The 57,671-nt window shown below is 32.7% G+C and carries 41 protein-coding genes and 6 tRNA genes (1 of these 47 running past the window's edge); 23 read left to right on the top strand and 24 right to left on the bottom strand.

The features are described 5' to 3' along the window. Positions 1-613, top strand: a 613-nt coding sequence (locus UIB65_RS10480; RefSeq protein WP_330041555.1) for a bile acid:sodium symporter, incomplete at its 5' end; no start/stop codon positions are given. 20 nt (positions 614-633) lie between these two features. Here UIB65_RS10480 and UIB65_RS10485 read toward each other — a convergent pair. Next, positions 634-1,356 (bottom strand): metal-dependent hydrolase, encoded by a 723-nt coding sequence (locus UIB65_RS10485; RefSeq protein ID WP_330041557.1) that lies wholly within the window; start codon positions 1,354-1,356, stop codon positions 634-636. Positions 1,357-2,293: 937 nt separating this feature from the next. On the opposite strand from UIB65_RS10485, the gene UIB65_RS10490 reads away from it, so the two are divergent. Beyond that, positions 2,294-2,776 carry a hypothetical protein gene (locus UIB65_RS10490; protein ID WP_330041559.1) on the top strand — a complete coding sequence of 161 codons (483 nt, stop codon included), beginning with the start codon at positions 2,294-2,296 and terminating at the stop codon, positions 2,774-2,776. Positions 2,777-2,841: 65 nt separating this feature from the next. On the opposite strand, the gene UIB65_RS10495 is transcribed toward UIB65_RS10490, so the two are convergent. Further along, positions 2,842-3,582, bottom strand: coding sequence for a succinylglutamate desuccinylase/aspartoacylase family protein (locus tag UIB65_RS10495; RefSeq protein ID WP_330041561.1), 741 nt, complete (start codon positions 3,580-3,582; stop codon positions 2,842-2,844). A 46-nt stretch (positions 3,583-3,628) separates the two neighbouring features. Between UIB65_RS10495 and UIB65_RS10500 the strand changes: the two genes are divergently transcribed. Then, positions 3,629-5,551 (top strand): IGHMBP2 family helicase, encoded by a 1,923-nt coding sequence (locus UIB65_RS10500; protein ID WP_330041563.1) that lies wholly within the window; start codon positions 3,629-3,631, stop codon positions 5,549-5,551. 236 nt (positions 5,552-5,787) lie between these two features. Then, complete coding sequence (locus UIB65_RS10505) at positions 5,788-6,966, top strand: argininosuccinate synthase (RefSeq protein WP_330041565.1); 1,179 nt, start codon at positions 5,788-5,790, stop codon at positions 6,964-6,966. Positions 6,967-7,030: 64 nt separating this feature from the next. Here the strand turns inward: UIB65_RS10505 and UIB65_RS10510 are convergent, their stop codons facing one another. Beyond that, positions 7,031-9,352 carry a transglutaminase-like domain-containing protein gene (locus UIB65_RS10510; RefSeq protein ID WP_330041567.1) on the bottom strand — a complete coding sequence of 774 codons (2,322 nt, stop codon included), beginning with the start codon at positions 9,350-9,352 and terminating at the stop codon, positions 7,031-7,033. Positions 9,353-9,469: 117 nt separating this feature from the next. Between UIB65_RS10510 and UIB65_RS10515 the strand changes: the two genes are divergently transcribed. Continuing rightward, on the top strand, positions 9,470-10,195 hold the full coding sequence (locus UIB65_RS10515; RefSeq protein ID WP_296805550.1) for an NAD-dependent protein deacylase: 726 nt from the start codon (positions 9,470-9,472) through the stop codon (positions 10,193-10,195). Here the strand turns inward: UIB65_RS10515 and sfsA are convergent. The 4 genes from sfsA to fhcD form a co-directional block, all read right to left on the bottom strand. Then, the gene (gene sfsA, locus UIB65_RS10520; protein WP_330041570.1) at positions 10,145-10,861 is read right to left on the bottom strand and encodes a DNA/RNA nuclease SfsA; all 717 of its coding nucleotides are present in this window, start codon (positions 10,859-10,861) and stop codon (positions 10,145-10,147) included. The two genes, UIB65_RS10515 and sfsA, sit on opposite strands and share 51 nt — an antisense overlap. Further along, on the bottom strand, positions 10,848-12,389 hold the full coding sequence (locus UIB65_RS10525) for an NAD(P)H-hydrate dehydratase (protein WP_330041572.1): 1,542 nt from the start codon (positions 12,387-12,389) through the stop codon (positions 10,848-10,850). The genes sfsA and UIB65_RS10525 overlap by 14 nt, the downstream gene beginning before the upstream one ends. 98 nt (positions 12,390-12,487) lie before the next feature. Next, positions 12,488-14,323 (bottom strand): hypothetical protein, encoded by a 1,836-nt coding sequence (locus UIB65_RS10530; protein WP_330041573.1) that lies wholly within the window; start codon positions 14,321-14,323, stop codon positions 12,488-12,490. 171 nt (positions 14,324-14,494) lie between these two features. After that, a complete protein-coding gene (fhcD, locus tag UIB65_RS10535) occupies positions 14,495-15,379 on the bottom strand; it encodes a formylmethanofuran--tetrahydromethanopterin N-formyltransferase (RefSeq protein WP_296893420.1) in 885 nt (294 codons plus the stop codon). Positions 15,380-15,897: 518 nt separating this feature from the next. Between fhcD and UIB65_RS10540 the strand changes: the two genes are divergently transcribed. Beyond that, complete coding sequence (locus UIB65_RS10540) at positions 15,898-16,038, top strand: hypothetical protein (RefSeq protein ID WP_330041576.1); 141 nt, start codon at positions 15,898-15,900, stop codon at positions 16,036-16,038. A gap of 94 nt (positions 16,039-16,132) precedes the next feature. Beyond that, positions 16,133-16,732 (top strand): DUF3800 domain-containing protein, encoded by a 600-nt coding sequence (locus tag UIB65_RS10545; protein WP_330041578.1) that lies wholly within the window; start codon positions 16,133-16,135, stop codon positions 16,730-16,732. Positions 16,733-17,288: 556 nt separating this feature from the next. Here the strand turns inward: UIB65_RS10545 and UIB65_RS10550 are convergent. Further along, complete coding sequence (locus tag UIB65_RS10550; RefSeq protein WP_330041580.1) at positions 17,289-18,353, bottom strand: UPF0104 family protein; 1,065 nt, start codon at positions 18,351-18,353, stop codon at positions 17,289-17,291. 66 nt (positions 18,354-18,419) lie between these two features. On the opposite strand from UIB65_RS10550, the gene UIB65_RS10555 reads away from it, so the two are divergent. Together UIB65_RS10555 and UIB65_RS10560 are read left to right on the top strand one after the other, a co-directional pair. After that, positions 18,420-19,853: a TrkH family potassium uptake protein gene (locus UIB65_RS10555; RefSeq protein ID WP_330041582.1), complete on the top strand. Its 1,434-nt coding sequence runs from the start codon at positions 18,420-18,422 to the stop codon at positions 19,851-19,853. A 56-nt stretch (positions 19,854-19,909) separates the two neighbouring features. After that, positions 19,910-20,560, top strand: a complete 651-nt coding sequence (locus tag UIB65_RS10560; RefSeq protein WP_296805561.1) for a TrkA family potassium uptake protein — start codon at positions 19,910-19,912, stop codon at positions 20,558-20,560. Here the strand turns inward: UIB65_RS10560 and UIB65_RS10565 are convergent. The 8 genes from UIB65_RS10565 to UIB65_RS10600 all read right to left on the bottom strand — a co-directional run bounded on the left by UIB65_RS10565 (position 20,549) and on the right by UIB65_RS10600 (position 22,454). Continuing rightward, on the bottom strand, positions 20,549-21,163 hold the full coding sequence (locus UIB65_RS10565; protein WP_296805563.1) for an MBL fold metallo-hydrolase: 615 nt from the start codon (positions 21,161-21,163) through the stop codon (positions 20,549-20,551). The genes UIB65_RS10560 and UIB65_RS10565 overlap by 12 nt on opposite strands. Positions 21,164-21,222: 59 nt before the next feature. After that, a tRNA-Trp gene (locus UIB65_RS10570) sits at positions 21,223-21,370 on the bottom strand. Between the two features lie 56 nt (positions 21,371-21,426). Then, on the bottom strand, positions 21,427-21,834 hold the full coding sequence (hjc, locus tag UIB65_RS10575; RefSeq protein WP_296805565.1) for a Holliday junction resolvase Hjc: 408 nt from the start codon (positions 21,832-21,834) through the stop codon (positions 21,427-21,429). 114 nt (positions 21,835-21,948) lie between these two features. Next, positions 21,949-22,024: transfer RNA gene (locus tag UIB65_RS10580), tRNA-His, on the bottom strand. Between the two features lie 35 nt (positions 22,025-22,059). Continuing rightward, positions 22,060-22,142: transfer RNA gene (locus UIB65_RS10585), tRNA-Leu, on the bottom strand. A 57-nt stretch (positions 22,143-22,199) separates the two neighbouring features. After that, positions 22,200-22,274 (bottom strand) — tRNA-Glu (locus UIB65_RS10590). Between the two features lie 27 nt (positions 22,275-22,301). Then, positions 22,302-22,375: transfer RNA gene (locus UIB65_RS10595), tRNA-Ile, on the bottom strand. Positions 22,376-22,381: 6 nt separating this feature from the next. Continuing rightward, a tRNA-Asn gene (locus UIB65_RS10600) sits at positions 22,382-22,454 on the bottom strand. 186 nt (positions 22,455-22,640) lie between these two features. On the opposite strand from UIB65_RS10600, the gene UIB65_RS10605 reads away from it, so the two are divergent. The 8 genes from UIB65_RS10605 (at position 22,641) to UIB65_RS10640 (ending at position 30,895) form a co-directional block, all read left to right on the top strand. Further along, entirely contained in the window at positions 22,641-23,630 is a 990-nt protein-coding gene (locus UIB65_RS10605) for a radical SAM protein (RefSeq protein ID WP_296804844.1), read from the top strand. Between the two features lie 149 nt (positions 23,631-23,779). Next, positions 23,780-25,132: an Asp-tRNA(Asn)/Glu-tRNA(Gln) amidotransferase subunit GatB gene (gene gatB / locus UIB65_RS10610; RefSeq protein WP_296804820.1), complete on the top strand. Its 1,353-nt coding sequence runs from the start codon at positions 23,780-23,782 to the stop codon at positions 25,130-25,132. 11 nt (positions 25,133-25,143) lie between these two features. Next, positions 25,144-25,950, top strand: a complete 807-nt coding sequence (locus UIB65_RS10615; RefSeq protein ID WP_296804822.1) for a CBS domain-containing protein — start codon at positions 25,144-25,146, stop codon at positions 25,948-25,950. Continuing rightward, complete coding sequence (gene hisE / locus UIB65_RS10620) at positions 25,951-26,241, top strand: phosphoribosyl-ATP diphosphatase (RefSeq protein WP_330041587.1); 291 nt, start codon at positions 25,951-25,953, stop codon at positions 26,239-26,241. It begins immediately after the preceding gene. 34 nt (positions 26,242-26,275) lie between these two features. Then, the gene (locus tag UIB65_RS10625) at positions 26,276-27,043 is read left to right on the top strand and encodes an ABC transporter permease (protein ID WP_296804826.1); all 768 of its coding nucleotides are present in this window, start codon (positions 26,276-26,278) and stop codon (positions 27,041-27,043) included. Positions 27,044-27,054: 11 nt separating this feature from the next. After that, positions 27,055-27,870: an ABC transporter ATP-binding protein gene (locus tag UIB65_RS10630; protein ID WP_296804828.1), complete on the top strand. Its 816-nt coding sequence runs from the start codon at positions 27,055-27,057 to the stop codon at positions 27,868-27,870. Positions 27,871-27,882: 12 nt separating this feature from the next. After that, positions 27,883-28,392, top strand: coding sequence for a hypothetical protein (locus UIB65_RS10635; protein ID WP_296804830.1), 510 nt, complete (start codon positions 27,883-27,885; stop codon positions 28,390-28,392). A 13-nt stretch (positions 28,393-28,405) separates the two neighbouring features. Next, complete coding sequence (locus UIB65_RS10640) at positions 28,406-30,895, top strand: CDP-glycerol glycerophosphotransferase family protein (protein ID WP_330041590.1); 2,490 nt, start codon at positions 28,406-28,408, stop codon at positions 30,893-30,895. Positions 30,896-30,912: 17 nt separating this feature from the next. Here the strand turns inward: UIB65_RS10640 and larB are convergent, their stop codons facing one another. Beyond that, the gene (gene larB / locus UIB65_RS10645) at positions 30,913-31,677 is read right to left on the bottom strand and encodes a nickel pincer cofactor biosynthesis protein LarB (RefSeq protein WP_296804833.1); all 765 of its coding nucleotides are present in this window, start codon (positions 31,675-31,677) and stop codon (positions 30,913-30,915) included. Positions 31,678-31,729: 52 nt separating this feature from the next. On the opposite strand from larB, the gene hypF reads away from it, so the two are divergent. Beyond that, complete coding sequence (gene hypF, locus UIB65_RS10650) at positions 31,730-33,970, top strand: carbamoyltransferase HypF (RefSeq protein ID WP_296804835.1); 2,241 nt, start codon at positions 31,730-31,732, stop codon at positions 33,968-33,970. A 55-nt stretch (positions 33,971-34,025) separates the two neighbouring features. Here the strand turns inward: hypF and UIB65_RS10655 are convergent, their stop codons facing one another. Beyond that, a complete protein-coding gene (locus UIB65_RS10655; protein ID WP_296804837.1) occupies positions 34,026-34,601 on the bottom strand; it encodes an ArsR family transcriptional regulator in 576 nt (191 codons plus the stop codon). A gap of 306 nt (positions 34,602-34,907) precedes the next feature. Here UIB65_RS10655 and grpE point away from each other — a divergent pair, with 306 nt between their 5' ends. The 3 genes from grpE to dnaJ all read left to right on the top strand — a co-directional run bounded on the left by grpE (position 34,908) and on the right by dnaJ (position 38,672). After that, the gene (grpE, locus tag UIB65_RS10660) at positions 34,908-35,459 is read left to right on the top strand and encodes a nucleotide exchange factor GrpE (protein ID WP_296804839.1); all 552 of its coding nucleotides are present in this window, start codon (positions 34,908-34,910) and stop codon (positions 35,457-35,459) included. A 46-nt stretch (positions 35,460-35,505) separates the two neighbouring features. Next, positions 35,506-37,395, top strand: coding sequence for a molecular chaperone DnaK (gene dnaK / locus UIB65_RS10665; RefSeq protein ID WP_330041594.1), 1,890 nt, complete (start codon positions 35,506-35,508; stop codon positions 37,393-37,395). Positions 37,396-37,529: 134 nt separating this feature from the next. Further along, the gene (dnaJ, locus tag UIB65_RS10670) at positions 37,530-38,672 is read left to right on the top strand and encodes a molecular chaperone DnaJ (RefSeq protein ID WP_330041596.1); all 1,143 of its coding nucleotides are present in this window, start codon (positions 37,530-37,532) and stop codon (positions 38,670-38,672) included. A 391-nt stretch (positions 38,673-39,063) separates the two neighbouring features. Here the strand turns inward: dnaJ and UIB65_RS10675 are convergent, their stop codons facing one another. The 3 genes from UIB65_RS10675 to UIB65_RS10685 all read right to left on the bottom strand — a co-directional run bounded on the left by UIB65_RS10675 (position 39,064) and on the right by UIB65_RS10685 (position 53,165). Beyond that, complete coding sequence (locus tag UIB65_RS10675; RefSeq protein ID WP_330041598.1) at positions 39,064-43,347, bottom strand: Ig-like domain repeat protein; 4,284 nt, start codon at positions 43,345-43,347, stop codon at positions 39,064-39,066. A gap of 193 nt (positions 43,348-43,540) precedes the next feature. Next, positions 43,541-48,145, bottom strand: a complete 4,605-nt coding sequence (locus tag UIB65_RS10680) for a right-handed parallel beta-helix repeat-containing protein (RefSeq protein ID WP_330041600.1) — start codon at positions 48,143-48,145, stop codon at positions 43,541-43,543. A gap of 142 nt (positions 48,146-48,287) precedes the next feature. Then, positions 48,288-53,165: a cobaltochelatase subunit CobN gene (locus UIB65_RS10685; protein ID WP_330041602.1), complete on the bottom strand. Its 4,878-nt coding sequence runs from the start codon at positions 53,163-53,165 to the stop codon at positions 48,288-48,290. Between the two features lie 249 nt (positions 53,166-53,414). Here UIB65_RS10685 and UIB65_RS10690 point away from each other — a divergent pair, with 249 nt between their 5' ends. Together UIB65_RS10690 and dusB are read left to right on the top strand one after the other, a co-directional pair. Beyond that, positions 53,415-54,263, top strand: a complete 849-nt coding sequence (locus UIB65_RS10690; protein WP_296804896.1) for a DUF1002 domain-containing protein — start codon at positions 53,415-53,417, stop codon at positions 54,261-54,263. A 176-nt stretch (positions 54,264-54,439) separates the two neighbouring features. After that, complete coding sequence (dusB, locus tag UIB65_RS10695) at positions 54,440-55,429, top strand: tRNA dihydrouridine synthase DusB (RefSeq protein ID WP_296804894.1); 990 nt, start codon at positions 54,440-54,442, stop codon at positions 55,427-55,429. Between the two features lie 50 nt (positions 55,430-55,479). Here dusB and UIB65_RS10700 read toward each other — a convergent pair whose 3' ends face one another. From UIB65_RS10700 to UIB65_RS10710, 3 genes are all read right to left on the bottom strand, one after another. Then, positions 55,480-55,680: a hypothetical protein gene (locus UIB65_RS10700; protein ID WP_296804892.1), complete on the bottom strand. Its 201-nt coding sequence runs from the start codon at positions 55,678-55,680 to the stop codon at positions 55,480-55,482. A 5-nt stretch (positions 55,681-55,685) separates the two neighbouring features. Then, positions 55,686-56,141: a hypothetical protein gene (locus UIB65_RS10705; RefSeq protein ID WP_296893395.1), complete on the bottom strand. Its 456-nt coding sequence runs from the start codon at positions 56,139-56,141 to the stop codon at positions 55,686-55,688. Between the two features lie 297 nt (positions 56,142-56,438). After that, the coding region annotated (locus tag UIB65_RS10710) for an Ig-like domain-containing protein (RefSeq protein ID WP_330041607.1) crosses the window boundary (this coding region is incomplete at its 5' end): on the bottom strand, positions 56,439-57,671 show 1,233 of its 1,585 nt. The annotated region continues 352 nt past the right edge of the window.

Consider the following 57,671-nt stretch of genomic DNA (forward strand, 5'->3'; position numbering starts at 1 on the left):
GGCAAAAGGAGATCTGCCGTTAAGCCTGTCAATATTGCCTATCAATCTGGTGCTGCAGATTATTTTGCTTCCAGTATATCTCATATTGTTCTTTTCAAGTGGAAATACAATGGATTATACACAACTTATGTATTCCCTCATCATAGTTATTGTAATTCCATTCACAGCTGCACAGATTGTTAAGTTCTTATTACACAAGGAATTAAACGAAAAGGCAGCGAATTTATTCAGCTCACTTCAAATATGGTTTTTATCGCTTGCAGTGTTTTGCATATTTGCATCACAGGGAGAACTGCTATTTGCGAATCTGGATTCCGTCTTGACAATATTTGTTCCGTTGATACTGTTTTTCATTGCAAATGCAATAATCGACTTGCTTCTATCTGAAAAAATTAACTTTAGCTATTCGGAATATGCAAGCTTAACAATGACAACATTGGCCCGAAATTCCCCATTGGCACTGGCAATTGCAATTAACTCATTTCCAGGACATGAACTGATATCAATTGCATTGGTCATCGGTCCTTTAATCGAACTGCCAGTACTTTATATCATGTCAAAATTCTGCCTATGGATTAAAGATTCAGGACTCTTTTTTGTTTGCGGGTTTTAATAAGACATCACAAATACATACTAAAATACGGATGCCACAATAAAATAAGCATATTGTTCAAACAATTTGTATAAAACCGGAATATTATAAACAATGGCCAAAGTAATCAGAACAAATATTGAAATCAAACCAAATCGTTTGTAAACCTTTTTTGAAGACAATGGAGCAAAAATCTTAATTCCAGCAGGAGTGAATGAATCTAGAACAACATGAGAAAACAATCCCAAAAACAATGCTAAAACTATTTCAATATAAGTCATATTAAGATCATTAATGAAAAACAAGCTAACAAAAAATAAAGGCAAAAATACCATCAATAACTTCTTATTCAAAAATAAGAAACTTAAAATAGCAATCAAAACTGCCATTACAAAATAGGAATCATTTAAAATAGTAACGCCCATTACCAATTCGTATCCCCAAATCATGATTAAAGAAACTGCTGACGTTAATGTCAAAACCCCAAAAATGGAATGAGTAAAGCTTCTGTGCTCAGAAAAATAGAATGTAACCCCTAAAAATACGATAATCAAACCAATAAGATAAGGTAATTGAAGGATATAAAGTGAAATGAACACTATCAACCCTAAAATAATCAACTTATAGACATGATCTTTTTTAAACTTATGATCAAAATCTGGAATATTTGCACCGATAAATGTTAAAGCAATTAACAGAGGATTGTGAAAAAACATCAACGCGAGCAAAAGTGCAAATACGGAATGTCCCTTATAAGAAGACATGATGAAACTCCTATGTCCTTATCAAAAAAACTGCTTATATGAGCATTAAAATTATGAGTTTGACAACAAATTTTACCACAATATCATTACCTTATTCTATAAAATCCAAAATTGGATTTCAATATTATATAATAAAATTAATATTATAACAAGATTTACCAAGAGCATTTGAAAAGTAATCGCACTACCCACCACATAAAAAATAGACACTAACCCACTAAAAGGTGCAATTCATCTCCAGCTTAAAGAAACCGGAGAATTCTTGCACAATAAAGTTAAAATTTTTGTAACTTTTTGATTACTTTAATAGTTTGATACATATGGAGTACTCAAATCAGTCAATATAACACCATATCAGAACCTCTAAAAAAATTGCAATCCCCACACTAAAACTAATCCACAATATTAACGAAACCACACCAAAAACAACACTCCAATAATCAAAAGGACAGATGAATATTTTTATAGTTGCTTCCATAAACAGTTGAATAAGCAATCAATTATGAAAGTAAATGAATATGATTATAATAAATAGTGCAATCAAGCAAGTAAATGTAGAAAAAAATAAAAAAAAGTTGTAGATGGAGTTCCATCTACTTAACAATAATTTTAACTTTTACAGCTTTGGCATTGTAGTATTTATTGCCTGCAAACTTCACAACAGCTGTGAACTTGCCTTTTTGGTCAACTTGGTTATTTTAAAGGTTACAATACCTTTTTTGTTGGTTTTTGCAGCATATGTTTTACATTGACTTTTATAAGAAGATATTGAAATCGCCTTAATTAATGTTTAATTGATAATATTAAAAATAAATAATCCTAGAGTATTTGAAAAGTAATCCGAAGTAATAGAATCATATAAAAACAATGAATATTAAAAATCATATTACATAACCAAATTGGTTATACAAACTTATTTAAAAAAAAAGGTGAAAAAATGAGAAAAGGTTTAATTGCATTAATTGCATTAATTACAATTTGCATTGCAATTGGTGCTGCAAGCGCAGCAGACTGGAGCTTCAACGTCGGAAGTGACACCAACTCAAATGGTGGATCAATACAAATTAACAACAACGAATTGAAAATACAGGACGAAAAATTTACCATCCCTGACGGATACAAAGAAAACGAATCTGCAAGAGATGTAGGTGCTGATGGTAAAGGTAACTTTGAAGGTGCAAAAGTATCTATCTGCGAACTTAAAAAAGGAAATGAAACAATATTAATTAAAGTTTTCTTTGCAGATGGTGGAATACATAATATTACCGCACCAGCAAATTCAGAAAATAAAACCATTGGAGGACATGATGGATTTTTAATAACTGAAAATGGCTTAGTTACTTTTGATTATGGTGTAAACGAAAAAGTAGTTGAAATCGTCGCTGCGGATGAGTCTGCTATCGAATCTGTTCTAAAATAAATTCCTTTGATTTGAACTCCCATTTTAAGGGAGTTAAATCAACCTTTTTTTAAAAATATCCAACTTTAAATCCCAAAGTAAGATAAAAAACTTTTCATCTGAAGATAGGATCTCTCAACACTACCCTCACCGACACTTGCAAAAGGAGACAACACCTCACCAGTAATTGCCGGAATGCCTCTTAAGTTACATACATCCTCAACAGCACCCATATAAGATTCACCCGCTGAATCAAGTGCAATGATTCTGCAATCAATATCCCGTGCAATGTAGTTTGCAATTAAAAAGCTTTCAGCAGATGGAGATTTGGTTGAAAAGACTGATTCAAAACCGGGATTGGAATTGAATGCAGTGGAGTGAAAATCTCCCACAAAATTAATTCCCAGCTCTTCAATCTTTTGAATTATGAGATTGCTTAATGAATTTTTAACGTGAGATGCTCTATTTAAATCCAAATTATTGAATAATCTTTTATTTTCCATTGTTGCCTTTGGAGCTGCAAAGGGAATGAAAAAAACAGTACTGCTGACTTTTTTATCAACCAATTCGTTTAAAAGTCGAATGTTTGCGATTTGTGAAGGCAATTCGTTTCCATGAATTCCTGATAAAATCAAAAGCTTATTATCACCCTGCCCTAACTTGAAGATAGGAGTTCCGAAAACTGATTTTTCCAAAATAAATTTATTCAAATCATTCAGTTCAATCTGATGGAACACATGAGTATTTCTTGAAATATAGCCTCCAGAATGATTTGAAACATATGCCATTTCCAGATTATCTGAACATTCAACTTTTTCAAAATCCATAATAATATTATACATAAACGCTCTTATTTATAAATTAGGGATTAAAGTGAAAAAGTATATTAAAAAATTAATAATGCTCATAAATTATGAAAGGGAAGCGGAAATTGACTTGATGACCTATGAAATAAGCACAATGTCAGGTCAAAAAAGGGAAGAACTTGGAAGAGCCATCAACAAGGTTAAAGGAAAACGTATGGGCAAAGAACTTGGCCTAGAAATTGTTCAGTTCGGAAGGTCCGATATAATCGATACTGAAATCAGCGTTGGAGACATGGTGCTCATCAGTACCGATGACCCCCTAAGAAGTGATTTGACAGGAACAGTTACAGAAAAGGGAGCTCGATTCATCAAGGTTGCCTTTGATAAAAGAATTCCAAAATGGGCACTTAAAAAGAAAGTGAGAATAGACTTATATGCAAATGACATCACATTCAGAAGAATGGAAGACAACCTGAAGCATTTGAGTTTGAAAGGAAAGAATGCATTGGAGTATATGCTAACTGACAGAAATCCGAAAAAGGATAGGAAAACCCCATATATCAGCTATATTGACAACAACTTAAATGACTCCCAAAAAACAGCCATAGAACGCAGCCTATCCTGTGAAAATTTCTTTTTGATTCACGGTCCATTCGGAACAGGAAAAACAAGAACACTGGTTGAGCTGATATCTCAGGAAACAAGGCAAAATCACAAGGTCCTTGCAACAGCTGAAAGCAATGCTGCAATAGACAATATCCTTGAGCGTCTGATGGCAAATAAAAAACTGAATCTGACCAGACTTGGTCATCCCCAAAGGGTTTCAAAAAACAATATCACTTATTCTCTAGCGTATAAAGTTGAAAAGCATAAGTTGAATAAGAAAATCAAGAAAATCTACAAAAAAATTGACAGATTAATCGAAAAAAGAAAGTCTTATACCAAACCGACACCGCAATTCAGACGTGGATTTGGAGATTACGACATATTATATAATGCATCAAAAGGAAAAGGCGGAAGAGGAATAAGCGCTGAAAAAATGCAGTCCATGGCACAGTGGATTGAATATAATCAGGAAATTGATGAACTGCATGCAGACATTAAAAGAATTGAAAATAAAATGATTCGAAACATCATTGAGGAAAGTGACGTGATTCTTGCAACAAATTCATCAGCGGCACTCGAATCAATAGCCCGAACAAAATTTGATGTTGCAATTGTTGATGAAGCTTCACAGGCAACAATACCAAGCATTCTGATACCGATTGCAAAGGCACACAGATTCATACTTGCAGGTGACCACAAGCAGCTTCCTCCAACAATCATCAGTGAAAAGGCAGGAGAGCTTGAAAATACATTATTTGAAGCATTAATCAGAAAATATCCTCCCAAATCACAGTTATTAAACATTCAATATAGGATGAATAAGCTTCTGATGAAGTTTCCAAACTCCGAATTTTACAACAACAGCCTGAAAAGTGATGAAAGCGTTGATTCAATCAATATAAAAGACATCATTGGCTCCAATTATAATGAAGAGGCACTTCTTTTTATGGACACTTCCCAAATTGAAAAAAATCATGAAAATCACCTGAAGGACTCCAAATCCATAATAAACACTGTTGAAGCCGAAATTGCAGTTAATGTAGCTCAGGATTATCTGACTGCAGGAGTCAAGGAAGACGATATCGGAATCATTAGCCCCTATGCAGATCAGGTAAAGATTATCCAGGAAAACACACCCGTTGAAGTAAAAACCGTTGACGGATTTCAAGGACGGGAAAAAGAAATTATCATCATTTCAACTGTCAGAAGCAATGAACACGGAAATATAGGATTTTTAAATGACCTGAGACGTTTGAATGTTGCAATTACAAGAGCAAAAAGAAAGTTGATAATCATTGGAAATAAGGATACCTTAAAAAACAATCCGACATATTCCCGACTGATTGAATTTGTCGAGAGTGAAAATTTATTGATTAAAGTTTAGGCATGCCTAAACTTTATATACTATGAATTACAATTATATTATTAGCGAGTGAAAAATGAACTCGAAACTCTTAATTGAGGTTTTGATTTTTCAAAATACCTATAAACTTTCAACCTCAATTATACCCTCAATTAAGAGTTTTCTTCTGTCAACTTTTTTTATTTAATTTTAAATACTATTAAAAATATAATTATAACTTGATAATTCATTTTTATTAAAATAATTACGGTGATTTTATGACTGATAAAGTACTTTTGGCATTCAGTGGAGGATTAGACACCTCTGTTTGTGTTAAATTATTAGAAGAAAAATACAATGTGGAAGTTATTACTGCATGTGTAGATGTAGGACAAGGCGAAGAAGAAATGGAAAAAGCGAAAACAAGTGCGGCCAACATTGGAGGATTAAAACACTTCAATATAGATGCTAAAGAAGAATTCGCCAACGATTACATCGCACGTGGAATTAAAGCAAATGCAGAATACGAAGGATATCCATTAAGTACCGCTTTTGCAAGACCATTAATTGCCCAAAAACTTGTTGAATTGGCTGAAAAAGAAGGGGCAACAGCAATTGCACACGGTTGTACTGGAAAAGGAAACGACCAATTCAGATTTGAAGCAATTATTCGTGCAATGTCCGATTTGGATATCATTGCACCAATCAGAGAAATGAATTTAACAAGAACTGAAGAAAAGGCATATGCTGAATCTAAAGGAATCGAGTTAAGTTATGATAAAATTTACAGTATTGATGAAAACCTTTGGGGAAGAGCAATCGAAGGAGACGTTTTAGAAGACCCTGCAAATGAACCACCGGAAGATATCTACGAATGGACCGCTTCATGGGAAGATGCTAAAGACGAACCTGAAAAAGTATCCATTGAATTTGAAGAAGGTGTTCCTGTAGCTATCAATGGTGAAATGATGCCTCTACTCGACATTATCGAAAAATCAAATGAAATTGCGGGATCCCATGGAATCGGTAGAGTAGACATCATTGAAAACAGAATGATTGGTATTAAAAGTAGGGAAATATACGAAACTCCGGGTGCAAAATTATTAATTGCTGCTCATCAAGCATTAGAAGAATTGGTTTTAACAACCGCAGAGTTAAGATTTGCTGAATATATGTCTGGACTCTATGCAGAACTTGTCTACAGAGCACTCTGGCAGGAACCTCTAAGAGATGACCTTGACCAGGCAATCGACAATATGCAGGAAAGAGTAAGTGGAGAAGTTGTAATGAAAATATTCAAAGGTTCAATCCAACCGATTTCCAGAAAATCTCCATTCAGCATACACAGCATAGAACAAATTACCTTTGAAGACAAGGAAACCGATCAAAGAGACGTTGAAGGTATGATTAGATACCACGGCCTTCAAGCAGCAAATTATCAAAAATTAAACAGATAGCTTAACAGCTATCCGTTTTACTTCTTTTTTTATTAATCCTTTCTGAAAATATTGAAAAAAAGAATTAGAAAGGAAGACTTGAATATCTACTATGAAAACTATACGAATTTGTATTCCAATTCTTTATTTTTCCAAAAGAGTTAATATCATTAGATGCATCCGCACAAATCCATGTATTGCCAACTAAAACCTGAGCCCAAACGTGACCTATGTATCCACTTTCAAAATGGCAGGTCCCATGAACATATCTTGATTTTAAATTTGCAGTCCTATACATGGCAACCAACAAATGTGCAAGGTCAACACAGTTTCCTTTTTTAACTGCTAATGTGCCTACAGCACCATATTTGGTATTATAATAACCACTATATTTCACCTTATCTCTTACATAATTAAATATGGCTTTTGCTTTATCCAAATCATTAGTCAAACCATGTGTTAATGATTTTACTATAGATTTTATCCTTGAATTACCAACTTGACAATGATAAGATGATTTAAGGTATGGACTTAAATAACGAATTGAATTTTTCTCATTAACTCCCCCAATAAGCTTTGTGAGTTTGACATTAATCGATTTTGAAGTGGAACTTTTAAGATAATAGTTACTTCCACCAAAGTTAACCGAAACTTTATATTTTCCAATTGCAACATCAGTTTTAAATTTAGCATAGCCTTTTGAAGACGTAGTTGCCGCATATGTTTCAGAATCTATAGTTAACTTAATTTTTTGGCCAGAAATAGCTTTACCTTTCAAATCAGTTAATAAAACTTTAAAAGATTGTGAATAATCTTTATATGAACTTCCACTTTTCCAAGCAAGTTTAGATTCGCTTCTTTTAATAACGTTTATTATAGAAGAACCAGAACTTCCATTTAATTTGGAATCACCCTTTGTTCCATAATCAATAACATATTTGCCAATTTTTAGGTTAATCGGTATTGATACGATTCCCTTAATATCAGTACTTTTTTTGTAAGTTTTAGAACCGATTTGAATTGTAACTGATTTTTTAGCTATTGGAACATTGCCCGCAGTACATGATAACTTAAATAAAGTACCTGCACCATAACCAAAAGTTTTTGTACTTTTAACTTTCAATGCAGTATTGGCAGTACTTAGTATAGCAACAAAATTTTTAGCTTTTGATGCTTTGAAATATTTTGCTCCATCATATCTGTACTTGACAGTGTAAAGGCCATTTTTAAGAGATGGCAATTTAATGGATACAACACCCTGATTATTCGTTTTCTTAGAAAAAGTCTTCCCATTAATTTTAATTTTAATTACCTTTCCGGAAATCAGATAATCATCCAAACTAGTCACTAATTTGACTTTAATAACTTTACTGTCTTTTGGAAGGAGTTTGTAATAATTAGTAATTAATTTGGTGGATGCAATATTATAGACTTTAATCTTATAATCTTTTGAATATCCATCCTTATTGTAACAGATAATTTTATAAGTTCCCTTATTGAGTTTTTTCAATGCCAAACTTGCCTGACCTTTAGAATTAGTTTTAACCTTATATGTTTTGCCACCAAGTTTGAATTTTATAACTTGATTGGATAATGCCTTTCCATTGCTCTTTAAAAATTTTGCTTTAAATTTTCTATTGTCACCGGCAATTTTTTTAATGCTTTTAGAACTAATAGTTGATAAAACCTTAAAAGTGGTAGTCAAATTATATCCCGTAATCAAATCAGTTGAAACAACTTTATAAATTCCAGGTTTTAAGTTAATAGGCATGCTTGCAACTCCATTGGCATTAGTTTTTCTGGAGTATGATTTTCCATTGACCGTTATTGTAACCTCAGCATTTGATAAGGCATTGCCTTGAGTATCAAAAAATGTTGCACTATATGGTGTATCGCCCTTATAATATTTTGATATGTTTTTTGCTTTAATTGTAGGCAACACATTAAATTCAGAGGTTAAATTGCAAGATTCATAAGAGCCATCACCTGAAAAATATGCATCAGCAGTATATTTTCCAGATTTTAATTTTAAATTGACACTAGCTATGCCATCATCATCTGTTGTAACAGTATAATTAACTCCATTTATGACAAAATCAATGCTTTTATTTGATAAAGACTCATTTGTATTAGAATCTTTTAGTGTTATACAATAAGGTGCGGAGTAATATATGCTGGTTGACGCTTCTGTAAATTCCGTTTGATTTTTAAAGGATTCTTCAAAAATTACACCATCAGAATTGGCTGAAAGTGTATTTAAATCATTTTCATGAATTTTATTTTCAATATTAGCTTCACTATAACTTGAGGCAATATCAGACATGTTTAAATCGTTTGCATAAATTGCATTAATTGATAAGATAACGAATAATGTTAAAAATATGAAAATTGAGATTTTCTTATTCAATTCGTTTACCTCCAATGGATGATTATTTAAGTATCTATTTTAGTTGTTAATATATCTTTTTTTAAGACATTCATTTATACAAAAAAAATAATATGCATCAACAATATACACAACATCATGTCTAAAATCAAACAATTGCAAGAAATTATTGACACATCAGAAAATATAGTGTTTTTCGGAGGGGCTGGCGTTTCTACAGAAAGTGGAATACCTGATTTCAGGTCAGAAAGCGGCATTTTTAAAAGCCTTGAAAAATATGGAGACACTCCAGAAAATTTAGTTTCACATACATATTATATGGATCATACAGAGGAATTCTTTAATTATTATAAGGACAATCTCATCTTCAAAGACGCAAAGCCAAATCCTGCACATTTAAAACTATCAGAATTGGAAAAAATAGGCAAATTAAAGGCAGTCATTACCCAAAACATTGATGGGCTTCATCAAAAAGCAGGAAGCAAAAATGTTTTAGAACTTCACGGAAGCATTCACAGAAACTATTGTCAAATCTGCAATAAAGAATATGGATTAAACCACATTTTGGAAAGTGAAGGAATTCCAAGATGCGAGTGTGGTGGAATTGTTAAACCGGATGTCGTATTATATGAAGAACCCTTAAACAATGCTGTTTTAAGTTTTGCAATCGATTACATACAAAATGCAGAAACATTAATCATTGGCGGAACATCACTTGTTGTATACCCCGCAGCAGGATTGATTAATTATTTCAACGGTGAAAACTTAGTTTTGATTAATAAAAGTGAAACACCATACGATAATCTTGCAACATTAGTTATCAACGATGCGATTGGTGAAACTTTTTCCCAAATCAAAATCTAAAGACTCAGGAATTAATTCAATTCCATCTAATCGATTATCACACCTATAAACAAGAATTTCAACACCTTCAGCATATGCTTCGTTTAATGTCTGGCTAAATATAGGGTCATTTTCCCAGTTTGGTCTGAAAAACTCACCTGCAGGATGTTGAATCAGGAAAAATACACAGCAACGATTTCCTTCTTTTTTAAGTTTAATTAATTCCCTAAGGTGTTTTGCGCCCCTTTCAGTTGGAGCATCCGGAAATCTCGCTTCACCATCAATTATTAGAGTAACCCCTTTCACTTCTACAAAGCAGGAATCGCCATTTGAATTTTCCAAGTATATATCTATCCTTGAATTGTCCACGGTTTTTTCTCTTTGATGATAATCATAACCTGAAAGTTCCTTTATTTTACCAGTAACAACAGCATCATATACAATACTGTTAGCCTGCTGAGAGTAAAGTGATACCAAGACTCCCTTATTTTCAACAAAGTGAAGCGAAAATTTTGTTTTTCTATTTGGATTATCTGATGGTTTTAACCAGACTGTGGCATTTTCAATCAAAAGTTCTTTACACCTACCAGTATTTGGCACGTGAGCAATTTCCAAATTGCCGTTCACTTCAACCTCAGCAATGAATCTGTTTGGCCTTGCTTTAAAAATTCCCTTAACATAATCCATTTTTAATCACACTGCCGATGTATGAAACCAAATCAGTAGCTGAAAACCCATTGCCTTTAACATCAAATGCTTCATCTCCTGCAAGCCCATTGATAAATGTTGCCAAACTGGCCGAATCGAAAGATGATAACCCCTGAGACAACAAACTGGCAGAAATACCTGCTAAGGCATCGCCTGTCCCACCAACAGTCATACCCGCATTTCCACTTTTGTTTATCTTAAACTTGCTTCCAGACAGTATTAGGTCATATTTACCCTTAACAACAACAGTTCCTTTAATTTGTCGAGAAATCTTTTGGAACAAAGTAATATTCTCGTCAACTTCAGAAAAGTCATATGAATCAATGTCCAATCTTAAATCATCATCCGTTTTAAAAAATGATTTGAACTCAAAAATATGAGGTGTTAAAATCATATCTTCTCGATTTTTAATTAAAGACAATTCAACCTGTTTTAAACTATCAGCATCCAGAACAATCGGTTTTTTAATTTTTGTAACCAGCACATTGAATAATTTGGAAGTTTCGTCATCGATTCCAGAACCTGGACCTATCAAGACAGCATCAACATTTTCACTTAAATCCAATATTTCATCCAAATGGTTTAATGACAATTTATCGCCTTCAAGAGATTTTACAATCAAGTCAGGAGATGTTGATTTAATGGCATCGGCTGCATTTTCAGGAGAAGCAACATAAACCAGATCTGCACCTGCCCCAATTGCAGCCATTCCCGCAATAGCTGGAGCACCGGAATAGTCTTTGCTTCCACCTACAACAAGTAAACGGCCGTTATTGCCCTTATGAGAATTCGGATTTCTGTTTTTAAGCCTTAAAAAATCGCCATAGTTCACAAAATATTCCGCTTCGAATGGAATACCAATATCTGCAGTTACAAGACCTCCAACTAGCTCTTCATCGGCATCCCTTACACCAGTTTTGATTTTATGAAAGCTTATGGTATAATCCGGAACTACCGCCAAATCACTTACCTCACCAGTTAAAGGATCCATTCCGGAGGGCACATCAACACTTATTGTAACTCCTTTGGATTCATTGATAATTTCAATTGCTCTTTTGATATTGGTTTGCAGTTTTCCCTTAATTCCTGTTCCCAAAAGTCCGTCCACAATGACAAATTCAGAATCCCTCTTTTGAGCCACCTCGCATGAATTAATATCTTCAAGAGTTCTTAAATTATAAATGTTTAAACGAGACAAGCGAGGTTTCATATTTTCTAAAATTTCTAGATTGGTCTTTGCATCATCAGAGCGAATATTTTCTTTTAGCATATAGATATCTACATCATATCCTCTGTTCAACAAATAACGTGCCGCAACAAATCCATCACCACCATTTCCACCGGACCCTGTGAAAATAACAACTTTTACAGGTTTGGCAAAAGTATAAACTGCAATTTTACCCACTTCTTCAGCCAGAGATTTGCCTGCAGATTCCATTAAACATAATCTTGACAATCCCAAATATTCACAATTATAGTCTGTAACCATCATATCAATCGGATGCAAATAATCACCTAAATAAAATATAAGTACCCGACATAAATATAATTATCTTAATTTAAATAAATAGATAATTTGACAAAAAAAATAGTAAGTAAGTGCAATTATCTGATAACAATCGCACTTTTAGCTGAAATTAAATATTTATTATTTGCAGGACTTATTGCAACCCTATAGGTTCCATTCAATAAGTTCTTTGTATTCAACTTTGCAATACCTTTAGAATCTGTTTTAATAGTGAAATACTTAGCAAAGTTAGTTCTAACGAGTTTAACTTTAATTTTTATTCCACGGACTGCCTTTTTAGTGGATTTATCCTTAACAGATACCTTAAAGTATTTGGTCTGATTGAACGTGTTGGTCACTTTAGGAGCTTTAACTATAGTGGCTTTTTTAATTAACTTATCGATATTTCCAAATTTTTGGGTTCCGATATGAATACACTTAGGGCTGCGCGGAAGTTTATTTTTGCTGAAAAACTTGTTTTTGAAATAAACATTATCTTTCAGATGAGCGGATGACACTCCCACCATTCTTCCATTGTCATTTGCAGAGTAAGCCTTGACTACAGAAGTAGTTTTATAATTTTTATCTGTTTTAGCTTTCCAATGAAATATTGTTATATCTCTCCTGTTTACACCATATTTATCAGAAGCCCCTACCATAATCGCTGCTTTAACAGGATTAGTACTGTATTTTGTATAAGTGCTGTGACGATAATATGATCTGAAATTAGGAGAGCAGGAGAATTCCCCAGGTTTTAATTTTCCAGTAATATAACCAGATTGCCAAACGACTGCATATTTTCCGTTAGGCGCTTTTATTGAAAAGTGGCCAAATCCTATACTCCTTTTATAACTTAATATCTTTTTCAAATATTTGGCCTGGATTTTATTTGATTTAACCATTTTTTCAGCCATTTTTAATATAGAATTTATAACAGGCACATCATCAAGTCCGCCGTTACCTACAATCCAACCACTGGCGCTTGTAATTAAATGAACAAAATAGCTACCGGATGTTTTATAGTGTTTTATTGCAGCTTTACCTGCCCATTTAAAAGGTTTAACAATAATATCGGCAGCTCCTGTGTTGTCCCTTCTAAAACCGCCTACGCTTTCAGATTCGCTAACCTGTAAGAAAAATGAACAGCAGTCTTCACCCTTTGGAGGATTTACCTTCATTGTGACTTTTTTGTTGGAATTTTTATAGGAAACGTATTTCTTATTTTTTGAATCATCAATTTTAGCAGAAATTTTATATGTACCTACACCAATATTTTTACTTAATTTTGCATATCCATTTTTATCAGTTGTCGCCCAATAATAAGAATATTTCTTTGTTTTTGGATTATAGACGTTAAACTTAACTTTAATACCACTTACTGCATTTCTTGTGATTTCATTGTATATTTTTACTTTGAAAAATGAATCAGATGCAAAATATGTATTGAAATTATCCATGTTAATAGCCAACGGAGCTTTCTTGATTATTATTTTTGAAGTTGCAACAGTTGAATTATAATTATCATCACCATCAAAAGTTAATTTCACATTGTAGGTATTTGGTTTAAGATTTAATGTCAAACTTGATTTTCCATTTTTATCCGTTGTGCTTTTATAAATTTTATCATTAATTTGTATTTTTATTGTTTTATTTTGAATTGATTGATTATTCGAATCTTTTAGATAGTTAACAAATGTTGTCTTTTCCTTATAATATGAAACAATATCTTTTACTTCAAAATGTGTTGCTTTTTGATTGTCAATGCTATCATTGACTTGTAAAAAATCATTTTCTATATTATCCTCCATTAATGGAGTCTCTTTGAAAGCTGTACCTTGAATATTGTCAGTCATATTTTCAGATGCACTGACAACACCCAAACCTAATGAAAGTAAAAACAACATCAGAACAATCAATGCACTTTTTTTAAACATGTTCTCACCCATTAATTGATGTGTTATATAATATGTATTTACAACTATATTAGTTTTGACAAAATTTTAAGAAATAGTTTACATCAATCAAAAGATTCAATGACAATGGTCAAATGCGATATTTTCAATGCATTATTAAAAAAAGAAAAAAGGAAAAGAGAGTTAATCTCTCTAGAATAAGTCTTGTAAGTGGATTTGGTAAGGACCTAAGTTTCCACCGTAGTTACCAGCACCGATTTCGATAACACCAGGAACTTGACAAGCAGCTTCAATACCTGCTTTCATAGCAGCTTTAACTGCTTCTTCATCTACACCGTCAATAACGATTTCCATGTTTCCGAATACGTTTTCTGGTAATTCAGTTTCTACTTGATCTTTTAAGGTTACACATTCTTTTTCGTTGGTAGAGGCACTCATGAAAGAGTATTTGGAACCTGTTTTGGAACCAGAAGCAACCATACCACCAGAGAAAGGAGTGATTACACCAGCAACTGCGTGAATAGCGTCAACAGCAGCTTCAGCAGCAACGATGGAAGCCATTTGACTGTCAGCCATAATGAAGAAGTTTCCACCAGCTACTCCATCTTTCCATCCCATTTCATCTTCTACTAAGAATTCACCAGACATGATAGGAATAACATGCATTTTTTTACCGTTTACGTCTTTTTCGGTTTCATATCCGTCACCGAAGAATTTGAGTTGTTTTCCGGTTGGGAAAGATTCTTCACTTTCAAGAGCGTTGAATGCTGCTGCAGTAGGAGCAGTTAAAACACATTGTCCGATTCTGTCCATAATTTGTCCGCCTAAAGATTTTTTAGACATGTGACAAATCATAATTGCATAACCTGGTCTTCCATCTGGAGATTCAGTTGGAGGAACATATTGGTCAATACCTGCTTCTGCAGGACATCCAATAACTGAAGTAGCAAATCCGGTAGCTTCAGTAGCTGCAATTTCAGCTAAATGTTTCGTAGCTGCAGTAATAATTAATCTAGATACTTTAATTCCGAAACCTTCAGCAAAGGTATCTTGTATATTTACGCCATTAATTTCCATTTTTTCACCATTAAGTTCGTTGAAAATTAGATTAAAAAAATAATTTAAAAAAATTATTAATTAAACTAATTTCCTACAACATTTAAAGATATATTTTATTATTAAAATAAAGTTTTCTATTTAAAAATACTCCATAAAGTTTAGATTTTTTTGTTGAATTTTGACATTATTTTTTTCTTTTATGATTTTCTGTTGTTGGATTGATATTTGGTTTCTGTGTCTCCTGCGTGTCGTTTAGGATTCTTATTTCACGAATCTTTTTTGAGTACGAGTCTTTGATTTGTCAATACAATCATATGGTTGGTTATTTATTGTCTTTCTTCGATAGTTTCACAATTTATAGGAGTGATTTTACATAACAATAATTAAGAACTACAAACACATTACCTACAGATGTTATTGTGTAGCTATTGTTACTAACTCAATCATAATCATGAAGAGCATATGAAAGTTTCCGAGATACAGAATCCCTTGATCCATATTCAGTGATAACATTAAATCATTCAGGAAGTATACAAATGTATTGGCAAAATCAGCAGGGCCAGTATACATGGGTGTTGAACATGGTGTATTTGGTAAATTCCACTATGATTCAGGTAGCATATGATGCCTTAGGTAGCTATGATGAAGATACAATTTATTTCGTTAGAAGCTCTTAATAGTTTATTATCTAAATTTAGCGATATGGAAGCAATATTGAAGTAAATATGGCATCTGAAAAAATTTTTAAATCATCAAAACAAAATAAATAGTATGGATTATATTTATATTGATGAATCAGGAGAATTAGCAAAACAAAGTGATTATTTTGTTTTTGGAGCCATTATAACTAATAATCCTAAAGAGCTAGATAATATTATTAAAAAAACAAGAAAAAAATATAAAAAACAATTAGGTAATTCTACTGAAATAAAAGGATACACAACAGATGATTATATCATAAAAAAGATATTAAAAAAACTTAACAATACAGATTATAAAGTTGTAGGTATTATTTTAGATAAGAAAAATATCTATAAAATACATCATAGTTATGATTACAATATTTTATATGATAAGATAGCTTCTGAATTAGCACAAAGAATCAATATAAATAATTCTACATCCATTATTGTTGATAAATGTAAAAACAAAGAAGAAGAAATCAATAATTTTAATAAACAGTTTACAGCTAATTTAAATAACTCCAAGAACTATTCTGTTGATATTAAACATACTAATTCAATTCATTATAATGGTCTGCAAATGGCTGATATAATAGCATGGTCTATTTTTCAAAGTGTGGAACGAAACAATAGTGAATTCATTGATTTAATTCAAAATAAAAGTATAAAAAGAGTATTTGAAGAATGAAGAACCTACAGCCACCTAATTGACCATAATAAACTATGGAAAGTCGTCACCTGCGGCGACAAGGACTTGTAGGCTGAACCTCTAAGAGGCTTTTACCTTCCAATCTTTCACTAATGCTTATGTATCTGCCAGTATTTAAACATTTCCAAATCTATCCTCTCCCATAAAGTTTAGATTTTTTGTTGAATTTTGACATTATTTTTTTTCTTTTATGATTTTCTGTTGTTGGATTGATATTTGGTTTCTGTGTCTCCTGCGTGTCGTTTAGGATTCTTATTTCACGAATCTTTTTTGAGTACGAGACTTTGATTTGTCAATACAATCATATGGTTGGTTATTTATTGTCTTTCTTCGATAGTTTCACTTAATTTGTAGAGGAATGTTTGATGAACTCCTAAAGGTAGTTCATATTTCCATGGTATTCGTGTTTTAGGTTTTTATTTTTTCGTTTTTCTTCTATTTCGTTGTCTGCCTTTTTTAAATATTATAGGAGTGATTTAAAAATAGAACCTCATTTAAACAAAATGGATTTAAAAAAAAAGTGAAAAGATATGGATTATTTATCTTCAGCTTCTTCATCAATTGATTCTTCAATTTCCTCATTTGAAGAGCCCAAGGAAATTTTATCCAAAACAGAAGAACCGTAATAAGGTAAAATAACCATTCCTAAAATTGTAGTCATCCAAAATGAAATCAACCTTTCAATGACAGTTGCGGCAGCACTTATGGAAGCTGTTATTCCTGCTGCTGAATAGAAAAGAATCATGATACCGTCTACTGCACCAAGCCCACCAGGAAGCAAAGGAATCATACCTGCAAGACATGCCAAAATAAATACCTCACCAATGACAACAGGACTTACAGAAGCACCAAATGCCAAAAATACAAAATAAACCCTAACGATTTCAAAAATCCATATAACAAAAGACAATGGCAACGCATAATATAAAACCTTTTTATTTGAAATCACCATTTTCATAGTGTCCTGAAAACCATTAATAACATTATGGATTTTCTCTTCCAATTCTTCAGAATTTTTCTTGTAAAACCTTCTGACAAGACCTATAATCCAGCCATCCACCCGTTTTCCAAAACCTGGATTGATTGACATATAAATCAATAAAGCTAAAACTACAACAATAGCTATCACCGCAACAATCATCAGCACAAGCAACCCCAAGCCAACCTCAAAGTAAAATGTCATTCCAATAATGGTTAAAACTGCAAGTATGATGAATGGAAACGTATCCAAAGCACGGTCAGCTACAACAGTTGCAAAGGTTTCTTCCATAGGGTAATCCTCTTCACGAGACAAGATATAAGCTCTTACAGGCTCACCTCCACCACGTCCAGATGGAGTAATGTTATTTACAGCCAAACTTACTAAAACTATAGGAAAGAGTTTTTTTACCCCAACATCAATGTCAACAAGATTATTGAGTATTTTCCAACGTAAAGTATATAAATAATAAGTAAATACCTGCATAGCAACAGCTAAAGCTATGAATTCTAATTTAGCTATTTTCAATGCATCAATTACCTGGTCTATACCAACAAACCAAAGCATTACAACAAGAATAAGAACACTTATCCCTAAAAAAAATATTGATTTTTTATCCATTACTTAAATATTATAATCCCCACTACTTATAAATTTATATAGATATTTATTCAAAGTAATACAATAATGAGGTATATAACTAAAACTGATTTGTTAATTGTTGCAAGAGATTCAGGATATCTGATGATTGGAATCGGAATAATGTGTTTAATTCCGCTAATCTTCGATTTGATTTATTTTGAATTCGATGTGGTCAGTTTTGTCGTGCCTGCTGGAATTTCAATCGCTTTAGGTTATGCTTTTAAAAAATATTTTGAAAATTCCACAAAAAAGAAAATGCGTCTCAAGCACGGGATGATCATTTCATCATTTGCCTGGTTATGGGCAAGTCTAATCGGAGGGCTTGTTTTTATGTTGGCGACAAACATGCCCTATATCGACGCTGTTTTTGAAAGTTTGTCCGCATTAACCGGAACCGGAATAACAATGTTTGAAAATGTTGAACTATTGCCCCATAGCATATTATTTTTCAGGTCTTTTGAACAATGGATTGGTGGTTTAGGAGTTGTTGTTATGGTTATCGGCGTTTTAACAAAACCCGGATCAGTTTCATCAAAACTATACCAATCAGAAGCCCGTGATGAGAGAATCAAACCAAGTATTAAAACAACACTTAAAAAAACCCTGCAAATCTATTTAATATATAGTGTTTTTGGAATAGCATTATACATGTTGGCCGGAATGCCTGCATTTGACTCACTTTGTAACACTTTTTCAATAATTTCAACCGGCGGAATGAATATCAAAAATGCAAATATGGGTTATTATCAAAGTAATCTCATTTATTTTATTTCAATTGTTTTAATGATATTGGGAGCAACAAGCTTCTTGGTGCATTATAAAGTTATTAAAACAAGAGGAAAATCATTAATTCAAGATTTACAATTCAAAATAATAATTGGAGTAATTGCCATTACCACTGTAATGCTTTATTTCATCTCAAATATTGTTCCAATGGAACTATTGTTCACAATCGTATCAGCAATTACTACAACCGGAGCAAATGTAGCACCAATACATGTAATGGCCACATGGCCATCTTTCGTAATAATAGTGTTGATGTGTTTAATGTTGACTGGAGGTTCTAACGGATCCACAGTAGGTGCAATCAAACTTGTAAGAATGATAACTTTCTTTAAAGGAATATATAGACACATCAGAGAGATTTTATCACCTGACGGAAGAGTTGTACCAGTTAAATTAAATGGACATAGAATTCCTGAAAAATCAATTTCACAGGCGGGAAATTACATTACATTATACATGATGTTCATCATGTTTACATGGGCACTTTTCTGCCTATTCGGATATGACCCTTTCAAAAGTTTATTTGCAGCAATGACCATGCAGGGAAATAACGGTTTGGAACTTGGAATAATCAACAACACATTAAATCCCGTGCTGAAAATAGTCAGTATGTTTGACATGTGGACCGGAAGGCTGGAAATTTATCCAGTATTAATCACTCTCAGAGCAGTCTTTGAAATTTTCAAAAGATAATATTTATAATGTACTAAACTAAATATTGATTATCAAATATTTAATGAGGCGATTTAATGTATATTATTATTATGGGCGGAGGTCGTGTTGGACTTGCACTAGCCAATTTATTAATAGAAGATGGATACGACATTACATTAATTGAAAGCGATGAGTCATTATGTACTGAGGTAGCATCAGAACTTGATGCATTGGTTATTTGTGGAAATGGTACCAGTTCAAAGTTACTTGAGGAAACAAACATTGAAGATGCTGATTTCTTTATTGCAACAACAGGTAATGACGAAGCAAACCTTTTATCATGCATTTTAGTTAGAAAATATGATGTTCCAAACATCATTGCCCGTGTAAGTAACCCTGATCATGAAGAAGCATTCAAAGAAGTTGGAATCGATCAGGTAATCAGCCCAGAAATTACAGCAGCAGGTTATTTGCAAAAAATTGTTACAAGACCAAATGTGGCTGAATTAACAACAATTGGGGAAGGAGATGCGGAAATTTTAGATATGACCATAACCAATGATAAAATTATTGGAAAACGTTTTAAAGACATATCCCCAACAAAAGAATACATTATTATAGCCACTTATCAACACGGAAAATTAGTTATCCCACAGCCTGACAATACAATTAGCCGTGGGGAAAAGGTTTCAGTATTGGTAAAAAGAGGAAACTTTAATAAAGTTTCAAGAAAATTAGAGAAGTAATGAATAAGACATTTTTACATGTTCTTTTCCATTATTTTCAACTATTGGTCCGTGACCGGGATAGATGTTTTTAACATCCAACTTTACTAATTTTTCTAGACTATTTTTCATGTCCCCAAAGTCACCGCCAATATCCATCCTACCAACGCCACCGCCAGCAAAGATTGTATCACCGGAAATTAAGTTTTCACCATCCCATAAACAAATTCCACCTGCAGTATGGCCCGGAGTATGAATTACTTTAAAATTAGCAATTTCATCACCGTCTTCAAGTTCAATATCCACTCTAGAATTGCCTTCATGATTAAAAGCGGACATGGAAGTCCCGAGACTGTCCTTATTTTTCATAGCCACTGCATCCAATTTATGAACTGCAACTTTGGCATTAGGGAATAGGTAGTTACCTCCAATATGGTCAAAATGACAATGAGTATTTATGATTAATTCAATGTCATCCGGTTCAACGCCGTTTTCACGAAGTTTAGAAAAAAGATAATCCTTATTAATTCCTGCTCCAGTATCCACTAAAGTATTTCCATTAATCAAATAATAATTAGAATCGAAATTATAACCTAAAATAAAAATAATATCGTTAGAACTCATAAAAAATAATATTGTCAATATAGTAATTAAAATTTTTGAAAAATAGTTTGTATAAAAAATGGGGTCACAGGGATTTGAACCCCGATCCTGGGATTTCTCTTGCCTCAGTACTCCAATTGATCATCACAACGGATACTGTTCAGTTACGCGTATATTTCTTCAAAGACAACTGGAGTCCCAGATGATGCCAGGTTACACCATAACCCCACACATAACATACAATAATAAATATATTTTAATAATATATAAAGATTACCATTCGGTTAAAATTTCATTTGTTTATCAATTCCCGCAATTTCATCAATTTCAAGACCTTTTTCAAGGGCATAATCCTTTTCAACTTTATAATTTCCATTGCGGGTACGAGGAGTATTTTTGGGTTCTAAAAATAGCCATTTTGTGTATTTGAATCTCGCCCCAATATAAGGGGTTGCACCAAAAATATTTGAAAATTCACACAACTCATCAATTTGAGTAGAATCAATATAAACCTTATCTTTAGTGGTTGTTTTTACTTCAATAGCCAAATATAATTTACCATTTCCCGCAAGAACATCCGGCAAAGGTCTTTTAGTTGCGCCACCAGATGCAGGAGCCCTCATAGCAGCAAAATTCCTTTCCCAAAGTTTATGTACCAAATCCCTTTCTTCAGCTGAACCTTTTTTCGCCATGGTTACACCATCAATTAAGTACTTTATCAAATCACATATATAAAAAAAATGAGAGAGCAGATGAAAAGTACTCTAAAATTTCGTAGAAAATGAATCTAAAAAAAGTTTATAAAATGGGGCCGGAGCCGAGATTCGAACCCGAGTCCCGGGATCCACAGTCCCGGAGGATGACCACCTACCCTACCCCGGCATAGATTACAAAATTAACTAAAAAAATTGTTAAAGTGCGGGAGCAGGGATTTGAACCCTGGTAGACCTGCGTCAACAGGTCCTAAGCCTGTCCCCTTTGGCCTCTCGGGCACCCCCGCTTATAAAAATGAAAGGATGCACAGAAACCATTAAAAATCTTAACAAATTTTTTAAAATGCTCCGGCCGGGATTCGAACCCGAGTCTTCGGCTCGAAAGGCCGAAATGATTGGCCGGACTACACCACCGGAGCATAAGTACAAATAAAGTTTAATTAACATGGGCCCAATGGGGTTCGAACCCATGGCCTTCCGGTTATGAGCCGGACGCTCTACCTGGCTAAGCTATGGGCCCCAAAAGCGCCATCGACAGGACTCGAACCTGTGACCAATCGGTTAACAGCCGAACGCTCTACCTACTGAGCTACGATGGCATATGATACCCATCTACTCAACCAAATACAACCCATGTTTAAAAATCAAAAGACTTTAAACAGTAATAATAACTATGCATCACATAGTATATAAATCTTTTGGTTTTTTCCAAGTTTATTGAAAAAAACGAAATAAATTTACAATAATAGATTATATGAACTAATATATAAACTTTAAGAATCAATATTAAAAACATGGATTCTAACATATTTGACCTATTAAAACAAGCCAACGAAACAACAATTAAAAAACATGGAAAATTAATTACTCTTGAAAGAGCGGTTTTTCTATCATGGTGGTGTGACAAGGGAGATTGTGCTTTTTGTTACATGTCAACACAAAAAGATAAAATCAAAGATCCAAAAAAGGCCAGACGTAATATAAATAATATTTATGCTGAAGCGGAAATGTGCAAACGTCTTGACTGGAATATCGAATTTCTATCAGGAGGATACGAATCATTCACAACACATGAAATTAAAGACATTGCTACAACAATCAAGGAAATAACCGGAGATGGTGTTTGGTTAAATACTGGAATCACCGACGAATTAAATGAATACGGCAATGAAATCAAAGGGATAACCGGCGCTGTTGAAGTGGCTAATCCAAAAATTCATGAAAGTGTGTGTCCCAGCAAAAAATTAGATGATATAAGCAATATGTTAGATGTAGCCGGAGAACTTGGCTTTAAAAAGGCAATAACCATAATTTTGGGATTGGGCGAAACTTTAGATGATGTCAAATACATTATCGATTACATTAGAGATCATAAAATAGACAGAGTGATTTTTTATTCTTTAAATCCCCACAAGGAAACCATTTATGCAGATTCCTCACAACCTGCATCACTTTATTATGCCCAAGTCGTAGCTCAAGTTAGATTAGCCTTCCCAGACATCGAAATAATATGCGGAACATGGATCGACAATCTGGCAAATATAGGAATACTCATATTAAGTGGAGCAAATGGAATAACAAAATTCCCACTATTTAAAATGTTTGGAACCAAATATGGTAAAAGAGTTGAAGAAGAAGTTAAATGGTCTGGACGAGACATTAAGGGCACCTTTACTGATAAAAATAAATTAGGACCTGAAAAAAGTGAAATTAATCCCGAGCTTGACAAATTTATAAAAAGGTATGTTAAAGAATCATTGAAAAACAAATATTAATTTTTTTAATTTTATATCAACTAAAAAATCATCACCAAAAAACAGCCATTTTTAATAATATTTATAAATCTAATATATCAAATATAATTATAATATAAATTTTTAAAAAATTATCCTATGGAGGAATTATTATTAGTGACGATGTTGACATGATGTGTGGACTTGAAATCCACGTACAATTAGAAACCGAATCAAAATTATTCTGTGATTGTCCTACCAATTACCAGGACGCACCTATAAATTCAAATATCTGCCCAGTTTGTTTAAACCAACCAGGTGCTAAACCACACCCAACAAACGAAAAAGCGTTAGAGAATGCATTAATGATAGCTTTAATGCTTAACTGTGAAATTGACCAAGACGTAATCTATTTCATGAGGAAACATTATGATTATCCTGATTTACCATCAGGTTATCAAAGAACCTCAGTTCCAATCGGAACAAAAGGGGAATTGAATGGAATTAGAATAAGAGAAATTCACGCAGAAGAAGACCCAGGTCAATTTAAACCGGACAGAGGTACTGTCAACTTCAACCGTTCAGGAATTCCATTAGTTGAAATTGTTACCGAACCAGACATTAAATCTCCTGAAGAAGCTAGAAACTTCTTAAAAGAATTAATTCGTGTTTTACAATATAGTGGAGGAGCTCGTGGTGAAGGTACTATGAGGGCTGACGTAAACATTTCTATCAACGGAGGAAACAGAGTAGAAATGAAAAACGTGAACTCCATCAAAGGTGCGTACAAAGCATTGAAATTCGAGCTTATAAGACAGAAAAATCTTATGAAAAGAGGAGTAGAAGTCAAACAAGAAACTCGTGCATACTTAGAATCACAAATGATTACCGTAGGAATGAGATTAAAAGAAGATGCAGACGATTACAGATTCATCACAGACCCAGATTTACCACCAATGAAAATCAGTGATGAAACAATCCAAAGAATTTTAGAAACAATGCCTGAAGCTCCACACAACAAAGTAAACAGGTTTGTTGAAGATTATAATATTGACGAAGAATCTGCTAAAGTATTGACTTCCGAATTAGATCTTGCAATTGCATATGAAGAAGTAGTTAAAGAAGTTGATCCTGTATTTACAGCAAAAATCATGAGAGATGAACTTAAAAGAGTATTATCATATAATAAATTAGACTTTGCAGACAGTGGCATTGGAGTTGATGATTTAGTTGAATTCTTGAAAATGCTTCAAGATAAAGAAATTACTGCAAAGGCAGGTCATAAAATTATTGAACAAATGCCAAACAACGACAAATCTCCAAAAGCTATTGCTGAAGAGTTAGGCTTGCTTGGTGTTGTAAAAGATGATGAAGTATTAGCTGCAGTCAAACAAGCAATTGAAGAAAATCCAAAAGCTGTTGAAGATTATTTAGCTGGTCAAAAAGCGTCAATCAACTTCCTTGTAGGACAAGTCATGAGATTAACCCGTGGAAAAGCTGACCCTGGTGAAACAGTTAAATTATTAAAAGAAAACATTGAATAGAGGGTTGAAAAATGGCTGGAAAAAAATCATATGTTAAAGATTACATGACTAAAAACGTTATTAATGTTTCTCCATCTACAAAAACTGAAGAAGTTATAGCTTTAATGAGAGAAAGTCGTCACAATAGTTATCCAGTAGTTAATAACGGAAAGTTAGTCGGCATGGTAACTGCATTCGATATTGTATCAAAAGAATGGGCAGATACAGTTGAAGAATTAATGAGTACCAAATTGGTAGTTGCAAACCAAGATTTATCCATAAATGATGCTTCAAGAGTAATGTTTAGAAGAGGAATTTCAAGAATGCCTGTTGTAGATGAAAAAGGAGCATTAGTTGGAATCATAACAAACACCGATATGGTAAGGTCACACATAGAAAGGTCAACACCAACCAAAGTGGAATACTTTAAAAAGACCATGGAACAATTATACGGCATCAAAACTACTTTAAAACATATGCCTGTTGAAACCAATAAATTAAGACCTACACAGGATAGAGTTTATGCAGATGAACTTGAAGGAAGAGCCTATGAATTAGAAAAAGGATTGGCTGAACCTGCAATTGTTGTTAAAACTGGAGACCGTTGGATTTTGGTTGACGGACACCACAGAGCAGTTGCATCAAAACAAAGAGGATATGAAACCGTAGATTCCTATGTTGTTGATTTAGGTCAAGACATTAAACTAGGTATGGAAAAAACTGCAGACAAAGCGGGCATTAGAACATTCAATGATATTGAAATCATTGATGATGACAAACATCCATTAATTGCACTTACAGAAAGTATTCAGGACCAAGCATCAAAGGATGATGATTAAATGGACAATGATAAAATCATACGAGAAGTATACGAAGTTTTAGAATCTAGAAGGGATAATCCAATAGATTCATATACATCCAATATCATGCAAGACAGCGACAAAAAAGCTGAAGATAAAATACTTGAAAAAATAGCTGAAGAAGCTGGAGAAGTATTGCTTGCTGCTAAAAATGATGAAAACTTGGTTTATGAATCTGTTGATTTGATTTTCCACACACTTTTGATTTTGGTTTACAAAGGTGTAGAAATTGATGAAGTCTTCGAAGAATTTACCAGAAGAAGAAAATAACTTTATTATAAATTAAACAAATATTGGTTAGAACATGTTTGATACATTCGCAGAAAAAAAATTTTTATTAAAACAATTGGTTAAAAGGGATTTAACTTCAAAATACAAAGATTCCGTATTAGGAATTTTATGGAGTTTTTTCAACCCACTTTTAATTATGTTAGTTTTTACAGCAATTTTTTCAATGTTATTTGGAAGATCTATAGAAAACTATCCAGTCTATTTCCTGTCTGGAAGATTGATATACGATTTTTATAACGCAGGTACAAAAGGAGCTATGAACTCAATTAAAAGAAACGCATATCTTTTAAAGAAAATTTACGTGCCTAAATATATGTTCGCAGTAAGTTCCATATGTTATGAATTCGTTAACTTTCTAATATCATTCATAATTTTATTTGGTGTAATGACAATTACTGGTGCTTCATTCCACTTAACAAGTATTTATGCAGTAATACCAATATTTTTACTTGTAATTTTAATATTTGGAATTGGATTAATCTTAGCGGTATGTAACACATACTTTTCAGATGTCGGATATCTCTATAATGTGTTCACATTACTTTTAATGTATGCATCAGCGTTATTTTATCCGATTGAAATTGTTCCTTCATCTATCCAGATACTATTTACATTGAATCCAGTCTACTCTGCAATTTCTTGTTTCAGAGAATCTGTTGTTTATGGAGTTGTACCTGATTTTAGCACACTGCTTTACTTAGCGGCATTTGCATTTACAGTATTTGGAATCGGAATCATATTGTTCAAGATTTATGAGAAAAAATTAGTATTAGAAATATAGTGGGTAATATTATGGGTATCACAGATAAAATTCAAGGAATATTTGGAAAAAAAGAAAAGAATGTATTGCCTGCAAACAATAAAAACAATGTAGCAATTGAAGTAGATGACCTAGTAATGGAATTCAAGGTTACTAAAGACAAAATTGATACACTTAAAGAATATGTAATTAGAACCCTTAAAAGAAATAAAAAAGAAAAGGAAAAAATTAGAATTTTAGATGGAATTTCTTTTAAAGTTTACAGAGGAGAAAGAGTGGGAATTCTTGGGTTCAATGGAGCTGGAAAAAGTACCTTGCTTAGGATTCTTGCAGGAATATATGAACCAACCGAAGGTACAATTAAAATCAATGGAAAAGTTGCACCATTACTTGAAATAAGTGCAGGATTTGATAAAAATTACACCGGAAAAAATAATATTTATTTGAATGGTGCTTTTTTAAGTATGGATGAAGAGTATCTTGATTCAAAATATGATGAAATCGTTGAGTTCTCAGAGCTTGGGGAATTCATCAATTACCCTGTGAAAAATTACTCCAAAGGTATGAAATCAAAATTAGGATTTTCTGTAGCAACTGCAATAAATCCAGATATCCTCATTATTGATGAAATATTAGCTGTAGGAGATATTAAATTCAAAAAGAAAAGTTCAGAAAAGATCCAATCAATGATGAAAGACGGCGTCACAGTATTATTAGTTTCACACTCCATTCTTCAAATCAAGAAAATATGTGACAAATGTATCTGGATTGAAAATGGGAAAATCGTAATGGAAGGAGAAACCAAAAAAGTTTGTGACGCATATGTTAAAAGTAGTAAAAAGAAATAGAAAGGTTTTAACATGGATAAAAGATGGGCATTTATTATAATAATATTACTTATCGGATTAGGTTCTATGGTTTTAATAGTATCTAATTCAGATACTGTAGGCAGTGCGATTGTAACTTTTAGTAAAACAACAATAACATTGCCTCATGGTTATTCCGTAGACGAAGCTGATGGATACAGCGTTTCATTATATAAAAAAGACGGTGCTGAAAAAATAACCATTGAAGATGAAGGAAAAAAAGATACATCAAAAGAAAGTTTAATGAATCTAAGTGACGAAATATTGGGACTGGAAGGCAATAATACCACTACCAATATAACAAAAAATAAAATAAATAATGTATCTGTTTACCAAACGGAAATAACCTATGAAAATGGAACAGTGTATTTGAGTAGTCTCTATTATCAAAAGCACACCTATATTATAATTATGGAAAAATTTAAAAACAAGGATGATGTGGACAAGGAAATAAAATTCATACTAAACACCATGCATCCAGACTATAAGCAATCACAAGATTAATAGAGGAATAAAGTTGAGTGAATTTAAATTTTCAGTAATTATACAATCAAATAATTTTAAGTCAGATGTTGAAAAAACACTCAACTCCCTAATTAATCAGACTTTAAATTTTGAAGAAAACATCGAAGTCATTGTTATCTGTAATGAATTAAACCATCAAGATTACAATAACATCAAATATATTAAATCCGAGTCATCAATTACACTTAATGATGGAATAAAATATGCCAATGGAGAATATATTCTTTTTTTAGAAGCTAATGATTACATATCCGAAAATACATTGGAAAATACTTTAAAATTTATTGAAAAAAACAAGAATGTCGATTTGATAACAATACCAATGTATTACTATAAAAACGGTAGAAAGGAAATATATCTGGATCATCGGTTTAACTCTTCAAAAACATTTAATTTGAACAAAAACCCGGAAAAGATTCAAATAATCGAGCGGTCAACTTTTATAAGAAAGGATTCAATCAAAAATAAATTTATAAATGAAAATAATAAATTCCCATCATTTTTAACTGAAATATTAATAAAAAATCCAATATTGGGGATTTGTAAAGAAGGAAGCTATTATATTGAAAACATAGAGGAAAAAATACTGCCTACCGAAGAATTTACGTTTAACCCTGAAGAATACGAAAAATATATTGAAGATAATCTTGTAAATCCAATTAAAAAAAGCAAAAAGGAATTTTCAAGAATTCCCAAATTTGTACAATATGCATTATTAAATCAACTTAAATGGATTGCAACAATCGAAAAAGCACCGGAAAAATTGGATTTGGACAAAATTAAAAAAATTACCCAGGTAATTGATGATGAAATAATTCTAAATAATATTCTAATTGAAAATGAAATTAAACTATTTCTGTTTTTGTTGAAATATGATAATGAATTAAACGATGAAATTAAAGAAAAATTGCTATTGACTACTGTTTTTATTGATATCTATGACATAATAAATAATGAACTGTACCTTCTGGTTAGTTTAATCAATACAAGAAAAAATGATTTTGAAATTCTGCTTAACAACAAAAAATTAAAAATCAATGAAGTTCAATTCCCCCAATATGACTTATATTCATTAGGGCATAAATTCGCATCCAACAGATCTTTTGAAGTGAAAATACCATTATCTATTGATAAACAATATGAAATTCAATTCAAATCCCAATCAAAACAGTTAAAAATTGATTTTTCAAGGCCTTGCAACTTTTCCAAAATTGTAGGATATGCAAAAACCCAACACTTCTTAAGTGTCCTCAAAGATGAAAAAATAATAATTAAAAAGAAAACTGCTCTAAACTGGATAAAGCAAGAATTAAAATTCATGACAAAAATGATTAAAAATCATGATGTAGGTTTTTTAAAGGCCATTCCATTTAGAATAGCTTACATGTTAAGTTACCCAATCTTAAAAAACAAAAAAATATGGTTTTATATGGACCGTCCGAACGAATCAGACGATAATGGATTGCATCTTTTCAAATATTCAGTCCAACAAAATGAGCCTATTGATAAATATTTCATTTTGGATTCAAAAAACAGGGATTATGATGAAATCAAAAAAATTGGAAAAGTAATCCCCTACAAATCCCTAAAACATAGATTTTTAGGATTATATGCTGAAAACATTATAACATCACATCCGGACAATGGAATTATCTACCCGTTTTGGGGAGGTTATCCATATTTTGCAGGATTGCTGAAATCAAACAATATATTTTTGCAGCATGGAATTCTTAAAGACGATATTTCAGATTGGTTAAATAAAAAAAATATGAATTTATCATTCTTCCTTGTGAGTTCCGAAAAGGAATATGTATCAATCTTCAGATATCATTACAACTATGATGAACAAGTAATTCAATTAAAAGGTTTGCCTAGATATGACAACCTCCAAAATGTAGAAGATAAGCATGAAATCATCATTATGCCTTCATGGAGACGATATTTAACCGGAAAATCCAACAGTTACATTGAGGAAACCGAATACTTTAAACGATTCAATAGCTTAATCAACAATGAGAAACTAATTCAGAAAGCACGTGAAAACAATTATGAAATAATCTTTAGACCCCATCCCAACGTTTATAACTTCATTGAATTATTCGATGAAAATGATTATGTCAAAATTGATTACGAAAAAACCAAATTTCAAACGCTATTCAATAATGGATCATTATTGGTTACCGATTATTCATCAGTAGCTTTTGATTTTGCATATTTATATAAACCCGTAATTTATTATCAATATCTCAATGATTACCACTTCGATGTAGAAAAAAGCTTTTTTAATTACGAAACCATGGGAATGGGAGAAATATGCGAATCCGAAGAGGAACTTGTTGACTTGATAATCGATTATATTGAAAATCAATGCAAAATTAAGGAAAAATACATAAAAAGAACTGATGATTTTTTCTTATTCAATGATAAAAACAATTGTAAAAGGGTTCATGAAGCAATAAAAGAAGTTCCTCCAAAGGATTAACTCCCATTATCTTCCAATTATATTATGCCATTAATAATAGTAAGAGCAAATACACCAGCACCAAATCCATTGTCAATGTTGACAACTGCAATTCCAGGAGCACATGACTGAAGCATCGCATCCAAAGCGACTCTGCCGCCTTCTCCCACACCATAACCCACAGATGTTGGAACACCTATGACCGGAACATCAACCAGACCTGCAACAACAGACGGAAGAGCCCCCTCCATTCCTGCACAAACAATAAATACTTTAACTCCTTCACGAACCATATAAGCTATTTGAGGAAATAATCTATGGATTCCTGCAACACCAATATCATAGGATGTGATAGCTTCACAGCCACCTTCCTCAACAATGACCTTAGCCTCCTCAGCAATATTGATGTCAGATGTTCCTGCGGTAATGATGCCGATTTTTGCAATCGGATCGTTTTTACGAACTTCTTTTCTAATTACCAAAATTTGAGCTCTTTTGTTGTAATCATATATGAATGAATCCCTGCCCAAATCATTTAAAATTTTTTCATATCTTTCATCGGACAGTTTTGTTATTATCAGGTCCTCGTCATTAGCTTCAAGATATTTTTCAATTATCAAAATCAAATCATCATAATCTTTGCTCTGTGCAAAAATAGCCTCCGGAAAACCTGTGCGGTCATTTCTTTTGATATCAAACTTAGCAACATCATCGAATTCCAATATAGCATCTGATTTTAATATCTTTTCAGCCTCTTCAATATCAAGTTCACCACGGACCAATCTTTCAAGAATATCTTTCATAGTATTACTTAGGATAAAATTTTATATAAAATTTAACTTAAATAATATATTTATGAAAGCTCGGAAGGTTTTGACACAGGGAATAGTTCAAGGCGTAGGATTCAGACCATATGTATATAGGCTGGCATCCGATTTGAATCTTAAAGGATATGTAAGAAACCTTGGAAACGTTGTCGAAATCATAATTGAAGGTGAAAATACAGAATTATTCATTGAAAGGCTTCCAAATGAATTGCCACCAATAGCCAAAATAGATTCAATGATAATAGAAGACATTGAAGCGGAAGCCTATTCCAACTTTGAAATTATTGAAAGCGGAGATGCATACTCCGGAATTAGTGTAATTCCACCAGACATTGCAATTTGTGACAAATGCCTAGAAGAGATAAGAAACCCAAATGACAGACGTTACAAATATCCTTTTAATGCATGCACCGACTGCGGACCCAGATTTACTGTGATTGAAAGCGTGCCATACGATAGGGTAAGAACCACAATGGATGAATTTCCATTATGCGACGAATGTCTTGTCGAATATAGGCAACCTTTAAACAGAAGATACCATGGCGAAGCAATTTGCTGCAATGACTGCGGTCCACAAATGGCTTTTTATGAAGGTCAAAATAAAATTGACTGTGAAAATCCCATAAAAATGGGTGCTGAAGTGTTGGAAAAAGGAAAAATATTAGCCATCAAAGGAATAGGAGGAACACACCTGGTTGTTGATGCATACAATGACGAAGCAATCAAAGAACTGAGAAGCCGTCTGAATCGTCCAAATCAGGCCTTTGCAGTAATGAGCAAGGATTTGGAGTCTGTTCAAAATTATGCACAAACCTCAAAAAAAGAAATCAGAACAATAACTTCAAATAAAAGGCCAATAGTTATTTTAAAGAAAAATGACAATTATCCTTTCCCTGAATCATTGTCACCGGGACTTCACAATATTGGAGTAATGCTTCCTTACTCTCCAATGCATTATCTGCTTTTCGATGAAAGCGATATCGACACATATGTCATGACCTCTGCAAATACGCCCGGCGAACCGATGATGATTAAAAACGAAGACATCATCAACGGAATCAATGACTATTCACTAATCCACAACCGTCGGATTTTAAACAGATGCGATGATTCGGTCATCAGATTCAGAAACAACGAGCTATCATTCATCAGACGTTCTAGAGGATATACTCCCGAACCATATAAAATCAATTATGAAGTAAATGAGTTGAATGTTCTGGCTTTGGGCCCTGAGCTTGATGTTACATTTTCCATTGCCAAAGATGATATTGTATACCCATCACAACACATTGGAAATACAAACAAACCGAAAACATTGGAATTTTTAAAGGAAGCTATTGAGAATATGCAGAGAATCACCAAAATTCACGATTTTGACATGATTGCATGCGATATGCACCCTCACTTTTTCACCACCCGTTTGGCACATGAACTGGCTGAAAAGCATGATGCCGAAGTTATGCCTGTCCAGCACCACCATGCGCATTCCGTTGCCCTTGCAAATGACAGTACAATTGATGAAATGATTGCAATAGCGGCCGATGGAGTGGGATATGGAAGCGACGGTACAAGCTGGGGAGGAGAAATACTTTACACAGATGTCAAAAGCTTTGAAAGAATGGGTCATCTGGAAAGCCAATTGATGCCTGGCGGAGATATGGCAACAAAATATCCTGCAAGAATGCTTGCAAGCATTTTAAAAGATGAAGATTTGATTAAAAATTATTCCAATCATTTCAAATATGGTGAAATGGAAATAAAAAATATTTTCAAACAGATAGAGTCCGGAATCAATGTTGGCAAAACTTCAAGTACAGGAAGGGTTCTTGATTCGATGGCTGTTGCCCTTGAAATATGTGACAAAAGAACTTATGAAGGGGAATGCTCCATGAAACTTGAGTCATGTGCCTATTATTCAACCAAAGATATTGAGATTCAATATCATATTGAAAACAACATATTAAACACTACCGACATTCTAAGACAGGTAGTTGAACTGTACCAGAACGGTGAAAAAAAGGCGGATGTTGCACGTGCAGGCCAGATTGCAGTGGCTAAAGGATTAAGCGAACTTGCAATAATTGCAGCAGAGAATAAAAAAATTGAAAATATTGGAGCCACCGGTGGAGTATTATATAACGAATCAATTACAGATACCGTAAAGAATTATATTGAAAATAACGGATACGAATTTATCCAACATAAAAATACATGTGCCGGAGACGGATCAGTATCTCTCGGACAGGCAATTATCTCCAAAAAAAAGTAAAAAATATTGTTTGAAATTATTATTCAAACAATCAGATTAATGACCACAAAAGAAGTTATTTTCCTTTCAAAGTTCTCTCAAGAATATATTCCGCCCTTTCTAAAAGGTTTCCATATAATCTTATCTGGTTTTTCAACTCGTCAATAGCTTCAAGTTGTCCATCATCAATTCTTTTTTCAATGTCTAAAAGTTTTGACCATTCGTCACCTGACGGGAGTTGTAATGTATTTAATATGTCATCTGAGAGATTTACATCAAAAGTATTCCTATTAATTGTAATATGTATATTCACTTCATTTTGTAAATCGTAGTATTTACGTGGGCGGCCTCTTAAAATTTTCTTGTATGATGAATTTAAGATACCTATATCCTCCATAGCACGCAAATGCTCAATGATTGCCTTTTGACCAATATCAAGTTCATTGGATATTTCACTGACAAACATAGGTTCTTCCCTTAAAAGATTTATGATATCCCTTCTAGTTTTACAACCCATTACATCAAGTATATCTTCTTTATCAATGTCTTCTAAATGGTCGTTATAGTTTCCTCTAATTTCAATGTGGCCATTAGAAGAATTGACATTTCTATGATATCTATCATTTTTATTAATGTCATTACTATTACTCATGGTTATACTATTATATATTATTCATATTTAAATTATTGTATTTTTATTACCCATTGTAAGAAAAAAGTCAAAATAATCGAAACCTTTATATAACTTTTTGTTACTATAATATAGTAAGAGAAAGATAACTTTTGGTTACTTTAATATTTGGTTCAGAAAAACTTAAAGTAATAGCTCTTAAATGATGAACCATTTTCCTATATGTCCATAAATTCCCAAAACCAATATTAAAGTTCTTAAAGATTTATATTCTCGATGCAGAGTTATTACCTGAGTTTTTCAAAAAAACATTAAAAGGGTGCACGTATGACTGATGAAAATAAAAGCGAAACTGAAGTTGAAACTCAAGATACTTCCGAAAAGTATGATGAACTTCTTGAGGAGTTAGCATTAAAGGATGAAGAGTTGACTCGACTTAAAGAAGATCTTGAAAAACAAGAACAGGAAACTCAAGAATACATTTCATTATCCCAAAGGCTTCAAGCAGATTTCGAAAACTTCAAAAAGATAACAGATAAGCAAAACAAAGAAATCATAAAATTCGCCAATGAGAATATCATAAAAGAGTTTATAGATTGTTACGAAGATTTCGGCAGAGCTTTAGAAATTGAAAATGAAAAAGATTTAAAAGAAGGAGTAGAACTCATCTACAACAAATTCAAAGATATTTTGACTAAAGAAGGAGTAGAAGAAATTCCTGCAAAAGGAGAAAAATTTGACTTGAATAAACATGAAGCATTAATGGTTCAAAAGTCCGACGATGTCGAAAACGGATATGTTATAGATGAACTGATGAAAGGATACATGTACAAAGATAAAGTCCTCAAATACTCCAAAGTTATTGTTTGTAAAAAATAAAATTCAAGTTTATTAAATTATTTATAAAAAAAAATAGGTGATAATTATGTCTGACGCTAAAAAAGAAAAAATTATTGGTATCGATTTAGGAACAAGTAACTCAGCTGCATCTGTACTTGTAGGAGGTAAACCAACCCCAATTCCTTCCGCTGAAGGAGCAAGTCAATATGGTAAATCCTTCCCAAGTTATGTTGCATTTACTGATGACGGTCAAATGTTAGTTGGTGAACCTGCAAGAAGACAAGCAGTTACAAACCCTGAAAATACCATCAGTGCAATTAAAAGAAGCATGGGTACTGACCACAAAGTAACCGTAAACGGAAAACAATATTCCCCACAGGAAATTTCCGCATTCATCTTACAAAAAATCAAAAAAGATGCAGAAACCTTCCTCGGAGAACCTATCGAAAAAGCAGTAATTACCGTACCGGCATACTTTGACGATAACCAAAGGACTGCAACCAAAGATGCAGGAACCATTGCAGGATTAGATGTTGTAAGACTCGTAAACGAACCAACTGCAGCAAGCCTCGCATACGGTCTTGACAAAGCAGAAGAAGACGACATGAACATTATGGTATACGATTTAGGTGGAGGTACCTTAGACGTAACCATTATGGAATTCGGTGGAGGAGTATTTGAAGTAAGATCCACCAGCGGAGACACCCAACTCGGTGGTACCGATATGGATAACGTATTAATCAAATACTTAGCTGATGAATTCAAAGCTAAAGAAGGAATTGACTTAATGGATAATGACCAAGCAGTACAAAGATTAAGAGAAGCTGCTGAAAAAGCAAAAATCGAATTATCCACCACCACAACTACCGAAGTAAACTTGCCATTCATTGCAATGGGTGCTGACGGAAGTCCTAAAAACTTAATCATTTCACTCACAAGAGCAAAATTAGAAGAGCTCGTTGATTCAATTGTTGAAAAATCCGGTAAACCAATGCAACAAGCATTAGATGACGCAAAAATGAGCAAATCTGAAATTGATAAAATCATCTTAGTTGGTGGACCTACCAGAATGCCAATCGTGCAACAATTTGTTGAAAAATTCATAGGAAAACCTGTTGAACGTGGTATTGACCCAATGGAATGTGTATCCATGGGTGCTGCTATTCAAGGAGGAGTATTAGCTGGAGAAATTAAAGACATCGTTCTTTTAGATGTAACTCCATTATCCTTAGGTATTGAAACCTTAGGTGGTGTATCCACTACATTAATTGAAAGGAACACTACAATTCCTACCAAGAAAAGCCAAATCTTTTCCACAGCTGCAGACAATCAACCTTCTGTAGACATCAACGTATTGCAAGGGGAAAGAAAAATGGCTGCTGACAACACTTCACTCGGACGTTTCCAACTTGTAGGAATCCCACCTGCACCAAGAGGAGTTCCACAAATCGAAGTAACATTTGATATTGATGCAAACGGTATTATCAATGTAACTGCTAAAGATAAAGGAACCGGTAAAGAACAAGCGATTACCATTACTTCCTCAACAAAATTATCCGACGAAGAAATCGAACAAAAAGTCAAAGAAGCAGAAATGAATGCTGAAGCAGACGCTAAAAGACAAGAAGAAATCGAAATCAGAAACAATGCAGACTCATTAATTTACACTTCAGAAAAAACCTTAGATGAACTCAAAGATCAAGTATCTGAAGATGAAAAAACTAAAGTCGAAGGACTTGTAGCTGAATTAAGAGAACTTATAGCCGGTGATGACATTGATGCCATTAAAGCAAAGTCTGATGAATTATCCAATGTAGTTCAAGAAATTGGTGCAAAAATTTATCAACAGGCACAAGCTGAAGCTCAAGCACAACAAGCACAACAAGCTCAACAAGGTGCCGGAGCTGACCCTAATGCAGGTGCTAAAGACAAAAATGATGACACAATTGATGCAGACTATGAAGTAAAAGACTAGAATTAATAATAATGTTTTATTAAGTTGTTAGGTAATATAATAAAATCAGAATCAGAATCAATAATAAACTAACAATAAGATAAAACAAATTATTTTTTCTATCTATTTTTTAAATTATCATATAAGGTGAATAAATGGCAGACAAGCGAGATTATTACGAGGTTCTTGGAGTAGATAAATCTGCGGATGAGAAGACTATTAAAAAAGCTTATCGTAAATTAGCCAGAAAATACCATCCAGACGTTTGCGATGAGCCAAATGCTGAGGAAAAATTTAAAGAAGTGAGTGAAGCTTACGCTGTCCTGTCCGATAATGAAAAACGTCAAAGATATGATCAATATGGTCATGCAGGAATGGATGGATTTACTGCAGAAGATTTCTATCAAAACGTGAACTTTGAAGATATTTTCCAAGGATTTGATATAGGAAACATATTCGATATGTTTGGTTTTGGCGGAGGAAATCGTAGCCGAGGCAGAACCGGCCCCCAAAGAGGTTCAGATATTTACACAGAAGTTCCAATTACATTGGAAGAAGCATTTAATGGTTGCGATAAAGAAATCAAAATTACAAGAAGCGAATTGTGTCCTACATGCCAGGGGTCTAAATCCAAACCTGGAGTAGAGCCAGAAACATGTTCAACCTGTGGAGGAACAGGACAAATTAAAGAAGTCAGCAACACCATTTTAGGTCAAATGGTAAATGTAAGACCATGCAGACAATGTGGTGGTACTGGAAAAATCATTAAAGAACCATGTGAAGATTGTCATGGAAAAGGCAGTAAAAGAAAAACTAAAACTATTAAAATCGAAATTCCGGAAGGGGTTGATGAAGGCAATCACTTAAGAGTTTCCGGTGAAGGAAACTGTGGTGAATCAGCAGGTATTGAAGGAGATTTGATTGTTACTGTACATATCAAGAAAAATAAACAATTCAGACGTGAAGGAGATCATTTATACATAGAACAGCAAATTAGTTTCCCGCAAGCTGCATTGGGTGATTTAATAAGCATTCCAACAATTGAAGGAAAAGAAGTGGAATTCAAAATCACACCTGGAACACAAAGTGGAACAGTATTTAAGTTAAGAAGCCAAGGAATGACCTCATACAGACATCAGGGAAGAGGTAACATGTATGTTACTGTCACTGTTGTTGTCCCTAAAAAATTGAACTCCAAACAGAAAAAATTACTTAATGAATTCGCCGAAATTAGTGGCGATGAAATTAAACATGTTGAAAAAGGAATCTTTGACAGAGTCAAAGATGCAATGAAATAGATTAGCTATTTTTGCTAATTTATTTTCCCACCACCATATTGATTTTAGACATGATTAAAATCATAAGCTAAACTATTTTTACCTAAAATATCAATCAAATATATCATATTGTAACATATATTTTATAAAATACTTTTTTTCACCAGTCAAATGTAGATGTCCACATACACTTTTGATGAAAACTAACTTTAACAAAAAAAACAGGGATTTTTTAGTCGATTTTTTCCATGTGATTAATGCAAGAAAGAGTCTATTAAATAATAAGTAAATGGAAACCTTTCAATTAAAAATAGCCATATTTTCATTAAATAGAGCCGCTCTTTAAAAATAGTAAATTTGAATTTAGATATCTACATGAAAAAAATAAAAAAAGTATAGAGATTAAAAATCTCTATTTTTTAACTGTAATTACAACAGATTTTGAGGATGCTTTGTAGTAAGAATTTCCTGCAAATTTGACAGTAGATTTGTAAGAACCTGCTTTAGTTAATTTGGTAATTTTGAAAGTAGCTTTACCTTTTGAATTGGTAGTAGCTTTGTAGGTTTTACCTTTAACTTTTAAGGTTACTTTAACTTTCTTAATAACTTTATTTTTACTGTCTTTTAAGGTTACAGTGTATTTTTTAATTTTAGTTTTAACTTTGAAAGTTTTTTTAGCAGCAGTTAATTTTGTAGCTTGTTTGGTGAGTTTAATAGTTGAGGTAGCAGAACTTGCTACATAATTATTGTCACCAGCAAATTTCATGGTTAACTTGTAACTGCCTGTTTTAGTTGCTGAAAGTTTGTAGCTGATTACACCTAATGAGTTTGTAGTGTAAGTTTTGGTTTTACCATTAAATGTAATTGAAACTTTTTTATTTGCTAATCCATTTCCTTTCATATCCACTAAAGTCAATTTGAAATTATATCCAGATTTAACAGTAGTTAATAAAACGGTTACAGATGAAGATGCTTTAATAGCGGAAGCGGAAGCATCTACAGTAATAGGAGTTGAAACATCCTTAGGACCATATTCTTCATTACCTGCAAATGAAGTTACTGCAACATAATAACCAGCATTCAAATCAACTACAAATGCTGCATAACCTTCATCATCAGTTGTTGCATTGTAAGTTACATTGTTGACAGTTGAGAAAAGAGTAATATTGGAAACAGGATTACCATTTTCATCATATGCCATTACAACATAGAGTACACCATCTGCATATTCAGTATATACTCTTGGAGATGCTAAAATTATTTTATATTCAGGAGCATTGCTTGTAATAGTAGCATTAGCTACTTCAACAATAGCATTGTCACCTACACCTTTAGCACTTGCTAAATAGTTATCTTTAACTGTTGCATCATTGTTAGTTAAATTAATAGCTGAATCACCAGTAGTTTGAATATTGTTATTAGTAATTGTAGAAACACCTTTAACAACTTTAATACCAATGTTTTGAACTCCGAAACCTTCCCAAATAGATTCGTTACCTACATTAGAACCTTTTGCGGAAATTACGTTGTTGTCAACCACTAAATTAAATCCTCTGTATGCAATTCCAGTAGTATAATTACCTGCTAGAACAACATTATTATCAGTTACATTACTTTCAACATCACCTAATGAGAATCCGAATACGTTATATGCATCACCAACAATGTCATTACCAACATAAGTTGCTGAAACATTAGCACCATTCATACCTGAGTAAATTCCGTAAGCGGAAGTAGAAGATTTTACTGAAATTCCGTTATCTTTTACAACTCCAGTAGCAGGACCTTCGATATCGATACCGTTAGAATAATAATTGGATGTTGTATTAATATCGTTTGAGTTAATATTGAAATTATCACCAGTAATTATTATTCCGTAAATATAAGTATTTCCATTAGATATAATATCATTATTTGAAATTACAGCATTGTTGGAATTTTTGAAGTCAACAGAGTAAATAGTATCATAATTTCCAACAACATCAGTATATTGAACATTTACTGTATTATTATCAAAAGTAACATTGTTAGAACTTTCAACAACAATACCTTCGGAAATAGGAGAGCTTACCCAATTTCCACTACCTGAAGGCACTTCAGCCCAAGGCACATAAGAGGAAACCAAATCTAAATCAAATTTATTAGAATCAATTACAGCACCTTCAACATCATTAATATAAACAGCATTGTTGATACCGGTACCATTTGTAGCACCCTGATAATCAACAGTGTTATTGGAAACTATTAAACCAGCAGCATCTACAGCATAAATTGCATAAGCATTTTTATCAACATTAGCAACAGTATTTATAAAGTTACCAGTCAATGAAGCTTCAGTAACATTATTGAGAATGGAAACACCTTTACCAGGACCGGCAATGACGTTATTGTTAATGTTCACATTACCTTTAATAACTTTAATACCAACAGCTTCAACACCAAATCCTTCCCAAATTGACTCATTACCAACTTCACTGGATTCTAATACAACATTATTGTCAGCAATGGTTAATTTGGAACCTCTATAAGCAATACCAGTAGTATAATTACCTTTTAAGTTAATAAAGTTATTTACAATATTACTGTCCACATCACCAACAGACATACCGAATATATTGTAAGCATTACCTGAAATTTCATTACCGCTGTAGTTAGCACTTACATCTGCACCATTCATACCGGAATAAATACCGTAAGCACTAGCACCACTTATTACTAAAACACCATTATTTTCAACAATACCAGTAGCAGGACCTTCAATATCGATACCATTAGCATAATATTCGCCAATAGAAGTTATATTATTAGCTCTTATTGTGAAATCATTACCAGAAAGAATAATTCCATAAATATAATCTTTACCCACAGAGGTAATTTCATTATTTGTGATTACAGCATTATTGGAATTTTTGAAATCTACAGAGTAAATGGTATCATAACCGTATGAAGTAATGACATCAGTGAAATTAGTAGATACAGTATTACTATCAAAACTAACATTATCAGAATCTTCAACAACAATACCTTCACTAATAGGAGCACTTATCCAATTTCCACTACCTACAGGAACTTCAATCCAAGCAACATCAGCAGAAACTAAATCTAGATCAAATTTATTTCCGTTTACAATAGCTCCATCAGCATTATAAAGATAAATTGCATTATTGATTCCTGTACCTTTGGTAGTGCCTTGGTAATCGATATGGTTGTCAACAATTTCTAAACTAGCAGTATCATTAACATAAATTGCATAAGCATTTTTATCAACATTAGCAATAGTATTAATCATGTTATTTTTCAATACTACATTAGTTTCATTGCCTGCTAAGGAAACACCTTTACCAGGACCAGCAATTACATTATCAGCAATATTTGCAGTACCTTTAATAACTTTAATACCAACAGCTTCAACACCAAATCCTTCCCAGATAGATTCGCTACCTACTTCAGAAGAATTTAAAACAAATTTATTACCACTAGCAGATAAAGATACTCCTCTATAAGCCATACCAGTAGTATAATTACCATTAATTAAAACAGTGTTGTTTATAACATTGCTTGAAACATCACCTATTGAAAAACCAAAGATATTGTATGCTTCACCGGAAATCTCATTACCAGTATAATTTGCATTAACATCAGCACCATTCATACCGGAATAAATACCATAAGCACTACTACCAGATTTAACTTCAATGACATTGTCTTCTACTACACCTGCAGCAGGACCTTCAATATCAATACCATTAGCATAATATTCTCCAGTAGATTTAATATTATTAGCTCTTATTGTGAAATCATTATCAGAAATAATGATACCATAGATATAATCTTTACCCACGGAAGTAATATTGTTATTAACGATTACAGTACCTGATGTTCCTGAAAAATCAACAACATAAATAGTGTCATAACCATAGGAAGTAACAACACCAGAATAAGTAGTATTTATATCATTACTATCTAAAACAGATCCATTTGAATCTCTTACAGCAATAGTTCCACTAATTGGACTACTTACCCAATTTCCACTTCCAGGAGGAATTTCAGCCCAAGGAACATCAGCGGAAACAATTTTAGCCTTAATTTTGTTACCACTAATTATGGTATTATTGGAATTTGAAACACGAATCGCATAGTTAACTTCCCATCCTGTTGTTGCACCGACATAATTAATGATATTGTTCATAATTTTTAAATTATCTGCAAAATCAGCATTAATTGCATATCCATTAATGCCAGCATTTGCATTAAAATTAATAGTAGAATCTTCGATTAATACATCAGATGCATTGGAAACAGAAATTCCAAATTCACCTTTATCTTGATTAATAGTTAAACCGGAAATAACAACATCACTAGATTTGACATCTATAGAAATGTTGGTTAATACTGCATCATTACCGCTTATTTTAATTGAGCGGTTAAGAACAATATTATCTACACCAACATTAGAAATATCTCCACTAAATATCAATTCATCTGAAGTGACGTTACTCAATAGAGATCCAGTACTATCAAAATAATTATTAAAATTATCTTTTGTTACAACATTTTCATTTGCACTCACTGCTTGAGAATCTTCTTCAACAGCAAGTGGTTCATCGATAACTATTTCATTATCAATAGCTGCGACATCTGTAGCATTGTCACTAGCAAAAGCAGCGCTTAATGACAACATCACTACAGAAAGCATGATTAATGAAATAAATAAACTTTTTGCTTTGATAATTTCACCTCATTTAAATATAATTAAAGTAAACAATAGCCATGAAAATCATAATTAATTGAAAAAAAAATTGACTATATGCATATAAGTTATATTTTAAAAATATTTAAATGTATTTAAAGAAAAATTGAAAAAAAAGTAAAATAAGGGTTAAATAACCTTATTTTTTAATTTGTATAGTATTCTTAATAGTGCATCCACCATAGCTTGAAGTTATTGTGAATTTACCTACCTTTAAATTTTTGAGTGATGCAGTTGCAACACCTTTTTTGTTTGTTTTGGCAGTGTACTTCTTACCACTAATCTTAAAAGTAATCTTTTTACCTTTTAAGACCTTGCCTTTTTTATCTACCAATTTGGTAGAGAATTTAATTGTTTTGGCTTTTTTATGCACCATATTTTTTGCAGACAAAGTTGCCTTAAAGGTAATTTTATTGGATTTTGAAACACCAGCATAAGCAGAGGTAATAGTGTACTTACCAACGCCTAACTTAACTGAAGCGGTTGCATAACCAGATTTATCAGTTTTGGCTTTTATTGTTTTTCCATTGACTTTGAAGGTAACTACTTTTCCAGCACCTACTGCCTTGCCCTTAGTGTCCAATATGCGAACCTTATACTTTACAGTATTTCCATAATAGACAGAGTAATCCTCTCCTCCAGATATAGGATTTACAATAAGTACTTTTGATGTAAGAGTATTTTCAGAGTATTTTCCTTCAGCAAGTGAATTAACAGTTGCTTGATATGAACCTGCTTTAACATTTGCAGGCAATACAAGTTCACCTTTGGCATTTGAAGTGATTGGATAGGTAGTTGAACCAAGTTTCACAGATACTTTTTTATTTCCAACAACATCACCCTTGGAATCTTTTAGAGTACCCAATATTCCTTTGACATACATATTTGAGTTAATAGATATTATAACGCTATTTCTTGGTGAAACGGTTAATTTAGACTCAAAACTTGCATCATTATAATTGTTTAACCCTGATATGTCTGCACGAACAATGTACTCACCTGCATCCAATGAAACAGGAAGCTCATAGAATATTTCAGCATTACCCTGACTATCTGATACTGCTGTTCCCATAGGGAAATCTCTGGCACTTTGCCTAATAAATTTAACAGTTGCACCTTTAATTGGATTACCTAAAGGATCAACAATTTTTAAAGAAATTGATTGGGTATCGCCTTGAATTATAGTTATATTCTCAAATGTCACACCAACATCAGCTTTATTAATATCAAATAAAATTTCATAGACTGATGATTTATAATTTTCCTTAAACAATTGTGCTGTAAATCTATAAGTTGCAGGTTCATAAGTTTTATCAAAGGCATAGTTATAAACAGCAACTCCATTTGAAACTATTGCATTTCCTATCAGATTATCATCCAAATCATAGAATTTGACAATAGCTCCGTTTAACTCATCTCCAAATGTTATATTAAATTGACCTTGTCCCAAATACTTAATTTCACTTACTTTAATAGTATAATTAGCAATGAATGCATAATTGTCAGAAATCTCATTTCCTATTGTGTTATTTACTGCAGCATTACCAATGCCTTTTTCTGAAACCAAATAATTATCCACAATAACATTATCAATAGCTTCATTATCAATTATGATTGCATAACCTTTAGCTGAAGTAATATTATTGGCATTTATTCTGTTATTTGTGGAATTTGATCTAAGATATATTCCGGCATTTCCGCATTTAAGGGAATCCAAGTTTCTAATGGTCAACTCTTTACCATTGCCGTTTGCAAGTATATTATTGTTTGAAATAATATTTTCTTTACAAATAGAAAGCAAGATTCCATAAACCTGTTTTGCATCAGTTTTAAAATCATTGCCAGTTATTACATTACCATCAGAGGATAATGCTTCAATTCCATAAATAACTTCTGAATTCAATGTAACATCATTTCCTTCAATAGTGGTCATTTTTGACAGCTCTAAAGTAATTCCATAAGTAACGCCGCCAGCATTTAAGTTAATGACATTGCCTTTTAAAATAGTTCCTTCAGATTCAGCACCTATAATTAAACCAGTGGCAAAATACGGACTTTCAAGAGTTATGATATTACCTTCAAAAGTATTGTTTGTAGCGCCTTGACCTTCAGGAGCTTTATGACCAGTATTATAGCCTAAAACCCCCATTCCATAAACATAATTGTCTTTGCCTTTTACATTAACAACATTGTTTGAAAAAACGTTGTTATGACTATTGAAATATAAATCTATACCGACTAATGAGTTTGTAGAGTTATCTTCGCCAGTGGTTGAATGAACTTCAGCCAATTTGGAAGTGACATTTACATTATTTCCGGAAACAACATTATTTGATGAGTATAATAATAAAATTCCGTATGTTTGATAAATTTCGGAAATAACATGTGCACCATCCATACAGTACTCTTCACCATCAATACAAAGTTCATTACCATCAATACAATAAGACTTACCATCTATAACAAGCTCATTACCATCAATACAATAAGACTTACCATCAATTACAATCTCATTACCATCAATACAATAAGACTTACCATCTATAACAAGCTCATTACCATCAATACAATAAGACTTACCATCTATAACAATCTCATTACCATCAATACAATAAGACTTACCATCTATAACAAGCTCATTACCATCAATACAATAGGATTTTCCATCAATATATAACTCATTTCCATCAATACAATACTGTTTTCCATCTATAACAATTTCGTTACCATCAATACAGGTTTCAGGTCTGAAATTATAAACATCACCAGTACCAATTGTTTTAATTGTATTGTTTGCAAAATTACAATCTTCACAAGCATATGAAAGTAAAGTAAATGTTAAATAATCCCCTTCGGAAGTTAATTGATTATTCCACACGTCAACAAATGTTGATTCTAAAACATAAACAGCATAAGATGCCTTAGGGTCATTTACAGAAATATTATTGTTAACAATCCTTACACCTTGAGCCTGATTTACGAAAATTCCCCATGCATTGACTCTTTCAGCTTCCTTATTGATAATGTTTAAATTTTCAATTAATACATTACCAGTAGTAACTTTAAATGTTGAATTATAGAATGTACAGTCTTCACCAGTGATTCTGATACCTTTATTGATGTATATTACCTTATTATCGAATGTACCTTTAAATTTTAAAATATCCCCATCATTAACCAAACCAGTCAAACCACCATTTGCATTGATATATTCATCAAAATTAGATGGATTGATTGTAAAAGTATTGCCTTTAAAGACATAAGTTGGTTTTGAAGTATCAATAACTCCTGCAGGAGTGTGAATATCTTTTCCAAATACATTATTAGATTGAATATCAATATCGGAAGTGTCAGCTTGAACACCGCTTGCATCTATCGCAACTCTATTGCCAGTTATAATAGTGTTTCCAGTTATAGTCACATTAGAAGGCATTCTTCTGGAACTTAATTTCTCGATTAAAATTCCAACACCGAAATTGGAATCAATAACATTATTTTCAATCAAAAGACCTGAGCCTTCATCTTTTTCATAAATTCCAGATCCGAATTCTGTGAAAACAGTATTATTTCTAATTACAACATTTGAACCAGCAGCGACAATACCCCTACCTGCTTTTGATACATTCACCCAATTGTTTTCTACAATGGAATTGTCAATAACAGTTATTCCTGCACCGGTTGATATTATTTTACAATCGATAATAGTGTTATTTTTAACAATTGCACCATAAGATCCAACAATTGCATATTCCCCACCAGTTTCAACACCAGGGTGGTTGTAATCAGCACCAGTGATATTCCTAATAGTATTGTCTATGAAAATATTGCCGTAGCCGGCAGAAGAAATACCCCTATAACCTCTAATAACATTATTAGCTTTGATTGTATTATTGTTACCCATGATTTGAATGGTATAACTCCATGAAGTAGGCAAAACATTAATATTGCACATGACAGTATTATTGTAAATAATATTGAAATTAGAAACCCCACCTTTTATAGGACCTCCATCATAACTAGACAAATAAATACCATTAGCATCATCGACTTCCACTTTATTATTAGCAATGTAGTTATAATGAGAACCACTTACAAGCAAGGTTGGAGTTGACCTTGTACCATGACCGTATGTAATACCATATGTCTTTAGGTCATTATCTGTTACATTATTATGATTAGCACCATTAGCAACACAAATTGTATAAGAAGCCCTTCCAGTATTTTTTATAGTACAACCCTGAATTACACAATTGCTTGCTGAGTTTAAAAATATACCATAAGTCTCAGCTTTTGTATTTGCAATATTAAGGTTTGATATTGAACTTCCAGAAGCACCGCTTAAAAATGTAATCATGGAATTTTTCATATTATTTGAAGAAGTTCCCACAACATTGATTTTTTTATTAAAAATAAAATTCTTTGATGAAAAATTTCCATCCAAATTAATTGTATCTCCTTCCTTTACATTAGAAGATACCAAGTTTCCCTTTAAATCAAAATATTGATTATAATTCGCATCAGTTATTGTATGTGAAGAAGATTCCAACCGATTTTGTGAATCTTCTACAGTTAAAACATCATTAGAATTATGATTAATATTGACATCAGAAGATACCTCAGCAGTATCATAAATAGCTTCATTACTTACAGCATTAGTTTCATTTAAATTTTCCGCAGCGCTAACCGCACCAATTGAAACCAATAAAAGCAATAAAACTAAACAAATATTAATTTTTTTACTCATATTATACCTCATCAAATTTAATTTCAAATTTTAATTGAAAATTTGATAAAACAAACTTTAAAAATTTTCTATTATGTTATAATTTATGATAAAATACAATATTTAAAAATTACTATAAAAATAAAAAAAGTTGATGATTAAATTAATAATCATCATAATCCTCTTTGCTATCTCTAACATAACCAACCAAGAAAATTGCAATTAAAATAATTACAGCAATTATAACAAATATTGGCATGCTTGATTCTGCAGAACTTGAAGCAGATTTAGCAACAGATTGTTCTGAAATCTCATATGCTTTAGCTCCACCAGCACTTTCACCACCAGAAGATGCATCTTGTGAACTAGAAGAGTCAGAAGATGATTTTGCATCTCCAGATTGTGAAGCATCATTACCAGCAGAAGTTTGACCTCCACTGTTAGATCCATCAGATTGTGATTGCTGTGATGTGGAATTTGTTAAAACATTAGCATTCTGATTTCCTTGTTCACCATTTTGAGAGCCTTGGCCTTGATTTCCTTCAGCACCTTGCTGGTCCATCTCTTTATCCATTTGATATAACGGATCAGTTTCAGTTGCTTGAGCTAAAATTTCTGCAAATTTTTGTTTTTGTGCAGGAGTTAAAGAGCTTAACTGAATAATCTCGGAATTCCATGCAAGGTTTTTACAAGTGTGGTGACAACATGCAACACCATACTCAATTACACTTTGCATGTAAGAATCGACTAACTTTTGAACAGTACTTGCATCTCCATCCCAAAGTCCTTGTTGAGCCATATAAACCATCCAAGCAAGTGTGGATTGAGAACCTGCTGCTAACGTATTACTGTTAACACCAGAATTTATTTTAAGTATAGTATCAGCCAATTGATTACCCAATTGTTTATTTAATTTTTCTCCACCTAAAACGGTTGTTGCATAGAAATTTTGGAATCTGGAAGCATATGCGTTCATACCCGCAGGAGTTTTAACTAAAGGATCATAGTATTGTGGATTTAAAAGAATGCTACGAATTTCAAATTCCAATTCCTCTTGATAGGTTCTTGAAACATATTTATTTTTGTTCCTAATATCGAAGAAAGCAGTATCAGGCTTATCTTTACCTGATTTTTCTTTCAATACATTAGCTGCATTATATAATCCACCAAACCAATCATAGTAATCATCAGAATCGAATAACCTCCAAGTACTATCAAAGTTTTGAGTAATTACATCCACATTATCAAGCAAATACTTATAAACATCTTTCTGTTTATTAACTTGAATATTACCTTTTTCATCCAAAGTCCATGAATAAGATACTTTATTTAAATAAATATCCATTGCATATTCATTTACTGATGCAATACTCCAGTCTGCAGTATTAGGTATAAGATTAGACATACCAGTACCTTCTAAAACATTACCTGGAAGACCGAATAACCTATCCAAATGAGGATTTTCTGCATAATGCTTGATTACATAATTATTAGATGCATCCTCACCAGTAGCATTAACAGCTAAATTAACTGAAGTCAGCATCCAAGTAATCCAATCCTTATTGTTTGTAACCATACTTGCAAATACATCAATTCTAGGCCTATTAACTACAGAACCATCATTCAATGTTACAGTTAACTCATCAATAGGTATCTGTTCAACACCTAAAACTTTACCATTATCTGCCCAGACAGGTTTGCAACCTAATAAATACATGAATTCAGCTACACCTATACCCTCAGTTCTGGATATTTCTGTACCCCACAATATTAATGAAGTTAGTTCCGGCCATTTTCCATGCTGTTCATGGTAATTAGCCAAAAGCATATCCACAATCCTAACAGCAGACTCATAAGCTGCATGAGAAGGCATTCTGGTAGGGTCAGATGCATAACCATCATAACCGGTTGGTATTGAATCACCATAAGACGGATCAGCAAACAGACCAGCTTTCACATATCTTCCATTTAAAGCACTTAAAATTGCATTCCATTCATTATTCCTTTGAATGTTTAAAATAATCTCTTCACAGTAAAGTGTTGAATTATACAGTGCAGTTCCCTCTAAAATACCGAACTCCCTGTTCAATTGTTTAGCAGAACTTCCATTAACCAAACGTGAAGAATATTCTTTTAAGAATGATTTTATTCTATCAGCTTCTTTGGTATACTTAAGATTGCCCTGAATATCATCATAGAATTTCAATCCACTTAATTTAGGATACAATAGCTCCAATAACTGGTCATATATTTTTGTTTGAGAAGTAACAATTGTAACTACCTCCTCTGCAAGCTCATAACCAGTTAAGATTTTTCCTAAATGGTGAAGACCATAAGTGTTAAAGTCATCCTCCATATCATCCAAATAGATATGCAATTCATCAATCCACTCTTGGAAAGTCTCATTTTTAGACATATTTCTGAAACCTAAGCTAGGAGCCAATTTTAAAATCTTATTCTTATAAGATTCAGCATTATTGGTTACGTTTAAGCTCAATTGTTCTTTATAGTAATTGATGTAATTTTTCAATACAGTATAATTACCATATAACTCAGATGATACCATTGCAGGAGTCATATGAGTAATCAATAAAGCTGAACTCCTATCTCTTGCAACCATAGCCTCACCAGGGTTAGAAACAATATAAGGATATACAGTCGGAAGTAAAGTTAACTCAAATGTCCAATCTCCAGGGAATGCACCCAAGTTAATACCCGGCAACCATTCTAGAGTTCCGTGAGTACCCATTGAAATTATTGCATTCATTTTTGCGGTTTTATCCAACCATTTATAAAATGCAACATATTGTTGATGCGGAGGAATGGTTAAACTGTGATAGTCTTGAACCTCTTCCCAACCCCTACTAGGTTGGAATGTGACGAATACATTACCAAACCATACACCTGGAATTACAATATATTTATTTTTATAAACCATTGCCGGACCTAAACCGTCTTTCCAGTATGAAATCATCTGATTAAACAATTCATCATTGATATCTGCTGTTAACTTTTCGAAATCTTTCAATGAAATCAATTGATGATGTTCCATTAAATAATCCCAATTCTCTTCGACATAAGTGTTTAATAACCCTTTTGCCCAAGAACCTTTATTGTTCATGTCAAATATTATTTGAGTTAAATTATGCAATGAAAGCAAGTTATGACGAGTTTTATTAATTAAATATGAATCTTTAGCATTTATAATCCATTGGAATGTATTATTTACTGCATTTGAAAATTCAAAGTCACCGCCAATGTCGTAACCTTGCATATATAATTGATAAAGCAATTCAAAGGTACTGTTGAAAACATCCAAATAGGAAGCAGCGATTTCAGCTTTTCCCGGAGGATAGTTATACAACATAATTGCTACTTTTTTATCGGAATTATTTAAATCATGCAGGTCAGCCCATTTACAGTTTAATTTAACCATCTTATCTACACCTTCTTGGATAACATGAGACTTACCAAAAACGTCTACATAAGACAAAGCAACCTGACCGAATACTCCTTCGAAACTTGGATATGTAACCATGAATGTCCATTCGACTTGAGGACCCAATTCACTGAGATAACTGTATTCAGAAATTTCAACAATTCCTTTCAATACATGCAAATCAATGTCAGTTAAATCTGGTTCAGCAGTACCATTTGCATAATCTAAAGACCAACTACATAATGAATTAACTGCAGATATGCCAACAGTTGAAATTGAAGAGATTTTATTCAAAATTGAAGACATTGGAGGTTGAGTTCCAGTTTTAAATACATTAAAAGCTGGCCTACCATTAGCTTCATAACCCCTAATAAGTGCATCTGCAACTTCTTCACCACCATAGTAAGAAGCAATAGCTATGAATGATTTTTTTGGACCAAATTTAGCGATATAATCCTTTTCAAACTTCTTGAACAATGCTGTCGGGTCCAATACATTAGTTAACCACACAACATAATTTTCAGTCATCCAATTTAAACTACCATCAGAACTGTGAGTATAACCCGGATTTTCACGAATCCATTGATTAATCAATTTTCCTTCAGGAACTAAAGTATATAAACCTAAATCCGGATGATAAAAACCACATTCAGGAGACATCAATGGAGCATTGTTTTCATCCAAGGTAGGGTCAGAATATTTTTTAGGATCAATCAAGTGTTTTACATAATTCAGATAATTTTTCATATTTTTTTGCAAAATATCTGATTCTGCAATATCCCTAGCCTGGAAATATGAACCTATATAAGTGTTCTCAATAGTATCAAAAGTATTGTTAGCCGCTGAAGCTCCTACAATATGAATTCCAGTATTGTTCAAAATTTGTTTTGAAAATACACTGAAAGTATATGCAACATTATATTTTGTATTAGCAGGAGACCTCGCAAGAAGTTCTTTTAAGTATTGAGCTGTCAAAACACTGTAAGCAGATTCTGAAAACATGTCAATATGCATATAATTAGCATATTCCACTAACCATGCACGGGATTTGTCAAAATCAGTGGTACTGATGTATGCAATCCTCCGTGACATATTCATCAGCAAGTCAACTTTTTCATTGTGAGAATTATAGTCGACCAAAAGCAATATGTCCGGAACGAACATTAATCCCTTGATATCGACAGTACCTGATTTTTTGGTAAAGTCAATATCTTTCAATTTAATAGGTTCATAAGTTAAATAACTAATTTCTAAAGAATATTTAGATGAACCTAAGTTTTTAATAACTGCATTACCTTTTGAATCAGTTTTAACAGTTGATACTAACTTATTAGATGAATCAAAAACCTTGACTGTAGCCCCCTTTAAATTAAATCCATCTTCACTCCATATTTTGCCAGTTTCGTTATAAGAATCCTTTACATTAACAACATTAATTACATTATTACCTGCTGTTAGTATTTGATTATCTGATTGCGAAGACTGGAGCTCTGGAACTTCCGAAGTTTGAACTACATTGTCTGAATTATCAGCACTACCAACAATATCAGATATTGTTTCATTATTCCCTGCAAATACTGTGCTTATAGAAAATAAAAGCATTATTGAAATAATTAATGCGAATAATAGCCTATTATCTAGTTTTTTCGTATTTTCACCTCCATTTCACTTATTATAACAAACATAGCAACATCGATAAGATTTACTATAAGTTTAAATTTGACTTGAAAACATATAAAACTTACTAAAGTAAAATGTAGTTCCTATTCAATAAAAACTGTCAACTCATGAGATAAGTTTAAATACTTAATCGGATAAATAAAATGTGCTATTATAAATTGAGGTGATAATATGCGTAAGATTACTATTGGTATGGTTATTTTATCTATAATCTTAATAGGTATGGTTATACCAGCCGGATTTTCCGGTCAGGCAAATTCAGTTGTTATAACTTACGGTGAAACTACTCATGCGAATACAAACTACAAATCTGACGTTGATTCATTTTTCAAAAGTCAAAGCAATTTGGATTTAAGTAAGGCAGATGAAAAAATCATTACAGCAAGCGACGTTAACAAAATTGCAAGTACAATAACTGGAAGAACATATGATTCCAGCGAAGTATTTTCATCAGCACTTGTTAACCTAAAAGATAGCACTAATCTTCAGGTTAGTGTAGACAAATCTAAAATCACCACTGTAACAGGAGACATGTACATATCTGCATTAAAGTCCGCAGGAATTAAAAGTGGCCATGTTTACGTAACCAGCCCAGTCAGTGCAACTGGAGAATCTGCTCTTGCAGGAATAATGAACTGTTACGAAGAGGCAACCAACGTTAAAATTCCAGAAACCGTTAAAGAGGCAGCTAACAAAGAAATTTATACCCAAGCGGAAGTAGTTGAAAGCTCAAATGTAAGTGCAGACAAAGTATCCAAATTAGTGGATGACGTGAAAGTAACCGTCAAAGAAAAAAATGTTACAGATCATCAAACTATTGTTAATATAATCAACAACTACACAGTAAACAACAACATCAATATCTCAAACAATGATGTTGAAAATATTGCAAGCTCTATTGAACAAACCCAAAACGTTCAAGGAGATATTAACAATTACGAAAATCAAGTATCAAACATTTTAAATTCTACAGGCGGTTCTGATGCAGCAAAAGGATTTTTAGAAGGACTATTCGGTTAAATAGTCCAATATTTATTTTTTTAAATTCACTTCTGTGTGAAGAAAACTTTCATCCACAAACAAATTACACGACACCATTATGAATAATGAAACCTGAAAAAATAGAGGAATCCTTCCCACACCATTATTAATTGCAACACTAATATATTAATTATAGCGATTTTTTAGATGATTTTATGAAATGGAAAATTGGTGATGTAAAAATTGACAATCAGATAGTCCTAGCCCCAATGGCAGGAATATGCGATTCTGCGTTCAGGCGAATAGTTAAATCAATGGGCTGCGGACTTATTGAAACTGAAATGGTTTCAGATAAAGCAATAATGTATGATAATTATAAAACCAAAGAAATGCTTTATATGACCGAAGAAGAAAGACCAATTTCCCAACAGATATTTGGAGCTGACCCCAAATCATTTGAGATAGCTTCAAAATACATTTATGAAAATATGAAGCCCGACATCATCGACATCAACATGGGATGCCCGGTTAAAAAAGTCGCAATCAAAAGCAAGGCAGGAAGCGCACTTCTAAAAAATCCCGAAAAGGCAGGAAAAATTGTTGAAAGAGTTGTCGATAGTGTCCCAATTCCCGTTACCGTTAAAATTAGAAGCGGTTGGGATCATGATACAATCAATGCAGTTGAAATGGCAAAAATTATTGAAAATGCGGGTGCATCTGCGATTACAGTTCACCCCAGAACCAGAGAAGACAGATATGACATTGCAGCCGACTGGTCAATAATTAAAGAAGTTAAAGACAATGTATCAATACCGGTTATCGGAAATGGAGACATTTGGACATGTTATGATGCAAAACGAATGATAGATGAAACCGACTGCGACGGCATAATGATTGGTCGTGCAATCAGAGGAAATCCCTGGATTGTAAAACAGTGCATTGATTATCTAGATAATGGATATGAACCCCAAAGAGTAACTGCCGAAGAAAAGATAGAAATGGCCAAAAAACATGCGGAATTATTAATTGATTTGAAAAATGAAGAAGTGGCCATCAAAGAAATGCGGGCACATACAGCATATTATTTGAAAAATCTACCGGGAAGCATTGAAATAAAACCAAAAATCTTTAAAATGAAAACAAAAGAAGAATTATTTAAATTGCTTGACGATTATCTTGCATCTATGGAAAATTTCAAACATTAACATCATCAGACAATTTTTTCATCTGAGTTATATAACCCATTTTTTGTAATTCAGGCCCCCATAACAAACATGACCATGTTTTCAGCACCGATTGTGATAACCATAATCATCATAACTCCCGCAATGGCAATTGCAACAATCCATATGCCGGCATTCCACTTTAAGACATTGGTTCCATCCAGACTGTAAATCGGGAACAGGTTAAATGTGGCCAAAAAGCAATTGACAGAAAATCCGACTGCACTAATCAAATATATTAAATGAAAACATTAGAATGGATTTTTAAAGGATATATTAAAGCAGCAATTGCTATAAATATTAATGCAAGTCCTAAATTGGCCATCGGTCCGGCAATTGAAATCTTACCGTTTATTTCATCAGATAGATTTTCCGGACTAATATGAAGTGAACCCAGCGATGCAAATACGAATCCAAAAAATGATGAAACTACTGCAATCACCAATCCCAAAGGCCACAATTTAAATTCCGCCAGGCAACCATATTTCATTGCCACAAATTTGTGTCCAAGCTCATGCAATAGAGACCCAATCACTACACTAACCATGACAATAGGCAAGATTGAAAGAATTCTCTCAACATTCAATCCGACAGTTGCTATAGAAAAACAAAAAGTAAGCACAACGAATGCAATGGTTAAATTCCTTAGCTCTTCTTTTGTAAATTCTAACAATATTAAATATATAAGACACATATAAAATTCTTTTCTAATTGAATTGATGCAAAGATTAGTAAATCTCCCGCATATTGCAATTAAGCACACAAACACTTAAAAAAAAAAGAAAAAAATAATATTCATAGCATGTTAATAGTAACCCCTACCAGTTGTCATGTTACTACAATGAAAACACACAACCACCAATTATTTTGTAATTAATGTATTAAAAAAAAATAAAATCATTACAGACTAAAAATAGAAAAAAAGAATATGAATATCAAGATTACAGACAAAACTCTAAAAAAAGAAAAAGAAAAATAGAGAATTTGGTCTCTATTTTTTAACTGTAATTTTTTTGTTTACTATATCTTTACCATAAGTAACTTTGTAGATGTATTTTTTGCCAGCTTTAAGTTTTTTGAGAACATTCTTTTTGATTTTGAATGTTGCTACAGCTTTTTTGTTGGTTTTTGCTTTATATTTTTTACCGTTGAATTTCAAAGTTATTTTTTTACCTTTTTGTAATTTTTTAGCAACTTTTTTTAATTTAACTTGGATTTTCAAGTATTTAGCTGATTTTTTAACTTTGAGGTTTTTAGCAACGATAATACTATTAACTTTAATCTTTTTAGATAATTTTATATCTTTATAAGACATTGTAATTGTATATTTAGTTTTCTTAGGTTTTACCTTAGGTAATTTGAGAGTTGCATAACCTTTGGAGTTAGTTAATCGTTTGTATGTTTTTCCGTTGAATTTGAAAGTTACATATTGTTTAACAACAGCTTTGCCGTCGATTGTTACGCGTACTTTGTATTTATATGCATTTGTATATGCTATTGTAATATTTTTAGCTGTGAGTTTAGGTTTTGGAATCTTTGCGGTAGTGTTCTTCATTAAGGAATTGTACTTATCATCACCGGAGTAGGTGATATTTACATTATAACTTCCATATGCTAAACTTGGCACATTAACAATTGCAGTGCCATTTTCAACAGTGGCAAAGTAATCTATACCTTTAATGCTTATAACAACATAGCCTTTAGCGTCGTTAGGTAAAGTTATATTGAATTTAGGTGATTTAGAACCAACAGCAAGAGTGATCTTAATAGATGTACTATTTGCAGGAACATCCACTTTAGAAACATTCACACTAGAAGTCTTGCTGATTGATGCATATTTACTATCACCGGAATATTTAACTTCAACAGTATGATTACCGGCAGTTAATTCAGGTACAGTCACTTTAGCACTACCATTGATTACAGGAGCACTTGAAACCTCTTTACCATCAACTAAAACATACACAGTACCAGTAGCATCACTAGGTAAATCCACATCAACAACGGAACTTTCACCTGAGGTAATATCTGGAATTGTAATATTAATGTCAGGTTTTGCAGGACTGGTGATTGTGAAGTCAGATGAAGTTACATTTGTATTAAATCTGGAATCTCCCATATAAGTAGCAATTACAGTATAATTTCCATCTTCCAATACATCTTCAAAGACTGCTTTACCTTCAATTACATCAACATATAACGAATACCATTCAGCACCAGTTAC

Source organism: Methanobrevibacter sp. (genome assembly GCF_036307625.1).
In the GTDB taxonomy this organism is placed as follows: Archaea; Methanobacteriota; Methanobacteria; order Methanobacteriales; family Methanobacteriaceae; genus Methanocatella.

Excerpts from the sequence above, each read along its gene's own strand:
- larB (WP_296804833.1), bottom strand. The coding sequence starts at position 31,677 with ATGAAAGATATTCTTGAAAGATTGGTCCGTGGTGAACTTGATATTGAA.
- UIB65_RS10560 (WP_296805561.1), top strand. The coding sequence starts at position 19,910 with ATGTATATTATTATTATGGGCGGAGGTCGTGTTGGACTTGCACTAGCC.
- dusB (WP_296804894.1), top strand. The coding sequence starts at position 54,440 with ATGAAATGGAAAATTGGTGATGTAAAAATTGACAATCAGATAGTCCTA.
- UIB65_RS10490 (WP_330041559.1), top strand. The coding sequence starts at position 2,294 with ATGAGAAAAGGTTTAATTGCATTAATTGCATTAATTACAATTTGCATT.
- hisE (WP_330041587.1), top strand. The coding sequence starts at position 25,951 with ATGGACAATGATAAAATCATACGAGAAGTATACGAAGTTTTAGAATCT.
- fhcD (WP_296893420.1), bottom strand. The coding sequence starts at position 15,379 with ATGGAAATTAATGGCGTAAATATACAAGATACCTTTGCTGAAGGTTTC.
- UIB65_RS10635 (WP_296804830.1), top strand. The coding sequence starts at position 27,883 with ATGGATAAAAGATGGGCATTTATTATAATAATATTACTTATCGGATTA.
- sfsA (WP_330041570.1), bottom strand. The coding sequence starts at position 10,861 with ATGGATTATGTTAAGGGAATTTTTAAAGCAAGGCCAAACAGATTCATT.
- UIB65_RS10485 (WP_330041557.1), bottom strand. The coding sequence starts at position 1,356 with ATGTCTTCTTATAAGGGACATTCCGTATTTGCACTTTTGCTCGCGTTG.
- UIB65_RS10555 (WP_330041582.1), top strand. The coding sequence starts at position 18,420 with ATGAGGTATATAACTAAAACTGATTTGTTAATTGTTGCAAGAGATTCA.
- UIB65_RS10675 (WP_330041598.1), bottom strand. The coding sequence starts at position 43,347 with ATGCTTTCTGTAGTGATGTTGTCATTAAGCGCTGCTTTTGCTAGTGAC.
- UIB65_RS10625 (WP_296804826.1), top strand. The coding sequence starts at position 26,276 with ATGTTTGATACATTCGCAGAAAAAAAATTTTTATTAAAACAATTGGTT.
- UIB65_RS10685 (WP_330041602.1), bottom strand. The coding sequence starts at position 53,165 with ATGCTTTTATTTTCTATAAGCACAGTATTTGCAGGGAATAATGAAACA.
- UIB65_RS10690 (WP_296804896.1), top strand. The coding sequence starts at position 53,415 with ATGCGTAAGATTACTATTGGTATGGTTATTTTATCTATAATCTTAATA.
- UIB65_RS10515 (WP_296805550.1), top strand. The coding sequence starts at position 9,470 with ATGTCTAAAATCAAACAATTGCAAGAAATTATTGACACATCAGAAAAT.
- dnaK (WP_330041594.1), top strand. The coding sequence starts at position 35,506 with ATGTCTGACGCTAAAAAAGAAAAAATTATTGGTATCGATTTAGGAACA.
- UIB65_RS10545 (WP_330041578.1), top strand. The coding sequence starts at position 16,133 with ATGGATTATATTTATATTGATGAATCAGGAGAATTAGCAAAACAAAGT.
- UIB65_RS10705 (WP_296893395.1), bottom strand. The coding sequence starts at position 56,141 with ATGTGTCTTATATATTTAATATTGTTAGAATTTACAAAAGAAGAGCTA.
- UIB65_RS10615 (WP_296804822.1), top strand. The coding sequence starts at position 25,144 with ATGGCTGGAAAAAAATCATATGTTAAAGATTACATGACTAAAAACGTT.
- UIB65_RS10530 (WP_330041573.1), bottom strand. The coding sequence starts at position 14,323 with ATGTTTAAAAAAAGTGCATTGATTGTTCTGATGTTGTTTTTACTTTCA.
- UIB65_RS10565 (WP_296805563.1), bottom strand. The coding sequence starts at position 21,163 with ATGAGTTCTAACGATATTATTTTTATTTTAGGTTATAATTTCGATTCT.
- UIB65_RS10680 (WP_330041600.1), bottom strand. The coding sequence starts at position 48,145 with ATGAGTAAAAAAATTAATATTTGTTTAGTTTTATTGCTTTTATTGGTT.
- grpE (WP_296804839.1), top strand. The coding sequence starts at position 34,908 with ATGACTGATGAAAATAAAAGCGAAACTGAAGTTGAAACTCAAGATACT.
- UIB65_RS10550 (WP_330041580.1), bottom strand. The coding sequence starts at position 18,353 with ATGGATAAAAAATCAATATTTTTTTTAGGGATAAGTGTTCTTATTCTT.
- UIB65_RS10495 (WP_330041561.1), bottom strand. The coding sequence starts at position 3,582 with ATGGATTTTGAAAAAGTTGAATGTTCAGATAATCTGGAAATGGCATAT.
- UIB65_RS10630 (WP_296804828.1), top strand. The coding sequence starts at position 27,055 with ATGGGTATCACAGATAAAATTCAAGGAATATTTGGAAAAAAAGAAAAG.
- UIB65_RS10655 (WP_296804837.1), bottom strand. The coding sequence starts at position 34,601 with ATGAGTAATAGTAATGACATTAATAAAAATGATAGATATCATAGAAAT.
- hjc (WP_296805565.1), bottom strand. The coding sequence starts at position 21,834 with ATGGCGAAAAAAGGTTCAGCTGAAGAAAGGGATTTGGTACATAAACTT.
- UIB65_RS10505 (WP_330041565.1), top strand. The coding sequence starts at position 5,788 with ATGACTGATAAAGTACTTTTGGCATTCAGTGGAGGATTAGACACCTCT.
- gatB (WP_296804820.1), top strand. The coding sequence starts at position 23,780 with ATGATGTGTGGACTTGAAATCCACGTACAATTAGAAACCGAATCAAAA.
- hypF (WP_296804835.1), top strand. The coding sequence starts at position 31,730 with ATGAAAGCTCGGAAGGTTTTGACACAGGGAATAGTTCAAGGCGTAGGA.
- UIB65_RS10540 (WP_330041576.1), top strand. The coding sequence starts at position 15,898 with ATGTATTGGCAAAATCAGCAGGGCCAGTATACATGGGTGTTGAACATG.
- dnaJ (WP_330041596.1), top strand. The coding sequence starts at position 37,530 with ATGGCAGACAAGCGAGATTATTACGAGGTTCTTGGAGTAGATAAATCT.